Genomic DNA, 40,988 nt, shown 5'->3' on the forward strand with positions numbered 1-40,988 from the left:
CACAGCCCATGCCTTGTCAGAAATTTCCTGCCTTGCTGCCATGAATCAAGCCTGACGGAAATCAACCTTCAAAGGGTTTAGCAACACACCCTAGCGGCTGCTCACCGGACCGAATAGCTTCGCGATTGGTGCGAACACGGGCGGGCGGGCGGCGTACCAACCGGCCACCGTGATGGCGATTGCGGCCGCGAAGAGCCAGAACCCGACCCAGTTCACCACGTCGGTGCCGCCGAACATGTGGTTCAGATTGCGCAGCGCACCGGTCGAGAACACCAGGAACACGTGGATGAGAATGAACAGCACAAAAAACAGCATCGTCGGGAAGTGAAGCGCGCGCGCAACCTCCACCGGGTAAAGCTTGTTCAGCGTCTTCGCCTCCTTCGGCCAGAACTCGCTCATGCGCGCACCCGTGATCGCCGCGAGCGGGGCCGCGATGAACACCACGAGGAAGTACATGAGCTGCTGCAGGCTGTTGTAGTTTACCCAGCCGTTCTCAACGGGCCAGTCCAGTGTCATGTACTGCAGGAGCGCGGACAGCGCATTCGGGAACGCCTCCCAGCTGGTCGGTACGATTCGCATCCAGTGGCCGGAAGCAAACAGCAGCACCACAAAGATGGCACCGTTGACCAGCCATAGAATGTCGAGCGACTGGTGCAGCCACAGGTTGATGCTGATTTTCTTGCCGCCCCGCTTCGGCGTCCAGAACGCCGGCGGCTTCTGCTGCGTGCGCACCTGATAGCCGGAGCGAATGATGAGCACCATCAGGAAGAGGTTCATGAAGTGTGACCACTGCGCCCACCACGGGAAGCCGGGCTCGGCGGTCTCGGGCAGCGGATATTCGCCGGGGTACCTCTCGAGGAACGCCGGCACGCCGGGAAGCGTCGTCACACCGCGCGCGGCGAGTACAAGAATCGCTGCGGCGGCCACGGCGCCGGCCGCGAGGAGCACAATGAGCTTGATCCACTGACCCAGGGTGCGCGAACCGGAGAGCCTTGCCTCGGCGTTTGGCTTCACCGGCTTTTCAGCGGCGACGGACGGTGCCACCGATGCTGGGGCAGCTGTGACCGCGGGTGCAGTGACGGTCGCCGTCGGCTCCGCCTCGGCAACGGTCTCCACCACGCTGGTTGCCGGGGGATGGGCCTGGGCGATGTGTTCGGGATCTGCCCGCGCAGCAGGGGCGACGACGGCGGCAGCGGCCGCCGGAGCAAGTCCAGCTGGCGGCCACGGTTCGCCGTCGGGGACACGGGGAAGCCCGCGACGAAGCGAGGTGGTTCCCATCGCCGGTGTGGCGGGTGCGGTAGCCGGAGCAGCTGCAGGCGACGTCGCTGCCGGCACTGCTTTCTCAGCAGCATCTGCGGCCCACGCGGGCGTGGCGACTGCCGCGGGAGCGCCGGACGAAGCCGCTACTGACACCGAAACCTCGCCCTTTGGCGGCCAAGGCTCGCCGCCGGGCACACGCGGCAGGCCACGGCGAAGCTGCCGGGCCACCGCCGCGCCTGCGTTCACTGCGGGGACCGGAGCGGACAATGCCGCACCCGGTGCTATTTCCTGGGCAGCATCGGGAGCGGGGGCCCCGGCGGCCGCTGGCCCGGCGGTGACCGATCCCGCCCCGGAAACGGACGCCGACGCGGCTGCGGCTCCTGCCGTGAGAATACGTGCGGGTGCCTCGCCTGCTGCAGGCCAGGGGTCACCGCCCTCGACGCGCGGTAGGCCCCGCCGAATGTTTTGAGACTCAGTTGCCACCACTACTTCTTCCGAGCCTCAAGTGCGCTAATCAGCTGGGGTACAACCTTGAAGAGGTCGCCGACCACACCAAAGTCGGCGATCTCGAAGATCGGCGCGTCTCCATCCTTGTTGATGGCAACGATCGTCTTCGCGGTCTGCATGCCAGCCCGGTGCTGAATCGCGCCGGAAATGCCCAGCGCGATGTACAGCTGTGACGACACGGAAACCCCTGTCTGGCCGACCTGCTGTGACTGGGGGACGTAGCCTGCATCCACTGCGGCACGCGAAGCACCAACGGCCGCGCCGAGTGTATCGGCGAGCTGTCCAACGAGTGCGAACTGTTCCTCGGACCCGAGGCCGCGACCACCCGCGACAACCTTCGCGGCACCACGCAGTTCCGGCCGCGAGGTGGCGACAACTACTTCCTCGAACGAGTCGATCCGCGCGGCAGGCTTGTCGGAGCGTGGCACTGCCAAGGTCGCCGACGCTTGCGGCTGGGCCGTGGAACGCGCATCGATGGAGCCCTGGCGAACCGTAATCACCGGCGCCCCAAACGTGGATGTTGACGTCACATCATAGGCTCCGCCATAGACGGAGTGGTGCGCCACGACGCCCTTGTCATCACGTGAGACACCGATCGCATCGGCAGAAATCGCTGCACGCGAACGGACAGCGTAACGCCCTGCAAGGTCGCGCCCATTCAGGGAATGCGAAATCAGGATCGCGTCTGGCTGCACCTGCTCCACAGCGGCGGCAAGCGCGTCAACGCTCGGCACTCCGAGCGCGGATGTGTCCGAAGTCTCCGCGATCAGTATGCGCGCGGCACCCAGGGCCGCGGCATCCGCGGCGGCGGCGCTCCCGGCGCCGGGTGAGGCAAGCACCAATGCAATGGGCGTACCAACTGCAGCGGCAGCGCCGAAGAGCCCGGCCGCAGCCTTTTCGAGTTCACCGGAGGCCCGGGTTTCCACGACGACGAGGATTGCGTCACGAGGGAATTCAGTCATGTCGTTACTCCTTACGCCAGTCGGTTTTCTACAAGGAAGTCAGCGAGCTTCTCGCCGGCATCACCCTCGTCAATGATCTTTACGCCCGCCGCGCGCGGCGGTTTCTCTGCAACGGTCAGCATGATCGACCGGGCCGCGTCCGGGTTGTCGGCCGTGATCCCGAGGTCCGCGAGGGTAAGCACCTCCAGGGGCTTCTTCTTCGCGGCCATAATCCCTTTGAAGTTCGGAAAGCGCGGCCCGGGAAGCGCCTCGGTAATGGAAATCACCGCGGGCAGGTTCGCTGATACCTTCTGCACGCCGGATTCAATGGGCCTGGAGCCGGACACCGCGCCGTCGCTGATCTCTACGGAGCTCAGGCCGGTAGCAAGCGGCACATCAAGTAATTCTGCAAGCATCGCGGGAATCATGCCGCCGGAACCATCGGTGGAGACGTTGCCGGTGATCACGAGGTCAAACTCAACGCGGCGGATCGCAGCTGCCAGGGTTTCAGCGGTAAGTCCAAGATCCGCACCCCGGAGCGCCTCGTCAGAGACGTGGGTGGCGCTCCCCGCGCCCATCGCAAGCCCCCTGCGTATCGTCGCCGTCGCACGCTCGGGAGCGAGGGAGATGACTGCGACCTCAGTGCCCGCATTTGCGTCGGCGTACGCAAGCGCCAGCTCCAAGGCCCGCTCACCGATCTCATCAATGACTGCCTCGCTGGCTTCTCGATCGGCGAGGCCTGTTTCAAGGTTCAGCTTTCGGTCCCCGTACGTGTCGGGGACCTCCTTTACTAGGACGATAATCTTCATCGATGGTTCTTCCTGTGGCGGGCTTGTCTCTAGAGGAGACATGTCGGATCTCCACCGAGTCTACGAAAGCGGGGCCCTTCCTGACGGACGGAGCCCGTGTCGTTAAATGAATTACCCGGAATTTGGGGTGTGTTCATCGTCCACATTTCAGGCCTCAGACCGGGTCGGGGCACGTGTTCGCCTGGGCCTGGAAAACATCCTGTCGTGTCAAGACCCAAGGCGCCCCGGCCACTCTTTGCCTGCCCAGGGGTCGTAGTCAGCGATGAGCTCCTCCTGTGGCGGAAGCTCATTTTCGGGGACATGCTGGAGGTTCACCCGGACCCGGTACCAGAGCGAACTCGATCCGCGCATTCCGTCGACGAGGATGTCGGCGGGATGCAGGGTCGGGACGAGGCTCGCATGCCGCGTCGTCCATTCGTCGAGCGCCGCGAGCGCCTCGGGCCTGGTCTTGGTATGTGCCACCTCGATATGCGGCATCACCGACTGCCGGTGGCCCAAGCCGTCTCCGCCGCGCGGCGGCTTTTCGGCGGGGCCGAGCTCGGCAGCCAAGGTGATGAGTCTGTCGCGTGTCCCTGCCGCGTCGTCGATGCCGGCATGGGGGTCGCCCAATACGGCGAAGCGCTCAAGCATCGTGGGCACCGTGAATTGTTCCGGCCGGATGGTGGTCACTTCGTCCCAAGTGAGCGGAGTCGAGACCCGGGCATCGGGCAGGGGTCGGATCGAGTACGCCGATGCCACGGTGCGGTCCTTGGCGTTCTGATTGAAGTCGACGAACACAGTCTCGCCGCGCTCCTCCTTCCACCACCGCGCCGTGGCGAGGCCGGGAGCGCGGTTATCGACCTCGCGGGCGAGCGTCTCGGCGGCGAGCCGCACGTCTCGGTACGACCACTGGGGCGCAATGCGCACGAGGATGTGGAGTCCGCGCGACCCGCTCGTCTTCGGCCACGCCACGAGTCCGACGTCGTCGAGCACCTCCCGCGCTACATAGGCGACGTCAACGATCTGCGACCATTCGACCCCGGCATCGGGTCGAGACCGACCCGGAGTTCGTCGGGGTGCGGGTTGAGGTCCAGACATCCAAGATTCACGACCCACGCCAAGCCAGAAGCATCCCGGAGGTAGCGTACTGGTCTATGTTGACCTCCAGATTTTTGCGTGGGCTGTGGAGGTATCGATCCTCCATGGGCCAGTCTTCCGGAGGGGGAGAGCTGGCGGCAGCCGGTCAGCCCGGGTTGCTATGGCGCGCACTGCGGGATGGATCTTGGATTAAGCTTGTCCGTTCCTGATGACCCACAGTCTCGCCCAGGGTGGCACACGAGCTGTATCGACTAACCGGATTGCAGCGTCAGCTGTGTCCGCAGAGTTACCCGTGAGTGGCGGCCGGCTGGGGCGCCGGACCGCCACCATACGCAGTGGAGCACGCTTGGACCGGCGGGAGGCCGGTAAAACTCCGTCGATCGCCGGGCAAAGTCGGCCGACGCCGGCCTTTACGCCCTGCTTCGGCGACCGGCAACGGCGCCGTAGATTCCAAGGACGATGACAGCGCCGAGGATGGCGAGGAGCCAGGTCCGCAGATCGAAGAAGTCGCCCAGACCTCCGGCGAAAATCAACGATCCGATCCAGCCGCCCAGTATTGCCCCAACGACGCCCAAAACGAGCGTGATCACCCAGCCGCCGCCCTGTCGGCCGGGAAGGATGGCTTTAGCGATTGCCCCTGCGATGAGCCCAAGGAGAAGAAATCCGAGAATTCCCATGGCTGTACTTTTCCTTTCGGTAGGACCGTCGCGTGGTCAGCGGCCGTATTCATGAGTTAATCAGCATGCTTACGATGTTGCAAGACCCGCCGCCGGAAGATTTGCGCTCCTTCGAGGCTCTCCGTGGCCTGTCGGTGCCTCCGGCAGGCCGACGTGAGGGACGACAGAGGGCGGCTGTGTGGGGAGCGTTGGGTAGCCGGGCTATCGGCTGGTGACTGGCTGAAAACGGATGTGGGCGGGGAAACCCGGAAGGGTGCGATTCGGCACCCTCCTGGGTCGCAGTTCCAGGTTCCATCGGTGGTCATTTCTTCTTGAAAGCGTCCTTGACCTTTTCGCCAGCCTGCTTCAGGTCCGCCTTGACCTGATCGCCTTTGCCTTCAGCCTTGAGGCGGTCATCACGTGTTGCCTGGCCTGCGGTTTCCTTGCCCGTGCCGCCAAGTTTTTCGGCGGCGTCGTGGATCTTGTCACCCAGTCCCATGAGGTTCCTTCTGAGGGTGCTGCCCCGGCCGGCTGCCGAGGGACACAATTTCAGGCTAGCCACCGTCCGTGGCATCGGCCAGACTCGACGTTTCCGACATCCAACAACGCGGCGGGTACCGCCAGGTCGGGACGTCACGCGGCCGGCACAGCGTCGTGTGGCCCTTCGGGCCCTGCCTCAAAGAGGGACCTGGCCCCTACCGTCGTCGTCCCTGGCAGGCCGCGGAAGTGGCTGTCGGGACGTGCATCCAGCACGGCGAGCGGCAGCTCACGGTGCACGATGTAATCGCACGCGGCAGGCCCTGCCATCGTGACCCCCGGGCAGAGGCCGCTCCGGTGCGAGGGACGGATACCGGCTGTGCGCAGTGCCGCTCTGAACGCCCGTCCCCGGGCAGGTACAGATCCTCTCAGTCCGCACCAGCTGAGGTATAGGCCGTACAACTCCTCCACCCTGAGCCCATCATTGTTTGGATCACGGGCAACGCATTCTGTGAAGAAATCATCAAATGGTGTCTTCGTCATCATGGTCTCCTGCATTCCGGCGGCAGCGCCGCTCAACTGAAACAGCATCCAATGTGAGGCGTGACCGGTCCGAAAACGATTCTGGACCAACAAAAATCTAGAATCATCGGGGCGACGTGTCAACCAGAAAAGCAGTCCAATTCTCGGCTGGATTGCGCTCCCGTCAGGCTGCGTATGACTTCAGGTGAATTGGCGTCGAGCGCCAGTCATTTTCGTTGTTCGGGCCGCTGGCGTAGCGACCCCATGCCCTGACCCATCTACCCACTGACCTGCACGTCTCGGGCATAATATTCCCGGCCCCGGCCCGGCTGACCATTGTAGAGGAAGACGCTGCGGGCCTTGGGCACTCCTTACGGAATTGACCCGCCACCGCTCCGCTGCCCGGAGCCTGCCTGGATATCCTTCCTCGCGGGGGTGCCCGGGGGGACGATTTCAGTATGAGCGGGAACAAGGCTGAGTCTCCGCGGGATCACCCACCATCAGGAAGGTCACGGCGGTTCACCGACCGCCCAGCAAATGCGCACCGTCGGCCAGCGCCGGCGGTACGCCGAGGAGAAACTGGAGCACCACCGGGAGGAGGGCCGCCACAAAGATCATCTCCACGGCCAGGCCGCCGCCAATCAGGACGGTCTCGGGAGCAGCCGGTAGCAGGGGCGTTGCTGCCGTTCAGGACGACAGCGGGCTTACCGCAACGGATCGTGGAACTGACCGCCGGAGTTTGGTGCGGCCGGAAACCCTCGAACCCATGTGCTCGGCATCAGCGGATCCTTCGTCCTGGTGCGGTGGGACTGCAGGGTCGGCGTCAGGGCCGTGCGGCGTGGCCAGGATCTTTCCGGGAGTGGACGTCCGTTCCCGTGTAGTTCCAGCTCGCCCAGTCGCGGGGGCTGGCTGTAGGCCGTCCGAGGAGATACCCCTGCCCGGCCATCGCGCCGAGACCGGTGACAGCTGCCAGTTCATCCGGGGTCTCGATCCCCTCGGCGACGACGGTCGCTCCAAACTGCTCGGCGAAACCGGTCATAGCGTCACCGAAGGCGTAATGAAGGGGATCTGTCGTAATTCCGGAGATCAGGTTGCGGTCCAGTTTGATGATGTCGGGCTTGAGCTGCCTGATGTGGCTGAGCGAGTCGAAGTACGAGCCCACGCGGTCAACGGCGAGCCGGACTCCGCACCTGCGCAGGGCAGCGAGGGCCTTGACCAGTGCGGCGGGCTGCTCCGTGGTAAGCGCCCCGGTGAGCTGCAGAACGGTGCTGGGGAGGGGGAACATGGAACCCTGAAGGAGTCCAGGCAGGAGCGGGTCCAGGCAGGTGGCCGGGGAAAGCTTGAGAGCCACGAACAGGTGTGCCGGCAGGTGCTGGGCCGCGGCGAGGGCGCACTCCAGCGCGGCGAATTCAAGCTCACTTTCCAGCCTGGCTCCGGCCGCCGCGGCGAACCAGTCTGCGGCATCGCTCCTGTCGCTGACGAACCGTGTCAGCGCCTCGGCTCCGACCACGTTGCCCGTGCTGAGATCGAATATAGGTTGGAAGGCCGCTACTAGCGTCCGTTCTCTCAGAACCGCCTGGATCCGCAATGCGCGTTCGGCCGCTGACGGGGCCGAACCGTCTTCCGGGTGCGTCGCGTCGGACGAGGCAGCCGATGGTACGTGTGCGCCGTCAACGAACCTGCCCAGGGACCCAAGGGAGATCAGGTGTTCGGTCAGCGCTGTTTCGGGGTGCCCGGGATGGGCGTTAAGATGTTCGCGGAGCCGGTCCCGGATGAGGGCTTGTTCCGGAGCGGGGTCCGAGAGCACCGCGTCGATAATGGCTGAGGCCTGACGGTGTATTCCCGATGCGACTTTCCTGCGGGACCCGCCAAAGACCGGGTCTGCGGGGCGTTGCGTCCCCGGGCCCGCTGGAAGGGACGACTCATCCATCGACATGGGCTATTCCTTTGTTCCCCCGTTCCGGCTGAGTCCGGAACCGGCCTACTGCTCAGGGACAACACATCTCCGAACGAGGGAGGCCGTGCAAAGACTGTACATCCGTACCGACTCATCTGGCCCTTGTAAATGCAGAACTCTTCGGTGTGACGTTCCGGCGGGTCCGGATTGCCGCACCTGGGACCGGCAATCCTCAAGATCAGTGACCGTCGCTCCTGCGCGCGGAAAACTGACCCGGAGTCGTCCGCCGGCGCAAACGTCGGTCACACTTAGCAGGTGCGTACTTTCGGTGTTGAAGAAGAATTCCTAATCGTGGATCCCGACAGCGGGAACCCCCTGCCCCTGGCCGGAGATGTGCTTCGCTTGCACGATCCCGCCCACCAGGCTGTGAACCACCTGGTGCCCCTTCAGATGCTGGCCGCCGAGTTGCATCAGGAACAGATCGAAGTCATCACGCACCCGCACGGCAGCCTGAGCGGACTCGCTGCCGAGATAAGGGCGGGGCGAGACCATGCCGACTCGCTGGCTCGGAAAGCGGGCGCGAGGATCGCTGCCCTCGCCACGTCCCCGATGCCGGCCACACCGCACGCCACCAGAAACGACCGTTATGACGCTTTGATGGAAAAGCACGCTCTGACGGCCCGCGAGCAGCTGACCTGCGGGTACCACGTCCATGTATCCGTGGGTTCCGATGAGGAAGGCGTCGCAGTCCTGGACCGGATCCGAGCCTGGCTGCCGCCGCTCATAGCATTGAGCTCGAACTCCCCGTTCTGGAACGGCACAGACAGCGGTTATGCCAGTTTCCGAACCCAGGCCTGGAACCGGTGGTCCACTGCGGGGCCCACAGACGTCTTCGGCTCGGCACGGGCCTACCACTCGCTGGTGGAACGCCTGTCTGACACGGGGGTCGTCACCAGCCCGGATTTTGACGCGCGCCTGTCCATTCGCCACCCAACCGTCGAGGTCCGGGTGGCTGATGTTTGTCTTGATGCCCGGGACGCCGCACTGATCGCCGCGCTGGTCCGGGCTCTGGTGGAGACTGCGGCCGGGGAATGGGAGGCCGGACAGTCGCCGGACATGGTTCCCGCCGCAATCCTGCGTCAGGGAGCCTGGCGGGCCAGCCGTTGGGGCATGGACGGGGAGCTCCTCCATCCGGTAACGCACCGGCCCGACACCGCACGAAATGTCCTCGCCGCGCTCCACGAGCATGTCCTGGACGCCCTGGACGATTCCGGGGATGCCCCCTACGTCTCTGAGTCACTGCTGAGGATCTTCAACCGAGGTACGGGGGCCAACCGGCAGCGGCAGGCCTTCGAGCGCAACGGCAGCCTCGCCGACGTCGTCGCCGACGCCACCCGCGTCAGCCATCATGAACCCGCGGATCACGTCCCTTTCGGGGAACTGGCCCTCGAGAGGGACGCAGAAATTACCAGTCGGCGCTGCGATCTGGCCACTGTCTCCGACTAACGCAGACATGAGACGCCTCCCGAGACAGGTGAACTGAATCGATGCGGAAGGTCGAGCCGCCAGACCGGTCCGGAGTTCGTAGGGCAGCGCCGCGGTGACTTCTCGCCGTCGGGGTCGTGGTCAAGACTTCTGGGACGCCGCCGCGGACGGTTCGAGATCTGCGAGGGTGAGCGGATGCGCTGGGGCGTCCGGGAAGGGGAAGGTGGCCGTCACAGTCAAAACCGGACCGACGTGCACCAGTTCACCGGATGCCATGGGATGCCAGCCCGGGTTGTGATCCATCGGTTCGGTGGCGAAGAGCACATGCGGGGAGCGGGAAAGATCCATGGAGTGGGCGCGGATTCGCGTGCTCCGGGCGTCCAAAGGGGCCGACGCCTGAGCGGGGGCAGCGCCAGGGTCCCTTTCGAGAATGTGTAACTCGTGGGTGGCCGGGTAGCGGAGTGACCAGAGGTCCGTAGCAGTTGTCACGATGAGGTTCAGGCTAAACACGGGCAACTCCCTGGCGATCCACTTGATGGCCCGGGTGATGCCTCCTCCGACGTCGCCGCCGCTCCGGCGGGTCTCGGCAGTGATGAGCGCGAAGAGGCGCTCGCTGTCGGTCTGTCCCTGCACGAGGTCCGAAACGCCGAGCTCGCCCAGACGCTGGTCGAGCCGTTCGAGACCACCGAAGGCGCCGTTGTGGGCAAAGAGCCGTCCGTCCTGCTCGAACGGGTGTGTGTTGACCATGGTGTGTGCGCCGGTGCTGGCATACCGAACGTGGGCCAGGAACGTTGTGCTCTTTAGCTCCCGGGCCTCACGAGCGAAGGCGTGATCCTCCCACGCGGCAAGCGGGCGTTTAGCTATTCGTGCTCTGCCATCCGGATCGAAGGTCCCTATGCCGGCTCCGTCGGGCTCCCGCCGGCTCTGCTCGGCGAGGCTGTCCGGAGCATCCAGGAGCCAGAACGTGGCACGGACTGGCTGGGGACCGGCATGCAGCCCGAATAGTCGGCACATGGCGGGTTCCTCCCTTCATGTGCTGGCTAGTGGTGGAAGGCCTGGGTTTGGCCGCCCGGGGGCATCGGCGCGGTTAGCGCATCAAGGTAGGCGACTTCCCTTGTGAGGTCATTCAAGAAGCTGGATGCGAGGTCCCGCGTGAATCCGTTACGGACGACGATCCTTTGTACCGTGACCTCGCCCAGCCCCTCAGGCATGGGGTAGGCCGGAACGAGCCACCCGTTTATCCGCAGACGCTCGGACAGGTGGTGAAGGTTCCAGTTCCCGGTGTGGCCGTCCGTGAGCTGCCACGCAAAGACCGGGATGTCTGATCCGTCGCTCCACAGGGTAAAGGGTTCCATGGCGCCGAATTCACCCGAGAGGTAGAGCGCAACGTCCCGGGAAGCGGCTTGGATCGACCTGTATCCGGCGAAGCCGAGCCGGAGGAAGAGGTAATACTGCAGCAGCACCTGGGCGCCGGGCCGTGAAAAGTTCAAGGCGAAAGTCGGCATGTCACCACCGAGGTAACTGACGTGGAAGATCAGGTCATCGGGGAGTGCCTGTTCGTCCCGCCAGACGACCCAGCCGAGGCCGGTATACACCAGGCCGTATTTGTGGCCCGACGTGTTGATCGAGGCGACCCGGGGGAGACGGAAGTCCCAGACGGTCCCCGGCTGCAGGAACGGGGCAACCATGGCTCCGGAGGCGCCGTCGACATGGATCGGAATATCCAGGCCACGGCGTGCCTGAACGTCGTCCAGGGCTGCCGAGATCAGGTCGACCGGTTCGTAGGTGACGGTGTAGGTAACGCCCATGATGGCGACGACGCCGATGGTGTTCTCGTCCAGATAGCGGTCCAGGTCATGGCCGTCAAGCGTCGGGTGTTCCATCGACACCGGAACATAACGGGCTTCCACGTCCCAGTAGTTGCAGAATTTCTCCCAGCACACCTGGACGGCTGAGCTGAGGACAAGGTTGGGTTTGTTCGTTGGCAGGCCGGCTGCACGCCGGCTGTGCTGCCAACGGCGCTTCAACGCCAGGCCGCCGAGCATGCACGCCTCGGAGGCCCCGATGGTCTTCGCCGGGTCGGGCGCGTTCCACAGGTCGGACAACATCCGCCAGCACCGGGTCTCGATCAGCGCCGTCTGCGGGTATTCGTCCTTGTCGATCATGTTTTTGTCGAAAGTCTCGGCGTAAAGCTTCGATGCTTCCGGTTCCATCCACGTTCCGACGAACGTGGCCAGATTCAGGCGGGAGTTCCCGTCCAGCATCGCCTCATCGTGGACAACCTGATAAGCGGTCGAGGGCAGGGACTTTCCATCCGGAATCGTGAAGCGCGGAAAGAGGGTGGATTCCCCCGGCCAGCTGAACAATGGGTTCAGCTCAACGGCTGTGTCGGGTTCGTGATTCGTTGTCCGGTGTGACCTGCTCATGGCTAGCCCCTTAGAATCGCCCGGCCGCAGCGGCAGCACGACCTGCCCGTGGTCAGGCTACTCGGGGTGGCCCCTGCCGCCAAGCCTCTTCCCCCGGGCCGCGGATGACAAGTAGCTGGTCCGAGAACCACAACGTCGCTGGCTACGCTTTGCTGCAGGGTCAGCTCTGCTGGCGGTGCAGCTCCAGGACGTCCCGGGCGGTGGTCCATTTCCGGCTGCCGTACCGGTCGTTGTTGATATAGCGCAGGGTCGCGTCTCCGCTGAACATGCTGGCGAAGTACTGCATCCCCTGCCACGGCGGGAACGGCACGGTAGAGGCTGGCATGAGGGCTCTGACTGCCCGGCTCATGGTAGCTGCCAGGGTGCGCGCCGAGACCTGGTCCCCAGCCACCTGGAGGACACGGGGCGCCCGCTCGTCGAGGGCGGCCGCGGCAGTGTACGTGGCCGTGTCGTCCTTGGTGGTGAAGTCGAGCATCTGGTCGGGGTCGGACCAGAAGAGCACACGCCGCAGGGAGAACAGGATCATTGGTGCCTGGCCGGAAAGCATATCGGTGAAGGCGCCGTTGAGGATCGATGTGGCCTGGATTTCGGTGGCGTCCAGTCTCTGGGCGCGCTGTCGAGGCCCGTTGATCGCGGAGACCACGCAATCCACATCCGTGCAGGCCCTTCGCCGCGGCAAGACCTAAGGCCACCGTCGGGCCAATACCGATCGATCCGGCCCTCAATCCCTTGCCCGTAGCGGCAACGGAAAGGGCAGGGATGGAGCGGTGGGGGACGATCCTCAGCAACAGGGAAGCGGGCCGCAGGGAGATTGCGACGGCAGCGCAGGCCGTCGCCGCCCGTGACGGCGCGGAAGCTGCGACGCTGCGGGCGATTGCGGCGGAGGCGGGCATGGCGGCCAATGCCGTCCTGTATTACTACGGGAGCCCTGCCGAAATCACCGCAGCGGCCGTCCAGGCCTCTTCCGACAGATTTCTCGCGAGGCTGACCGAGGCGGCGGACCCCGCTTTGAGCCCGACGATCAGGCTCGCAGCCGTCATCAGCGCGGGCACGACGGCGGGGCTGGAGGATGATGCTTCCCGGATTCTTTCCGAATACTGGACACATTCGCTCAGGGACATGAGCACCGGCGGATCCAAGAGGAACTCACCCGCAGCCAGCAACTGACGTACGAAAAGATCATTGCCGACGGAATACAGGCCGGTGAGTTCGTTCCGGTCCTTGAATCGGCGAAGATTGCGCATACCCTGGTGGGCCAGGAAGACGGACTGGTCATGGATGTTCTGGCCGGCACCGCCAGCAGCGATGACGTGCTTGACCTGGTCGCCAGTCTGGCCTCGGCCCTTCTGGGCCTCGATCGGGACCCGCTCCTGGATCACATCGGGAGCCGCGACTTCTCCCAGATCGGCGAATAGCCGCTGGACCGTTCTCCAGCACAGTTATCGAAAATCGACCGATCCTTGGTGAATGGCTCGAAGGCCGTTGCCGGCCCGCAGTAGGGGCCGCCGGCGGTCGGGCTGGGCCGGCGATCGCGGGTGCGGGTGTTAACTCGGAGGGTGAGCTCCCCACCCGTGACGCGTACGCAGAGGCTTGTGCTTTGGATCGCGATTCTCGCGTCATTTGTTTCGTTTCTCGACAGCAGCGTCATCAACGTGGCGCTGCCGGCCATTTCGCGTGAACTGGGCGGCGGCATCCGGACCCAGCAATGGGTTGTCGATGCCTACCTGATCGCACTGGGATCACTGATCCTGGTCGCAGGTTCGCTCTCTGATTTGCTAGGACGCATTGCCGTTCTCCGCGTAGGCCTGATCGGATTCGGCGCGACGTCAGTGATGTGTGCGCTGGCGCCCACGGCGGAGGTGCTGATCTGGGCGCGGGCGCTTCAAGGTGTCGCGGCCGCCCTCTTGGTGCCCAGTTCCCTGGCCCTGATCACGTCAAACTTCGACGCGGCTCCCCGGGCGAAGGCGATCGGCCAGTGGACAGCTGGTACAACCGTGGCTTTCATAGCGGGTCCGTTGCTCGGCGGAGTGCTCGTCGATTCCGTGGGCTGGCGTTGGGTCTTCGGAATCAACGTCCTGCCCCTTGCTGTGACCTTGTACCTGCTCGGCGGGCTGCGGGCCAAGGATGTGCGCGAGGCGGGGGTGCGCATTGATTATCCGGGTGCCGTGCTCTGTGTGCTCGGCTTAGCGGGGCCGGTCTACGCGCTGATCGAACAAGGCAACCATGGCTGGGGGAGCCCGCTCATCCTGGTGCCCTTCATCCTGGGCATCCTATGCCTCGCCGGGTTCATTTGGCGGCAAAAGACCGCGCCACAGCCACTCCTGCCCCTGAGCCTTTTCTCCGTCCGAAACTTTGCCGTCGGCAATATGGCTACGGCCTTCGTCTACGCTGCGCTGTCGACCGGGGGATTGATCATTGTGCTATTCCTGCAGCAGGTGGCCGGGTTTCCGGCTACGTTGGCCGCCCTCGCCTTGCTTCCCGTCAGCATCGTCAGCATTCTATTTGCGTCATGGTTTGGCTCATTGGCCGGGCGGTTCGGCCCCCGGTGGTTCATGGCATTGGGCCCGGTTCTCGCCGGAGGCGGCTACCTCCTGATGCTCGCCGCTGAAGTGCCGGTCAACTATTGGACCCAGCTGATGCCCGGGATCCTCCTGTTCGCAGTCGGGCTCTCTGCGACCGTCGCACCTCTCACCGCCGCCATTCTCGGTTCGGTGTCCGAACAGCAGGCCGGCATCGGATCCGCAGTGAACAACGCCATCAGCCGGGTCGCGGGCCTGATCGGCATCGCGCTCCTGGGCCTCATCGTAGGCAGCAGGCTTGAGCTGGACGGGTTTCACCGCGTATTGACCGCGACGGCAGTGTTGCTGATCCTCGGCGGTCTTGTGTCCGCCGTCGGTATCCGGAACCCGCAAAAGCAGCCGGTAAAACCCCCACCGGTTTCGGGTCTGAAGGATCCCCGTCCGCCGGAAGGCGGCCTGGCAGAATAAACCGGGCTACTTTCGCTGGATGATGAAGGAGTCCGTGAAGCTGTACCCCTCCGCTGGAACGAACCGGGCGGCAAGTTCCGATGCCGTGGCTGTGACGTCCAGCGTGCCCAAGGCGGGAGTCCGGTTCTTGCCGGACCAGGCCGAGAAGTAGCCAACTTCCGGATCGTTGTTCTCCACGTTGTAGAGACCCACGCCACCAACGCCGACGGTGACAAATACCGTTCCTGAGCCCTGCAACAAATTGCCGTCTGTGTCGGTCAGGCACAGTGCGGAAAAGTTGGCCGGGACGAGCTCCGAGCATCTGCCGCCAAGCCCCACTTGATGCGACCGCTGATAGACGTGATCATGTCCGGATAACACGAGGTCGACCTTTTTCTCGATCAGCATGTTCGTGAAGTCCTTGCCGGCCTGGCAGCTCTTCTCACCGAGGCTGAAACAAGGGACATGCATCCCGACTACGGTCCACGGGATTCCCTGTGCCCGTGCCTGGTCGATGGCTTCCGCCGTCCAGCGCCAGCGTTCGCTTCCCCGCGAATAATCGAGGGGTCCTCCATTCTTGAAATCGATCCCGGGTGAAACCAGAATGAATCGCACCACAGGATTCTGCTCCGGGACGTCAGCGCGCCATTGGGTGCCGTACGTGCCCTCAAGGCCGGGCAACTTGTTCGGAAGGCAACGGACGTATTTCTCGATATCTCCGTCCTCACCGTTGCTCTCGTGGTTTCCGGTGATCAACTGATAGGGAAAGTCGCCGCCCAGTTTGCCGGTGACCATGCCGCAGAATTCCTTTTCGAGTCCTGCCTTATAGCCAAAATCCCCGAGGGCTAGATTCAGTCGCGGATTGAGGCCCGCAATGACGTCCAGCACCTTTTTTGCTCCCGGGCCGACGCCGACGTCCCCCTGGGCGGTGAAGCGCACCGATTCACCCGCCGGCGGTGGAGGACTGACGGTCGGCGCGGGCGATGACTGCGACGGTGAAGGCGCCGGCTGCGTCGGAGACGGAACGGGCTGCGTAGGCGGAGGCGTGGGCTCCGGCGGGCCTGGCTGGCACGCGGCAATCAGCACGGTCAGACTCAGAAGGGCGGCGCCCAAACCGGCCCTGCCCCACTTGCTCAGCGATCCGACCACGATTCCTCACTTCGATCAGGTCTCGGTGAAAGCCCGGTGTTCATACGCCACCGTAGCGGGGGACTCATGCCAAGGCCAGACCCTAACGAACATATTAGTTGTTTGCGTGGCATAGCTGCGTGTGCAACAACAATGAGCGCGCCTGCAACTAAAAGCTTACGCCGCGTATTTCCCTCAGTCAGTTTTAGGGGGCCTGTGCATGCCCCCCTTGACTGACCGCACCCGATGCGCGGACATCGTCCGGCCCGTTCACCACCACAAACTCCAAGGAGAAGCCATGACTACCATTCCCACCGTCACGCTCAACAACGGCGTGCAGATGCCACAGCTCGGTTTCGGCGTCTTCCAGGTGTCCGACGACGACACCACCGCTGCGGTCCGCGAGGCACTCGCCGCCGGATACCGGAGCATCGACACCGCCTCCATTTACGGCAATGAAGCCGGCGCAGGTTGCGCCCTGGCAGAATCGGGGATCGCCCGCGACGAATTGTTTATCACCTCCAAGCTGTGGATTGAAGACCTCGGCTATGACGCCACCCTTGCGGCGTACCAGTCGAGCCTGGACAAGCTCGGCCTCGACTACCTGGACCTCTACCTCATCCACTGGCCCGCGCCCGAACTGGGGAAATACGCCGATTCCTGGCTGGCCCTGGAGGAGCTGCTGGCCGACGGTGGTGTCCGCGCGATCGGTGTCTCCAACTTCCTGCCCGAACACCTGCAAAGCCTGATCGACCTCGGCGGAACGGTGCCGGCCGTGAATCAGGTGGAACTGCACCCGGCCCTGCAGCAGCAGGACGTCGGGGCCTTCAGCGCCGCCTAAGCATTTCCACCGAGGCCTGGAGCCCGCTGGCCCAAGGTGGTCTCCTCGACGATCCGGCCATTCTTCAGATCGCGAACGGGCATGGCCGGAGTCCGGCTCAGGTGATCCTTCGCTGGCACCTGCAGCAGGGACGCATCATCATCCCCAAGTCGGTCACACCCTCACGGATCCGCGAGAACCTGGACGTATTTAGCTTCGACCTTTCAGCGGACGAACTGGCAGTCGTCGACAGCCTTGAACGGGGTGGCCGCACCGGTCCCCACCCGGCCGATTTCAACGGCTAAACGTCGGGGGAGCGGGCCGACGTGCTACTCGGCGGACGGCCGCTTCCGTTGCAGCTTTGTCGCCGACCGCTGTTCCTTGGCGGCGAGCCGCCGGCGGTTCGAGCCCCGGGTGGGTTTGGTCGCCCGGCGGCGGGCAGCTTCGGGGGCAAGGCCCTCCGCCACGAGGCCAGCGAGCTTGGCCAGAGCGATCTCGCGATTACGCAGCTGCGAGCGCTGCTCGGAAGCGGTCACGGTGAGGACGCCGGCGATCAGGCGCCGTTCGAGACGGGTGACCAGCATCAGCCGTTGGCCTTCCGACAGTGCCGCCGAGTTGCCGACGTTCCACGAGAGCTCGACGCGGCTGTCCGTGGTGTTGACGTGCTGACCGCCTGGCCCGGACGAACGCGAGAACCGCCAGCCCAGTTCCGACGTCGGAATCGTGAGCGCGGGCGACACCTCCAGATCCATGGAACCAGCGTTGCACAATATCGGCGCGGTCGCTGACCCGTCCTTTCGCAGGCTCAACGTAAACGTCTCATGACGGTGCCAGAACGCACCAGGCATGGGCCAGTCAGAAAAGTCGTTGGGATATAGACAGTGCGACTATCCGATACTGAGACTATCTATATGCGTATGGCTGAACTAAGCAAAACGAGCGGCATCCCGGTCGCCACCATCAAGTTCTATCTGCGTGAGCGGCTGCTTCCCGCGGGTGAACGGACGGGACCCAACCAGTCGAGCTACGGCGAGGAGCATCTGCGCCGGCTGCGGCTCATCCGTGGCCTCCTGGAGGTGGGCGGACTCAGCGTCGCGACGGCCCGCGGCGTCATCGATGCCGTCGATTCCGAGCTTCCGCTGGCCCACTCCTTCGGGGTGGCGCAACGAGCAGTCTCCACGACAATCGAACCGGGCGACCTCGACCCCGAAGCCCTGGCCGGCATCGATCGGCTGATCGAGGACTGGCACGTCTCCGCGGACAACCCGGGCCGGCTCGCCGCCGCCCGCGTGCTGGAGACCTTCGAAACCCTGGGTCAGCGGGACGAGCGGAATTGGTTCTCCCGCTACGCAGCCGCGGCCCTCCTGGTCGCCGAGGCCGACCTGGACCAGGTCGCGGCCCGCGCCAGCCGTGAGGCCATGGCTGAAACCGTTGTCATCGGCACGGTGTTGGGCGACGCCCTGTTTTCCGGGCTGCGCTGTGCCGCGCAGGAGCACGTCGCAACTCTCCGCCATCCCGTCGTATCCGAGCTCGACCCCGCACCCACCCGGGAGTGAAAAATGTCCACGACCGCAACCGCCTCGTTTCCTGCCGTCCAGACCCGCTGGCACCACCCGCTGCTCTGGCTCAGCCTCGCGATGGCCACCTCGACCGTCGCCACCCTGGCCGGACTCATTTTCGACTCCCGGCTGCTGGACGGTGCACCGTTGTGGGCCAAACCGTTCAAGTTTTCCCTCTCCATCCTGATCTATGCCGTGACGCTGTCCTGGCTCCTGGGCCAGCTGTCGCGCCGGCCGCGGCTGGCCTGGTGGGCAGGCACCGTGACCGCCGTCTTCCTCGCGGTGGAAATGGTCATTATCGGGGGAGCCGCGGTGGTGGGCAGCAGGAGCCACTTCAACGTCTCCACACCGCTGGCTGCAGCCCTCTGGTCCGTGATGGCCGCCTCGATCGTCATCGTCTGGCTCGTGGCCCTGCTCGTGGCACTGCTGCTCTTCAAGGCTATGCTTGGTGACCCCGCGCGTTCGCTGGCGATCCGCGCCGGGTTTGTCATCGCGCTCGTCGGGATGGCCCTGGCGTTCCTCATGACGGGCCCGACGGCGGACCAGCTCAACAGCTTCCAGGGGATAGCCGGGGCACACACTGTCGGCCGTCCCGACGGCGGCCCCGGCCTTCCGCTGCTGGGCTGGAGCACCGAGGCGGGAGACCTGCGCGTGCCCCATTTCGTGGGGATGCATGCCCTTCAGCTCATCCCGCTCGCGGCCCTGCTCCTCGAGCTTGGCGCGCGCCGGATTCCGCTGCTCCGGGCCGCCACAACCCGGGCGGGCCTGCTCTGGATCCTGGTCGCGTCCTATTTGGCCGCCCTGGCCCTGCTTACGGTCCAGGCGCTGGCCGGGCAGTCCATAGTGCGCCCCGATACGGCCTTCACTGTTGGGGGCGTGACGCTCCTCGCCGGGGCGGGCATCGCCGTCGTCGTCGTCCTCACGCGCGGGCGGCGCGCGGTCGCCGCGCCGCACCCCGCCGCGTAGAGGCGGTGCGGCAAGCACGCCAATGATTCCCAGCGTTCGTGCGGGACACCCCCTGGGCGCACCCGGACATCGCAGGCACCATGCAGTCGGACACGGACGACGTCTGGCGTTCGAAGGGTGCCACAGGTTTCGGCGCCCGCATCCTGATCGAGCTCGCCCGCGGTTTCACGCCGGTCCCGGCGGCTTCCGCCGCTCTTCGGCCCTAATAGCAGAGGGGAAGCCGTCCGGTGCGGAACATCTTGTCGTGCTCCTCGATGAAGGGACGCGACTGCATCGGCGGGTACGGGCCGATGTCCAGCTTCTTGGGACCTTTCAGCTCATTGAACAGATCGATCGCGCCGTCCATGGTCCAATCGCGGCCTTGGTCGATCTGCAGCCACACCGGAATGTCGATGTTCGGGGCCAGCGTGATGGGGTTGCGCTCCTCGTACCAGTGCCCGTCCAGCTCGTTCATGACGATGTCGAACCAGCCTAATTCGAACGCGGCGAAGAGCAGTACGGCGGAGTGGACGAGCTCGAGGCGGCGTACAAGGATTGCGTCCCGGCGGTCCGGGATGCGCTGCAGAACCTGGGTACCAGCATGCGCTGGCCCATGTACGACCGCGATCCGATCGAAAACTGGGTGACCGGCCGGATGGTGCTGATGGGCGACGCCGCGCACCCCATGCTCCAGTACCTCGCCCAGGGCGCCTGCCAGGCCCTCGAGGACGCGGCCGTGCTGCAGGACGCCAGCAACGGCACCGTCTTCACCGCCGACGGCGTCAACCCGGCAGGCTGGGACGACGCCATCCAGGAATTCAACACTATCCGGGCCGGCCGCACTGCACGGGTCCAGCGCACCGCCCGCGTCTGGGGCGAATCCTGGCACGTCTCCGGGCTGGCCCGGATCCTGCGCAACCTGCTGTTCAAGAGCCGGAAGGACAACGACTTCCGGTACAACGACTGGCTGTACGGCCAGGACGGCGACGGCGTGCCGGCGGCAGGCGCGGCCAACAACCGCCTGCCGGACCGGATTCCTGCCTGACGCCTGCACAGTGAGAGCCCCCTCGCCCGAGGGGGTTTTTGCTTCAAGTCCGTGTCGTTCAACTGCTTACCTTGACACTGCCAAAACGTTTTAGGTAGTGTGATCCACACAACATGCCAAAACGTTTTGCAAAGGAATGTCAATGATGACCAAAGTCGGGATAAGGGACGTGGCGAAAGCCGCCGGGGTCTCCGTGACCACGGTGTCCCACGCCCTCAACCCCGCCGGCGGAACCCGGGTCAAAACGGAAACCCGGGAACACATCCGGGCCGTCGCCAAAGATCTTGGCTACGCCCCCAACCGGCTCGCCAGCGGACTCCGCAACCAGCGGTCGCAAATCCTGGGACTCGTCAGCGACGAAATCACCACCACGCCGTTCGCCGGCGCCATGATCCGGGGCGCCCAGGATGCCGCCTACGAGCGCGGGTACGTGCTCATGGTGGTTAACTCGGGACTCGACCCCGAACTCGAAAACCGCGAAATCCGGATGCTGCAGCAGCACCAGGTTGACGGGATCGTTTACGCGAGGATGTACCACCAGGGCGTCACACTGCCGGAGGAACTGGGCACGCTGCCCACGGTCCTTCTCGACGCCGCGACGGCAGACCGGTCCATCTCGTCGGTGGTCCCGGACGAAGTCGCGGCGGCGGAAACGGCAGTGGAAGCCCTCGTCAGGGCCGGCCATACCAGGATCGGGATGCTGAACAACGTTGACGACATCCCGGCAACCCACGGACGGCTGCAGGGCTACCAAAACGCGCTGGGCCGCCACGGCCTCCAGTTCAATCCGGAACTGGTGACCGCCGGCGTGGCGGATACTCCTGCCGGGCGGGAATCCGCACTGGAGCTGCTGCAGCGTCCGGCGCGGCCAACCGCACTCTTTTGTTTCAGCGACCGGGTGGCCATGGGCGCCTACCAGGCCGCGGCCGCGCTGGGGCTCCGCATTCCCGAGGACCTGTCCATCGTCGGCACGGACAACCTTGAGCTGATCGCCGCGGCGCTCTGGCCCGGACTCACCACTGTGGCGCTTCCGCACTATGAGATGGGACGCTGGGCGGTCACCCGGCTCCTCGACGATATCGAAGGTCCCGAGGCGGCTGCCGTCCAGGAGATGCTTTCCTGCCCGCTCATTGAGAGAGGGTCCGTCGGTCCGCCGCCGGACTGAGCCCTTCGGCTAAACCACACCCAACGCTTCACAGCACAGACCCATCCCGGACCCTGCAAAAGGGACGCAGCCGTTGCACCGGCCGCGTCCCCAAGGACCCGGGCTAGTCATCCGCGTACAAAATAAGCAGAAAGACTCACTCATGAACAAGCGATTCACCCGGATCCTGGCCACCAGCATAACGGCGGCCGCCCTGGTCGGCAGCCTCGGCGCCTGCGGCAAGGGGAGCGCCTCGGCCACTTCCGAAGGCTCCAACGAGATCACCATGTGGACCCATAACGCCGGCAACCCGGAAGAGCTGGCCGCAATCCAGGGCATCGTTGACTCCTACAACAAGGGCAGTGAAGCCAAGGCCAAGATCAAGGTGCAGGCCTTTCCGCAGGAGTCCTACAACGACTCCGTGGTCGCTGCGGCCGCCGCCGGCAAGCTTCCCTGCATCGTGGATATCGACGGCCCCAATGTCCCCAACTGGGCGTGGGCAAAGTACCTGACCCCGCTCAAGCTCTCCACCGATCTTTCCGCCAACCTGCCCAGCACCGTGGCCAAGTGGGAGGGCGAAACCTACGCCGTCGGCTACTACGACGTCGCGCTGGCCATGCTTGCACGGGCTTCGGACCTTAAGGCGGCCGGGGTACGCGTTGCAACAATCGAGCAGCCTTGGACGCAGGCCGAGTTCCAGGACGCCCTGACCAAGCTCAAGGCCCTGGGCAAGTGGGAATACCCGCTGGATATGGGGACCGCCGGCAGCGGCGAATGGCTGCCTTACGGTTACTCGCCGTTCCTGCAGTCCTTCGGCGCCGACCTCATCAACCGCGACGGCTTCCAGTCCGCGGACGGCGTGCTCAACGGGGACAAGGCCGTGGAGTGGGCCAAGTGGTTCCGCGGACTGGCGGACCAGGGCTTTATGGCCGCGAAGAGCGGCAAGGACACCACCCAGGACTTCCTGAACAATAAGAGCGGAGTGCTGTACACCGGCTCATGGGCCGCGGACAAAGCCCGCGCCGCACTCGGCGACGACCTGGTGGTCATGCCCACGGTGGACCTCGGCAACGGACCCAAGATCGGCGGAGCGTCCTGGCAGTGGGGCGTCACCGAGGGCTGCGCAAATACCGACGCCGCCATGGACTACCTCTCTTACTCACTGAAGCCGGAAAAGCTGGCCGCCGTGGCCAAGGCCACGGGCACCATCCCGGCGACGGATGAGGCTGCAGCGCTGCTCCCCGCATTCGCGGAGGGCGGTGCCAACCGGATCTTCATGGACTTCTCCCGCAACTACGCCGTGATGCGTCCCGAAACCCCGGCCTACCCCTTCATCGCCACCGAATACGGCAAAGCCGTCCAGGACGTCCTGGCAGGCGCAGATCCCCAAGCAGCCCTGGACAAGGCAGTCAAGGCCATTGACGCCAATATCAAGTCCAACGGCGGCTACAAGAACTAGCAGCCCTCCGCGGAGGACGACGACGGCGGGACAGTTCCGCCGTCGTCGTCCGCCCGGTGCTGCAGGTCAACGGAGAATCCCATGACAACCAGCCCACTTCCCACCCGTCCCCGCCCCGCCGCCGCTCCGGCGCCCCGGCCGCTGCCGGCCGCACCGCGCCACCGCCGGGCAGGCTTCCTGCGCGAACAGCTCAGCGGCTGGGGCATGATCGCCCCCGCAGCGGTGCTGCTGCTGCTCTTTGTGTTCCTGCCGGCCATCCTGGGCTTCGGCCTGGCGTTCACCAACGCCCGGCTGATCTCGCCCCGGCCGGTGGAGTTCGTCGGCACGGACAACTTTGCCCGGCTGTTCGCGGATCCCACCTTCTGGCGGGCACTCCTGAACGTCACGTACTTCGCCGTGGTGGTGGTACCAGTGCAGTCGGCCCTGGCACTGGCCATGGCGCTGCTGATCAACAGGAAGTTCCGCGGCGTGAACTTCTTCCGCACCGTCTACTTCCTGCCCGTGGTTACGTCCATGGTGGTGGTCTCCCTGCTGTGGCTGTTCATGTACCGCAAGGACGGCCTGATCAACGAACTGCTGTCAACCTTCAGCTTCGGGCTCATCCAGGGAGCCGACTGGCTCAACGACCCCGCCACGGCCATGCCGGCCATCATCGCGCTGTCCATCTGGCAGGCCGCCGGATTCCATATGATCATCTGGCTCGCCGGCCTGCAGGGCATCTCCGGTGAACTGTACGAGGCGGCCCAGCTGGACGGCGCGAGCCGCTGGCACCAGTTCCGGTATGTCACCTGGCCCGGCCTGAAGCACACCCGCAGCCTGGTCCTGGTGACCATCACCATCCAGGCCCTCGGCCTCTTCGACCAGGTCAGTGTCATGACCCAGGGCGGCCCGCTCGACTCCACCACCACCATCATCTACGAGGCCGTCCGGTCCGGCTTCAAACAGCAGGAAACCTCCTACGCCTCCGCGATCTCGCTGGTTTTCTTCGTCCTCGTGCTGCTCATTTCAGCGGTGCAGCGCTACCTGACCCGAGAGAAGGACTGACGTGAAAAATTCGCTTCGACTCAATACCCTCAATCATGCAGGTGCCATGCTGGTGCGGATCCTGTTTGCCGCCGTCGCCGCCTTCCCGATCGTCTTTATGCTGGTGTCCTCGCTTAAGCCGGACACCCAGATCTTCGGGGACATGTCCTCCGTGGCAGCTTTCCTGCCGGTGGGTAACATCTCCTTCGACAACTACACGGCGGTGTTCGACCGGGTCCCGGCCGCCCGATTCCTGATCAACTCCATCGGCATCTCCGCCGTCACGGTGGTCCTCGGTATCTTCATCAACAGCCTCTGCGCGTTCGCCCTGTCCCGCATGGAAGTGCGCGGCAAACGGGTGGTGTTCACCGTCATCCTGGCCACGCTGATCGTTCCGTTCCAGACCCTGGCCCTGCCCCTGGTCTGGTGGGTCAACCAGTTGCCGTACTTTGAACTCAACGGTTTCAGCCTCGAGATCTCGAAGGGCTGGCTGGACACCTACCAGGTCCAGATCATTCCGTTCATCGCCAACGCGTTCTCCATCTACCTCTACCACCAGTACTTCGAGTCCATCCCCAAGGAACTGGACGAAGCCGCCCGGATCGACGGTGCGGGCTGGTTCAAGATCTACCGCCAGGTGGTCATGCCGCTGGCTGGCCCGGCCACGGCCACGGTCGCGATCCTGACGTTCCTGCCGGCCTGGAACTCCTACCTGTGGCCCCTCATGGTGGTCCAGTCCGAGGAACTCCGCCCGGTCATGATCGGCATCCAGTACTTCTTCCAGCTCAACGTCTCCTGGGGCGAAGTGATGGCCTACGCGTCCCTCATCACGGTTCCCGTGGTGGTCCTCTTCATCGCCTTCCAGCGCTCCTTCATCAACAGCATCGCGTCCAGCGGCGTCAAGGGCTAACCACCCGCCGCCCGGCACCACCGTGAAAGCAGACACCAATCCATGACAACCACCACCGCGCTCGGCTGCCAGTACCGGCCGCAGCACCACTACACCGCGGACCGCAACTGGCTGAACGATCCCAACGGACTGGTTTACGCCAACGGCACCTACCACCTCTTCTACCAGCACAACCCGTCCGGGAACGTGTGGGGCAACATGTCCTGGGGGCACGCCACCTCCGCGGATCTGCTGCACTGGGACGAACAGCCCGTGGCCATCGCCTGCGATGAACAGGAAGCCATCTTCTCCGGTTCGGCCGTGCTGGACGCAAACAACACGAGCGGCTTCGGCACCCAGGACAACCCGCCCCTCGTGGCCATCTACACCAGTGCCTATTCGCCCGCATCCCCCTTGAGCGGCCGGCAGGCGCAGTCCCTGGCCTACAGCACGGACGGCGGCGCCACCTGGACAAAACACGCCGGGAACCCCGTAGCGGACCGCGGCTCGGCCGACTTCCGCGACCCCAAGGTCTTCTGGTACGACGGCGGCGCCGGCAGTTACTGGGTGATGGTCGCCGTGGAAGCGCTGGACCGGGAAGTTGTCCTCTACAGGTCCGCCGACCTCAAGTCCTGGGAATACCTCAGCACCTTCGGGCCGACGAATGCCACCGGGGGAGTGTGGGAATGCCCGGACCTGTTTGAGCTCCCGGTGGACGGCGATGCCGGAAACACCAAGTGGGTGCTGGTGGTGAACCTGAGCCCCGGCGGAATCGCCGGCGGCTCCGGCGGTCAGTACTTCCTGGGAACGTTCGACGGCGTCGCGTTCGCTTCCGACACCACGGTCACTGAAGGGCTCCAGCAGGATGACAGCCGCATGGCCGAGTACGGCTGGCTGGACTGGGGGCGGGACTACTACGCGGCCGTCTCGTTCAGCAATGCCCCGGACGGGCGCCGGCTCATGATCGGCTGGATGAACAACTGGCAGTACGGCGCCGTCACGCCCACCAGCGGCTGGCGCAGCGCCATGTCCTTGGTGCGGGAAGTCAGGCTGGCCAGCCGGGGCGGGCGTGTGGTGCTGATGCAGGACGCCGTGGACCCCTTTGACAGCAGCGGAGCCACGACCCACCGCGAGGCCGGCCGGTCCCTTCCGGCCGGGACGCACTGGCTCCCCGCCGAAGCCTCCGGCGACGTGCTGCGGATCGACGCCGAATTTGAGCCCGGCTCCGCCGGGGAGGTAGGCCTGCTGCTCCGGGCAGGTACCGGTGAACGGACGGTTCTTGCCTACGATTCCGGCACGGGCGTGCTTAGCCTGGACCGGACTGCGTCGGGCAACACGGACTTCCACGAGTCGTTCGCCTCGGTGGAAAGCGTGGCCGTGCCGCTCGAGGACGGCCGGCTGCGGCTGCGGATCTTTTTGGACCGTTGCTCCGTGGAGGTTTTCGCGCAGGACGGCCTCGCAGCCATCACGGACCAGGTGTTCGCTGCGGAATCCAGTGCGCGGCTGGGCCTATTTGCCGACCGCGACGGCGCCAGGCTGGTGAGCCTGGAAATCGTTAGTGGTGCGTGAGTGGCGGGAGCACTGCGCCGTCCACCCAAGCGGCGTGACCTGCACCTTCAGCCGGCGGCGGCACTGCCCGCAGTATCGCGGCGGCTCCAACACCAGCTGCTCCCGGCAGCGCCGGTGATCGTTCGACGGCGCCGCGCCGCCGTCGAACGCCTCGCCGCAGTGCCCGCAAAAGCCATCGGTGGAGGGGGCCTGCACGCTGGTGCCCACGGTACGGTTCATAGTGATTTCTGGAATTCCTTGATGGGCATGTTCAGTTCAACGAGCAGGTTGAGATCGGCCGTCGCGGGCCGGCCTAGCGTCGTCAGGTAGTTCCCGACAATGACGGCATTGATGCCGCCCAGCAGGCCATCCCTTGTTCCGAGATCGCCGAGGGTGAGTTCGCGTCCGCCGGCGTAGCGCAGCACCGTGGTGGGCATGGCCAGTCGGAACGCGGCAATGGCGCGGAGGGCGTCCTTTCCGTCCATGATCACCTGGTTTTCGAGGGGAGTCCCGGGCCGGGGGTTGAGGAAGTTGAGGGGGACCTCGTGGGGTTCAAGGGCGGCGAGCTGCGCGGCGAGTTCGGCCCGCTGTTGCAGGGATTCGCCCATCCCAATCAGCGCTCCGCAGCACAGCTCCATGCCGGCGGCCTTGACCATGTTGCAGGTCTCCAGCCGCTCCTCGTAGCTGTGGGTTGTGACGACCTCGGGGAAGTAGCTGCGCGCGGTCTCCAGGTTGTGGTTGTAGCGGTGGACGCCCCAGCCGGCGAGCTGATCCACCTGGCGCTGGGTGAGCATGCCCAGGGAGCAGGCGATGTTGATGTCCACGGCTTCGTTGATGCGGTCGATCGCGAACTTGATCTGGTTCATCAGCTTGAGGTCGGGTCCGCGGACGGCCGCGACGATGCAGAACTCCGTGGCCCCGGTGGCCGCCGTTTCCTTCGCGGCCTTGACCAGTTCAGGAATGTCCAGCCACACGCCCCGGACGGGGGAGTCGAAGAGCCCGGACTGGCTGCAGAAATGGCAGTCCTCGGGGCATCCGCCGGTTTTGATGGAGACGATGCCTTCCACCTCGACGTCCTCGCCGCAGTGCCTGAGGCGTACCTCGTGGGCCAGCTGCAGTGCGGCGGGGAGGGCTTCGTCGGGGAGCTGCAGTACTTCCAGCAGTTGCCCTTCCCTGAGACCGATTCCGTTGTTCAGCACCTGCCCGCGGGCTGTTTCGAGGATCGCGTACGGGCCGGCCGCCGCTGGATCGTCCTGGATCGTCATTGGTTGTTCCTTTGCGCTGGCCTACTGCGGATATCCATCCCAACCGACGGTAGTTTGCTGCTGATGACAGGATTTTGTCGGGTGTCTACAAGGGAACGGCGCAAGATTGGTCGCAGGATGCAATTCAATCTGGCTTCCGGTCTCTGTGCCCGCCATGGCATGCAGCTACGATCGCCCGGCCACTCTTTCGATTGGATCAGCCTGGACCGGATGAATCGACGTCACGGTGGGTGGGTGCACCTGGTCTTTCCATGGGCCAGGGCGGCGATGGCGATGGCGTCGCTGTCGCGCAGGAACTGCGAGTTGGTGTGCGCCAATGGGCCGAGTTGGGTGCCCCAGTGGACAGATTCCAGCGGGACGCCGGTGGCGAAGAATCCCGGTTGGGCTTCGCCGTCGGCGTCCAGGACCAGATAGGGGCTCGGCCCGACCTCGATGGCGCCCGACAGGAAATCTCCGCCCTGCGGATCCCGGATCGAATAGGACCGCGCCATGCCTCGCCGGCGCTTCTGATCGGCCCGTCCGGTTCCGGGAAGACGACTTTCCTCCGGTGCATCAACCACCTGGAAAAGGTCGACGCCGGACGCCTGTACGTGGACGAGCACCTGGTCGGCTATTCGGAGCGCAACGGACGACTCTACGAAATGAAGGAACGGCAGACGGCGCGCTCCCGGCTGACTGCGGGAATGGTCTTCCAGCGTTTCAACCTGTTCTCGCACATGACCGTGCTGGAGAACATCGTGGAAGCGCCCGTCTATGTGCTCGGCCGTCCCCGGAACGAAGTCACCGCCGAAGCGCAGACGCTGCTGGACCGCGTCGGGCTGGGCAACCGGGGACACTCCTACCCCCAGGAACTCTCCGGCGGTCAGCAACAGCGGATCGCGATCGCACGGACACTGGCCATGAAACCCAAGCTCATGCTCTTCGACGAACCCACGTCCGCGCCCGACCCCGGAGCTCGTCGGTGAGGTCCTCGACGTCATGAAGTCCCTGGCCGAGGCCGGAATGACCATGGTGGTGGTCACCCACGAACTCGGCTTCGCCCGCCAGGGTCAGCGACCAGGTCGTTTTCATGGACCAGGGGGTGGTTGTCGAAAGCGGAGCCCCGGCGGACGTCCTTGGTTCACCGCAGCACGAACGCACGCAGGCCTTTCTCTCAAAGGTCCCCTAGAACATCACCAACCAGGCAGGCGACAACGCCTGCCACCAGAAAGGAACCAGTCCAATGCCTCGACAGCAGGTAACCACAGACCTCGCGCCCAGCCCGGCCGGCCCCTACTCCCAGGGCATCACCGCCAACGGGTTGCTCTTTACCGCAGGCCAGTCACCCCACGATCCCGTCAACGGCCACACCGTCGGGACCACGATCGAGGAGCAGACAGTGCAGACCACGAAAAATCTGGCCGCCGTCCTGGCCGCGCACGGGCTGGACTTCTCCCACGTCGTCAAAGCCACGGTGCACCTGCACCACCCCGGCCGGGACTTCGCAGGCTTCAACGCCAGCTACGAAGAGTTCGTGGAAGCCCCCTACCCGGCACGGACCACCGTCGGCTCGTTCCTTGGCGATTTCCTGGTGGAAATCGACGTCGTCGCGGCCATACCCTAGCCAATCACGGACCCCGCCGGGGGACCGCTCCACCACGGCCCCGTCTGATGCAGCGTCAAGCATGGGACGGGGCCGGCGGCCGTCTGGTACCCCCGCAACGACGACACGGGTTTGGTGACGATCCTTCGCGAACAGGCGCAGCCGTGTCAGGATCAGTTATGCCCGACCGCCTGATGCTGCTGGACACCGCGTCGTTGTATTTTCGTGCCTTCTACGGTGTCCCCGACACGGTCCGCCGCCCCGACGGCACTCCGGTGAACGCCGTCCGCGGCCTGCTGGACATGATCGCCCGGCTCACCACCGACTACGACGCGAGCCACCTCGTGGCGTGCTGGGACGACGACTGGCGTCCGCAGTGGCGGGTAGACCTCATCCCGACGTACAAGTCCCATCGGGTCGCGGAGGTGGTTGCGGATGCACCCGACGTGGAGGTCGTGCCGGACGCGCTTGAGGCGCAGATTCCAATGATCCGCCGGGTGCTCGACCTCGCAGGGATCGCCGTCGTCGGGGCTGCGGAGCATGAGGCCGACGACGTCATCGGCACCTACGCCAGCCACGCCGAGCTTCCGGTCGATGTAGTGACGGGGGACCGCGATCTCTTCCAGGTGGTCAACGACGACCGTCAGGTCCGGGTGATTTACACCGCGCGCGGCATGAAGAACCTCGAAGTCCTGACCGACGTCGCGATCGTAGGCAAGTACCGCGTGTTGCCGGAGCAGTACGCCGACTATGCGACGCTCCGCGGCGATGCCTCCGACGGGCTGCCGGGGGTCGCCGGCATCGGCGAGAAGACTGCCGCGTTGCTGCTCGGAGAATATGGCACGCTCGACGGGCTGCTGGCGGCGGCGGCGGACGCAGGAAGCGGGCTTTCCGCCTCCGTGCGGTCGAAGCTTGCCGCGGCGGCGGACTACCTCGCGGTCGCGCCCGCCGTCGTGAGGATCGTGCGTGACCTCGAGCTGCCGACGCTCGAGGAAGCGGGCGCGCAGCTGCACCCTGTTGCGGGCGATTCGCGCGCCGAACTCGAGCGTCTCGCAACCGAGTGGAAGCTCGGCGGCTCCGTCAGGCGACTCCTGGAAGCGCTCGACCGGCGTCAGTGAGAACCGTTGGCCACCGCTGTCAGGAAACCTGCAGCCCTCCGTTGATGTCATACGTCGCGGCCGTGATGAAGCCGGCGTCCTCGCCCATCAGGAACACCAGCAGCGCGGCGATGTCGCGCACGGTTCCCACCCGGCCCACCAGGATGTCGGCTGACATGGCGGCCTTCCGCTCTTCCGTCAGAGTTCCACCCATGATGTCAGTGTCCACGGGACCGGGAGCCACACAGTTGACCGTGATTCCGTGCTGGCCCATTTCCCGGGCCAGAGCCCTGGTGAACCCGATGATGGCGGCCTTCGAAGCGCTGTAAGCCACCTTGGAGTAGGTGCCTCCTCCCCGCTGGGCGGAGATGGACGAGACGCTCACGATCCTGCCCAGCTTCCGCTCGACCATGCCCCTGAGCACCCGCTGGGTCACCAGGAACGTGCCGGTCATGTTGATCTTGAACACCCGCTCCCACGCCTCGAGCGTCTCGTCCATGAACTCCGTGGGTGAGCTGATGCCTGCCAGGTTGGCCAGGCCGATGATCGGCGGCAGCGTGGATTCGACCTCGTCGATGGCAGCGTTGACGGCTGCCGGGTCAGACACGTCCGCGCCCGCCCCGACCGCACGGACGCCGTAGACGTCGGTGATTTCTTCGGCCGCCTTCCGGGCCGCGTCGCCATCGATGTCCAGGATCGCAACAGCCCAGCCTCCGCTGGCGAGCAATTCCGCCGTCGCCCGTCCGATGCCGCGCGGAGAGGCGGCGCCGGTCAGCACGGCCGTCCGCTCAACCGGGAAATTTTCTCGCCGAGTCATGTCCCGCAGCTCCTCGTCGCCTGATTGTCAGTTTTTGATGTCGAAGTCGTCGGTGGCCACAGCTTCCTCGCCCACCGTGGCTCGCGTACCCGGCTTCACATGTCCCTCCGGACGCTTGCGTGCGTAGAGATAGGTGGCGACGGCGGTGATACCGAGGCAGGCTGAGAGGAACACGAGGCCGGTGCGGTTGTCGCCCGTGGCGTCATTGAACAGCCCCACGGCGTAGGGAGCCACGAAACCGCCGAGATTGCCGAGCGAATTCACCATGGCCAGCCCGGCCGCGGCCGCGGCGCCGACCAGGGCCGTCGCGGGCATGGCCAGGAACGGCGCAATTGCGGAGTAAATACCCATGGCCGCCAGCGTCAGGGCCAGCAGTGCCAGGATCGCGTTGACCTGGACCAGGTAGCCGGCGGCCAGGAGACCGATGGCCGCCATGACCATGCTGAGGCTCGCATGCAGGACCCGGTTGCCGGTACGGTCCGAGCGCTTGCTCCAGAAGTACACGAACACCGCCGCAATCGTGTAGGGGATCGCGACGATGAAGCCGACCTGCGTGGTGCTGAATTTGCCGAGTGCGGCCACGATGGTCGGCATCCAGAGGCCGAGCCCATAGATACCGCAGACCAGCCCGAAGTACAGCGCCGAGTAGGCGATGGTCCGCGGGTCCTTGAGGCCGGCCAGGAAGTGATGCGGCTGCCCCTTCTGCTTGTGGGCAAGCTCCTCGTCCATGGTCCTGGTCAGCCATTCGCGCTCATCGTCGGCCAGCCAACGCGCATGGCTTGGGCGGTCGGTCATCAGGACCGGGGTCAGTATGCCGAGGATAATGGCCGGGATACCTTCAATGATGTACAGCCACTGCCAGCCCTGCAGGCCCATGACGCCGTCCATCTGCAGCAGCAGGCCGGAGACCGGTGCGCCAAGGGCGTTGGAGACGGGCTGGGCGAGGATGAAGATGCCCAGCACCGTGACGCGTTGTGCGGCCGGGAACCAGAGCGTCAGGTAGAACAGGATGGCCGGGAAGAACCCTGCCTCGGCCGCGCCGAGCAGGAACCGGATGACGTAGAAGCTGGTCTCGCCGGTCACCAGGCACATGGCCGTGGCGAAGATGCCCCACGAGATGAGAATCCGGGCGATCCATTTGCGGGCCCCGAACCGGTACATGCCGGCGTTGCTCGGGATCTCAAGCAGGGCGTAGCCGAGGAAGAAGATGCCTGCGCCGAGGCCATATGCCGATGCGCTCAGGCCGATGTCCTCGCTCATGGTCAGCTTCGCGAAGCCGACATTGTTGCGGTCGAGATACGCAACGAAGTAGAGCAGGACTATCAGCGGCATGATGCGGCGGCGGACTCGGCGCAATGTGCGCTGGCCGAGATCGTCCAGATGGTTGGCAGGATCCGTGGACGTCATGGTGCACCTCGCTGTGAGAAACGAGCCCGCCGGGGTCTCTCAGCGGAACAGCTCAGGTTTACCACTCTGCACCCCAATAGTCACCAGACTTGGCGCACACAGACATGCCCGGAGAGTTCAGTTGATGGGGGCGGGGCCGAGCTCGTCGATGAGCTTTTGCATGGCCACGTAGGCCTTGTTCCGGTAGGCGAAACGTCCGGGTTCTTCACGGTGCGTTCGAAGAACCGGGAGACGGTTGCGTTCGAGGGCACGTTGCCGAACACGCCGGGCTCGGAGCGCAGGACGTCCAGGTCCGAGACGTGCTCGCCGCCGGCGGCGAGCATCAAACCCGAGGGCGTCGATGAATGACGTCAGGATCCTGGCACCGGCATGGGAGACCAGCGGCTGGCCCGTGAAAGTGACCGGGACGGACGGGAAGACCTTGGTAGGCTGGTGCATCGAAAAGGTGCTCCTTCAAGACACGTAAATAACGGCGTAGACACCCCTATTTTCCCTTGTCAGAGCACCTTTGCGTCTCTTAAACACACCCGTCAGCCCAACACGGATGAAAACCCCGGGTTAGCGCTCCAAGACGGCGAGGCCAATGCCCAGCGTCCCGTTTGGGGAACGTCCAACCCTCGATCCGCGGCTGGTCTAGCGGCGCGACCGAGCACTACGCCTAAGCCGGTCTCCCCGATGCGCATTTTTGTGTGAGCTTTAGCCCTGGCGGCCCGCTTCGCGTCCTCCCGGTTGCTAGGCTTTCCCGGATAGGGCAACGTATCTAGCTGAGGGAGATCACGTGCTTAGTGATGGTGTCCGGCTGCGCGCAGAAGAAGTCTCCGTGGTCTCCCTGTCCGCACCCGTTGAGGCTAAGGCCCTGTCCAGGGCAGGCATTGCAGGCTGGGCTGCGCGGCTGGGGTCTCCGGTATCCGAAGCGCCCCGCTCCCGGCGCTGGGCGCATGTCGGCGGTGTCGCAGCCATCTTCGTGCTGGTTCTTTACCTGATCTGGCGGGTGCTGTTCACCATGCCGTCCGGCGACTGGAACCTGACGATCGCGTGGATTCTGGTGATCTTTGAAGCGCTGCCGCTGGCAGGCCTCATTCTGAAGGCGGCGTCTGTCTGGAACATCGACAGCCACGCGCCGGCGTCGGTCACGGAAGCGCCCAACGGCATGCGCGTGGCGGTCCTGATTCCCACCTACAACGAACCCATCGAAGTTCTGATCCCCACTGTCGCCGCTGCCTGCGAGCTGGCCCCGGACCACGAAACCTGGGTCCTCGACGACGGCGACCGGCCCTGGGTCGCGGAAATGTGCGCCGCCTACGGCGCCCGGTACGTCCGCCGGGCCGTCCACGACCACGCCAAGGCCGGGAACATGAACCATGCCCTCGGCATCATGGCCCAGGAGAAGGCGGCCGGCGGACCCGGCATCGACATCATCGCGGTCCTGGATTGCGACCATGTCCCGCTTCCGACCTTCCTCACCGCCACCCTGGGTTGGTTTGCGGACCCCGGGATCGCCCTGGTCCAGGGCCCGCAGTCGTTTTACAACGGCGGCGCGTTCGACGACGACGGCATCACGGGCGAGCAGGGTATGTTCTTCAACGTCCTGATGCCGTCTCGCAACGTTCCCGGCGCAGGCCCGTTCTGGTGCGGGTCGACGTCGTTGTTGCGTCTCAGCGCCCTCCAGGAGGTGGGCGGAGTAGCCACGGAGACCATCACCGAGGACATGCACACCACCCTCAAACTCATCCGGCGCGGCTGGCGGACCGTCTACCACCACCAGACGCTCGCCGTCGGGCTCGCGCCGGCGACGCCGGACCAGTACCTGCTGCAGCGCCGGCGCTGGGGCATGGGTGCGATGCAGATCCTCGTCCACGAGAAACTCTGGGCGGCGAAGGGCTGGATGTCGTGGCGGAATTACCACGAATACCTCAACGGCACGCTGTGGTGGCTGGAGGGCATCGCCACGCTGGTGGCCTTCCTGATTCCGGTGCTCGTCATGCTCTCCGGAGCCCAGACGTCCACCGCCGGTCCGCTGCTCTTCACCGTCGTCTTCCTGGTCATGTTCACCGTCCGGCTGTGGGGCTCCAAGCAGCTCATGCGCAACGAGATCCACTGGCCCACGGCCTTCGCCCTGCGGATCTTCCGCGTCCCGGTGGGCCTGGCGTGCCTATGGTGGCTCATGTCCAGGAACATCCTCGAGTTCCAGGTCACGCCCAAGGGCGCCGCCGATCTCCGGCTCCGCGGCCGGACGCCGCGCATCCTGGTTGTGATGGTCATCCTGATCACCGGCGTGATTCTTTACGCGGCGGCAGGGCTCGCCGGGCTCGTGCCCTGGCGAACCTCGCCCGGGTCCACGGTCGCGTCCGGCGCGTGGCTGGTCCTCGCCGGCATGGTCCTGGTCCTCGGGACGCGGCGTATCCGCGCCGCGGAATTCTCGACCTCCCGCCGCAACGGGCACCGCGTAGAAGTGACGGCCCCGGTTGAAATTGACGGATTCCCAGGCGAGCTGCTCGACATCTCTGTCGGGGGCGCAGCCGTCAGATTCCCCCACGGAACACTGCCGCCCTCAGGCCCGGTCACGCTCCAACTCCCGATGTCCGCAACGGTCCAGCTGCAGGTTATCAGGGTCCTTGAGCAGCCGGACGGTGCACAAACTGCATCCCTGAAGGCCGCCGACGACGACTGGGCTGCCTACCGGATCCTGTCATTGTGGATCTTCCACACCCCCGCCGGGGCCTTGCCCGACTTCCCTGCCGGGGTTCCCGCCGCCGCATCGCTTCGCGGCCGCTGAGGCCCCCGCGCCTCCCGCGAAATAGCACCGGAGTGCCATCCGGCGGGCAGTGCCTCCGTAGTCCCGCCCTACAGCCGCAGCAGAACCGGATGGTGCATCTGCTTCATCAAAGCAAGAACCGGGCTCCTATTCAGCCTGGCACTCTTCCTGAACGCCCTATAAGCCGGTCCCCTAGCGGATCCAAGGCCTTCTGACCTGCGACGTTAGTTCTTTGGGCAAACGGTGTCCCATATGGCCAGTCCGGTGAAGAGGCGCTAAACGGCACACTTCCTGGAACGGTGCTGCGCACATTCGCTGGCGCTAGTCAGCATGGTGCGAGGGTGGCCCTGGATCAGGCTGACTTGGTGGTCCTGAATCAGGTTGACATGTTCACTGAGGAGGACCACACCGAAACATGGCAGGCTGCCGACATCGCCAGCCGCCTCGCTGCGCATTGAAGCTGGGGAGGGGTATCCCTTCGGCCCGTTTGCAACCTGTACCAGGTGGTCCTGCACGACTAAAGTGTTCAATTTCATCCCGAGCTGAGCCAGTTGCGGCGCCCACTGTTGCCTCGAAGGCTCATATCCCATTGAGTTCGACGAGCTCGTAGCGGTCAATCTCGCCGGATTTTTCCATGTCAGCCAAAGGGCCGTCGCCCTCAAGGAAGCAGCGGGATCCGGGCACATCACTAACATCACCACCACTCTCGCCGACCAGCCGAGCACGGATGTGCCGGCGATGCTCGCTGCCCTGACAAAGGGCGGGCTGAATTCGGCGACAAAGTCCCTCGCCACCGAGTACGCCAGCCGCGGGATCCGGGTCAACTCTGTGTCTCCGGGCGTCATCAAGACCCCGATGCACCCGGTTGAAACACACGCGCAGCTTGCGGGATTGCATCCTATGGGCCGTCTGGGGGACATCGACGAGATTGTCCACGCCGTCGTCTTCCTCGAAGAAACCGAGTTCGTTACCGGTGAAATCCTTCACGTCGACGGCGGCCAGCACGCCGGACGATGACCACACATCTCCTACTGCAGAACGGATCAATCAGTCATGCCCATTGTCACCATTGACATCACAAAAGAAGGATCGACGCCGGCTGCGACAGCCGCCACCGCTGCCGAAAAGGCCGCCATCATCAGGGGCGTCAGCCAGGTGCTGCTTGACGTCCTTAACAAACCCCTCGCCTCAACGTATGTCGTGATCAACGAAGTGGACACGGACAACTGGGGATGGGGAGGACTACCAACGCTCGAATACCGGCAGGCCCTGCGCGACGCAGCGCCGAAGGACGGATAGCTGTAGGAGAGGCCCAAGGGCGGCGGAGCGCAGAAGCGCGGTGGCTAGTTCGCGGCCGTGGAAACGAGCTTGTCTTCCCGTTTGCGGGCACGGTAGGCGGCCGCTTTCATCTTGTTGCCGCAGGGGTCCATGGCGCACCACTCCCGGCGCGATCCCCGGGACCGATCAATGTAGACCCGAGTGCACCCGTGGTTCGCGCATTCCTTGAGCAGCGGCACTTCGGGCCCGGAGAGGACCTCGATAGCGTAACGTGCCACGGTGGACAGTGCCTGCGTCGGCGTCGCTTCGGTTTCCCGCCCGTCATGCATGAGCTTCAGGATCGCCGGCGGTGTGCGCGCAGCATCGTTCACGACGGCGAGGGCGTCGCCGTCGTACTGGTCCCCGGCCACCTTTGAGTGAACGAGAGAGTAAATCGCCTCCCTGACCACGAGTGCCGTCTCAAGGTCGGCCGGTTGACAATTGGTGTCCCCGTCAACGATCCCGGATTCCCGGAACCAGGAATCCAGGCTTTCTGTCGACGAGAACATTTCCAGTGGCACTTCGAGCCGGGAGCGCACTGTTGCGGCGAAGTCGAGGGCCGGATTGCCGCACACGAAGGAATGGGAATGTTTCATGTCACCAGTTTGACAGGTGACGCGGCTGAATGCAGAAATTGTCACTTGCTTGAGCGGTAACGAACTGATGGATCGCATCCGGACGGAGGACCGGGCCGTTCGGCGTCAGCTTTCGTCCAGCCACTTCCGGGAGACTGGGACATGGCGCGGGCCTTGCGCCCGCCATCACGTTGTCAGCATGTAAGGGTCGGTTTTCCCTGACTCGACGAGGGTCGGAACCGGCCGGATAGAAGCCCCGGAGGTTATGTGACGTTGCTAGTTGCTGGAACGGTTGCAACCGCCACCCCGCAAACGACAGTGCGGCCAAGGCTGGACGGCCTGGACGTTCTCCGCGGCGGTGCCGTTGGTGCTGTTCTGTTGGGACACTCCTGGCCCGGGATATTCCAAGGTGCCGGCATCGTCGGAGTCATTGTCTTTTTTGTGTTGAGCGGTTATCTGATCACGGGCGTACTGCTGAGGGACGTCGAACGGCATCGAAAGATTCGCTACGGCCGGTTCTATGCGCATCGGGCCTTTCGTTTGCTGCCGGCACTTGTCCTGTTCCTCGGCGTCTACGCGATCGTTGAATTGACGGCCGACGTCCTCGGCGATAGATCAAAGGGAATCATCGGTTACACCCTCCTCGCCGGGTTCGGCTACCTCAAAGACCTGCCGCTTCCTTTTGATGTCAGCATGGCCATCGGACCGCTCTGGACGCTGGCGGTGGAGGACCAGTTCTATCTGATCTGGCCGGCCCTGCTGATGCTGGCTCTGCGGATAAACCGTCAGGGACGGCTGATTGGCTGGTCGGCCGGCGTCGTCACCGCCCTCATGACGGCGAGTGTGCTGGCGATGCTGATCCTGGCCCCGCACCTTCACTCCCTCGTCTACGCCCTGCCGACGACGTGGGGCCTCGGGCTGATCGTCGGATCGGCGCTGCGCCTTTACAGGGTCCGGGTTTTCAGCTGGTTCTCCGGCCGACGGCTCCGACTGGCGGCCTTGCTCGGCCCGATCCTTGTCCTGGCCGGCTTGATCTTCGTCCCCAAGGCCAACGAATCGCCGGCCTTCTTCTTCGTTGGCGGCCCGCTGGCCATGGCTGCCGCGGCGGTCGTGGTGGTCCTGGCCGCCTCCCGCACCGGCCCGATGCCGAAGTGGACGCGCGCGCTGCAGCTGTTGGGCACCGTTTCCTACGCCGCGTACCTCTGGAACTACGCCGTCATTCTCTGGCTCAACGGCGGATCGACGGCGGATCTTCCGCCGCTGGTGGCTGTCTCGGCAATCGTTCTTACGCTGCTATTGGCGGTCGTCAGCTGGCACACCGTCGAGCGGCTTGGACGCCTCGCGCGCGAACGCTTCGACTCGTTCGATCGGGACCGGCAGCGGGCCGCGGGCAGCTAGCGCCGTCTCGGAAACCGCAGGGTGTTGGCGTGGGATGATCTTGCGATGAGCGAACTCGAGGTCAGGCGCCTGGTCCGCGGCGACACAGCGGCGGCCGGCGTCATGTTTGGGATGATGGCGGCTGCCTTCGGAGAGGGCAGCGAGCCGCTCGACGACGCCTACGTCGACGGTCTCCTTGGCCGCGAGGGGTTCTGGGCCCTGGCCGCATTCGTCGGTCAGGAGATCGTCGGCGGCCTGACGGCGCACACCCTGCCGATGACGAGATCCCCGTCGTCCGAGGTGTTCATTTACGATCTGGCCGTGCGGCAGGATCACCGGCGGCGCGGCGTGGCGAGCCGGCTTGTGCGCCAACTGCTCGCCGCCGCCGCGTTCGAGGGCGTCCGCGCCATCTTTGTCCCGGCCGACAACGAGGACGTACACGCCCTTGAGTTCTATCGGGCGATGGGAGCTGCCGCGTCGCCGGTCACGTTCTTCACCTTTGATACTTAGCTGGCGCCCGTGTCGAGCAGGCTGTTGATTCGCTTGCGGGCGAGAAACAAGGCAGCACCCAGGACTACTGCAGCCACAGCGACCATGGTGAAATAGCTCGCATTTCCAACCTTGGTGAGAGCTGGCCCAGCAGGCCCGACAGTGATGATCCCAGGGCCAGGGTCAGGAAGTTCAGCCCGACCATCTGGGTCTTGAACTTCTCCGGGCCGATCTTCGTTGCGAGTGAAAGGCCGATCGGGCCGATGAAGACTTCTGACGATCCCGCCATCATCATGAACAACAAAATGAGGGCGAGCGGGATGAAAGCATCTCCCGTGGCTTCGGATATCAGCAGCAGGAACAGGTAGGCGCAGCCAATCTGCGTCATGCCAATCGCAAACTTGGTGGCTGGGCCCGGCTGCCGGTCGCCAAGCCGGTTCCACAGCCTGGCGATAAAGGGGGTGATGAGTACGGCGGCGAGTGGGCTGACGGTGGTGATCCAGGCGACCGGGAAGGTCCAGGAGCCCATCGACAGGTCGATCCTTTCCGTAATGAGGATAGAGATGGCGGTAAATTTCTGGAACAGGAAGCCAAAGTAGATGCCGCTTGCAAGGAATATCGGAATGAACCCCATCACCCGGCGCTTCTCGTCTTTGCTGACGATCCGCGACCGGAGCCTGGTGACGAAGTACGCGACAGCGGCCGTCAGAGCGGCTGAGGTGACAACAGCCACGAGGATGTTCTCATTGAGCAGCCTGAAGGAAGGTTCTTTTTGGAGAAACTGTACTGAACTAGCGCGGCGAACATGCCCACGGCTGCGAGGCCGAACCCGATGTGGAATCCGAATTGATTCTGTGCGAATCCCGTGCTGAGCGGCCCGAGCACGGCACCGGCGTTGATGGCCATGTAGAAGGTTGATGGCCATGTAGAAGTAGGAGAAGCCGGCGTCGCGCTTCGAGCCACCATTTTCAAGCACAAAACCAACGATGGACGTGATGTTCGTCTTCAGCGCTCCGGTGCCCAGGCCTATCAGGATGAGCCCGGTCACCAGTCCGGAAATTCCTGGCACAAAAGCGAGCACGAGGTGGCCAAAGGTGATGACGACGGCGCCGCCAAAGACCATGTTCTGGGGCGTGATAAGCCGGTCACCCAGCCAGGCGCCGAGAATCTGTGCCAGATAGACGCAGCCGCCGTACGCTCCCACGATCCCCGCGGCCAGGGCGGGCTCCAGTGCCAAGCCGCCGCGGTCGAGGGAGTAGAGCAGGTAAAACGAGAGGATCCCCTGGAGGCCGTAGAACGAGAATCGTTCCCACAGCTCGGTAAAGGCCAGTCCGGAAACGCCTTTGGTCAGACTGGATTTGGCGGCGGAATCGGGCATCGGTGATTTGATTGTCGTGCTCATTGTGCAACCTTTCGGTTGTAGGGAATTCCGGGCACAGCTGGGTGGGTGCTCGCTGGCAGCGGTTGCTGGAGCGGGCGGCTATTCATGAAGTCCGGCCAATCGGCTCCCGACCCTGGCCAGCAGGGACGTCTTGCGCGAACCGCGGCTCTCCTCCCGGTCAAGTCCATTTGCGTGGTGTAACGGGGTTGCTGCGTGATTCTTGGGTTGGTTAGGCGCTGAGCGCCAGCTCGGGGTTGGTGTCCTCCTGTTCTGTCGTGGTTGCGGGCGTGGTCCCGACGGTTTGTGATTGTTGGATGAGCTCGAGGCTGAGGTAGCGGCGGGC

At 64.8% G+C, this 40,988-nt stretch carries 40 protein-coding genes and 4 pseudogenes; 23 read left to right on the forward strand and 21 right to left on the reverse strand.

The window, feature by feature from the left end:
* Positions 1–90: 90 nt before the first annotated feature.
* From ABIB51_RS21170 to ABIB51_RS21200, 7 genes and pseudogenes are all read right to left on the reverse strand, one after another.
* A complete protein-coding gene (locus ABIB51_RS21170; protein ID WP_354191321.1) occupies positions 91–1,119 on the reverse strand; it encodes a cytochrome b/b6 domain-containing protein in 1,029 nt (342 codons plus the stop codon).
* Between the two features lie 626 nt (positions 1,120–1,745).
* The gene (locus tag ABIB51_RS21175) at positions 1,746–2,729 is read right to left on the reverse strand and encodes an electron transfer flavoprotein subunit alpha/FixB family protein (RefSeq protein ID WP_354191322.1); all 984 of its coding nucleotides are present in this window, start codon (positions 2,727–2,729) and stop codon (positions 1,746–1,748) included.
* An 11-nt stretch (positions 2,730–2,740) separates the two neighbouring features.
* Positions 2,741–3,517 (reverse strand): electron transfer flavoprotein subunit beta/FixA family protein, encoded by a 777-nt coding sequence (locus ABIB51_RS21180; protein ID WP_354191323.1) that lies wholly within the window; start codon positions 3,515–3,517, stop codon positions 2,741–2,743.
* A 207-nt stretch (positions 3,518–3,724) separates the two neighbouring features.
* Positions 3,725–4,635: pseudogene (locus ABIB51_RS21185) on the reverse strand (DNA polymerase domain-containing protein); the annotation flags it as partial.
* A 369-nt stretch (positions 4,636–5,004) separates the two neighbouring features.
* Positions 5,005–5,271, reverse strand: a complete 267-nt coding sequence (locus tag ABIB51_RS21190; protein WP_354191324.1) for a GlsB/YeaQ/YmgE family stress response membrane protein — start codon at positions 5,269–5,271, stop codon at positions 5,005–5,007.
* Positions 5,272–5,572: 301 nt separating this feature from the next.
* On the reverse strand, positions 5,573–5,749 hold the full coding sequence (locus ABIB51_RS21195) for a CsbD family protein (RefSeq protein WP_354191325.1): 177 nt from the start codon (positions 5,747–5,749) through the stop codon (positions 5,573–5,575).
* Between the two features lie 1,323 nt (positions 5,750–7,072).
* Positions 7,073–8,185 carry an EAL domain-containing protein gene (locus tag ABIB51_RS21200; RefSeq protein ID WP_354191326.1) on the reverse strand — a complete coding sequence of 371 codons (1,113 nt, stop codon included), beginning with the start codon at positions 8,183–8,185 and terminating at the stop codon, positions 7,073–7,075.
* Positions 8,186–8,461: 276 nt separating this feature from the next.
* Here ABIB51_RS21200 and ABIB51_RS21205 point away from each other — a divergent pair, with 276 nt between their 5' ends.
* Positions 8,462–9,652, forward strand: a complete 1,191-nt coding sequence (locus ABIB51_RS21205; protein WP_354191327.1) for a glutamate--cysteine ligase — start codon at positions 8,462–8,464, stop codon at positions 9,650–9,652.
* A 120-nt stretch (positions 9,653–9,772) separates the two neighbouring features.
* Here ABIB51_RS21205 and ABIB51_RS21210 read toward each other — a convergent pair whose 3' ends face one another.
* The 3 genes from ABIB51_RS21210 to ABIB51_RS21220 all read right to left on the reverse strand — a co-directional run bounded on the left by ABIB51_RS21210 (position 9,773) and on the right by ABIB51_RS21220 (position 12,700).
* Complete coding sequence (locus tag ABIB51_RS21210; RefSeq protein ID WP_354191328.1) at positions 9,773–10,645, reverse strand: class II glutamine amidotransferase; 873 nt, start codon at positions 10,643–10,645, stop codon at positions 9,773–9,775.
* 26 nt (positions 10,646–10,671) lie between these two features.
* Entirely contained in the window at positions 10,672–12,057 is a 1,386-nt protein-coding gene (gad, locus tag ABIB51_RS21215; protein ID WP_354191329.1) for a glutamate decarboxylase, read from the reverse strand.
* A 160-nt stretch (positions 12,058–12,217) separates the two neighbouring features.
* Positions 12,218–12,700: a Rossmann-fold NAD(P)-binding domain-containing protein gene (locus tag ABIB51_RS21220; RefSeq protein ID WP_354191330.1), complete on the reverse strand. Its 483-nt coding sequence runs from the start codon at positions 12,698–12,700 to the stop codon at positions 12,218–12,220.
* Positions 12,701–12,816: 116 nt separating this feature from the next.
* On the opposite strand from ABIB51_RS21220, the gene ABIB51_RS21225 reads away from it, so the two are divergent.
* The 3 genes from ABIB51_RS21225 (at position 12,817) to ABIB51_RS21235 (ending at position 15,044) form a co-directional block, all read left to right on the forward strand.
* Complete coding sequence (locus ABIB51_RS21225) at positions 12,817–13,224, forward strand: TetR family transcriptional regulator (RefSeq protein WP_354191331.1); 408 nt, start codon at positions 12,817–12,819, stop codon at positions 13,222–13,224.
* An 83-nt stretch (positions 13,225–13,307) separates the two neighbouring features.
* Positions 13,308–13,472 carry a hypothetical protein gene (locus tag ABIB51_RS21230; RefSeq protein WP_354191332.1) on the forward strand — a complete coding sequence of 55 codons (165 nt, stop codon included), beginning with the start codon at positions 13,308–13,310 and terminating at the stop codon, positions 13,470–13,472.
* 141 nt (positions 13,473–13,613) lie between these two features.
* Positions 13,614–15,044 carry an MFS transporter gene (locus tag ABIB51_RS21235; RefSeq protein ID WP_354191333.1) on the forward strand — a complete coding sequence of 477 codons (1,431 nt, stop codon included), beginning with the start codon at positions 13,614–13,616 and terminating at the stop codon, positions 15,042–15,044.
* A 6-nt stretch (positions 15,045–15,050) separates the two neighbouring features.
* On the opposite strand, the gene ABIB51_RS21240 is transcribed toward ABIB51_RS21235, so the two are convergent.
* Both ABIB51_RS21240 and ABIB51_RS21245 read right to left on the reverse strand, forming a co-directional pair.
* The gene (locus ABIB51_RS21240; protein ID WP_354191334.1) at positions 15,051–15,962 is read right to left on the reverse strand and encodes a metallophosphoesterase family protein; all 912 of its coding nucleotides are present in this window, start codon (positions 15,960–15,962) and stop codon (positions 15,051–15,053) included.
* Positions 15,963–15,966: 4 nt separating this feature from the next.
* Positions 15,967–16,095 carry a hypothetical protein gene (locus ABIB51_RS21245; protein WP_354191335.1) on the reverse strand — a complete coding sequence of 43 codons (129 nt, stop codon included), beginning with the start codon at positions 16,093–16,095 and terminating at the stop codon, positions 15,967–15,969.
* Positions 16,096–16,449: 354 nt separating this feature from the next.
* Here ABIB51_RS21245 and ABIB51_RS21250 point away from each other — a divergent pair, with 354 nt between their 5' ends.
* Both ABIB51_RS21250 and ABIB51_RS21255 read left to right on the forward strand, forming a co-directional pair.
* Positions 16,450–16,992: an aldo/keto reductase gene (locus ABIB51_RS21250; protein WP_354191336.1), complete on the forward strand. Its 543-nt coding sequence runs from the start codon at positions 16,450–16,452 to the stop codon at positions 16,990–16,992.
* Between the two features lie 101 nt (positions 16,993–17,093).
* Positions 17,094–17,276 carry an aldo/keto reductase gene (locus tag ABIB51_RS21255; RefSeq protein ID WP_354191337.1) on the forward strand — a complete coding sequence of 61 codons (183 nt, stop codon included), beginning with the start codon at positions 17,094–17,096 and terminating at the stop codon, positions 17,274–17,276.
* A gap of 24 nt (positions 17,277–17,300) precedes the next feature.
* Here the strand turns inward: ABIB51_RS21255 and arfB are convergent, their stop codons facing one another.
* A complete protein-coding gene (arfB, locus tag ABIB51_RS21260; protein ID WP_354191338.1) occupies positions 17,301–17,723 on the reverse strand; it encodes an alternative ribosome rescue aminoacyl-tRNA hydrolase ArfB in 423 nt (140 codons plus the stop codon).
* Positions 17,724–17,888: 165 nt separating this feature from the next.
* On the opposite strand from arfB, the gene ABIB51_RS21265 reads away from it, so the two are divergent.
* The 3 genes from ABIB51_RS21265 to ABIB51_RS21275 are packed head-to-tail and all read left to right on the forward strand — an operon-like array spanning position 17,889 to position 19,702.
* A complete protein-coding gene (locus ABIB51_RS21265; protein ID WP_354191339.1) occupies positions 17,889–18,527 on the forward strand; it encodes a MerR family transcriptional regulator in 639 nt (212 codons plus the stop codon).
* Positions 18,528–18,530: 3 nt separating this feature from the next.
* Positions 18,531–19,496, forward strand: a complete 966-nt coding sequence (locus ABIB51_RS21270; protein WP_354191340.1) for a hypothetical protein — start codon at positions 18,531–18,533, stop codon at positions 19,494–19,496.
* A gap of 38 nt (positions 19,497–19,534) precedes the next feature.
* Positions 19,535–19,702, forward strand: a complete 168-nt coding sequence (locus ABIB51_RS21275) for a hypothetical protein (RefSeq protein ID WP_354191341.1) — start codon at positions 19,535–19,537, stop codon at positions 19,700–19,702.
* Here ABIB51_RS21275 and ABIB51_RS21280 read toward each other — a convergent pair.
* Positions 19,699–19,950, reverse strand: a complete 252-nt coding sequence (locus ABIB51_RS21280) for a hypothetical protein (protein WP_354191342.1) — start codon at positions 19,948–19,950, stop codon at positions 19,699–19,701. The two genes, ABIB51_RS21275 and ABIB51_RS21280, sit on opposite strands and share 4 nt — an antisense overlap.
* A gap of 21 nt (positions 19,951–19,971) precedes the next feature.
* Here ABIB51_RS21280 and ABIB51_RS21285 point away from each other — a divergent pair.
* The 6 genes and pseudogenes from ABIB51_RS21285 to ABIB51_RS21310 all read left to right on the forward strand — a co-directional run.
* Positions 19,972–20,520, forward strand: a pseudogene (locus ABIB51_RS21285) (FAD-dependent monooxygenase); the annotation flags it as partial.
* A 145-nt stretch (positions 20,521–20,665) separates the two neighbouring features.
* Complete coding sequence (locus ABIB51_RS21290; protein ID WP_502916192.1) at positions 20,666–21,685, forward strand: LacI family DNA-binding transcriptional regulator; 1,020 nt, start codon at positions 20,666–20,668, stop codon at positions 21,683–21,685.
* 142 nt (positions 21,686–21,827) lie between these two features.
* A complete protein-coding gene (locus ABIB51_RS21295; RefSeq protein ID WP_354191344.1) occupies positions 21,828–23,123 on the forward strand; it encodes a sugar ABC transporter substrate-binding protein in 1,296 nt (431 codons plus the stop codon).
* Between the two features lie 81 nt (positions 23,124–23,204).
* Positions 23,205–24,167: a carbohydrate ABC transporter permease gene (locus ABIB51_RS21300; RefSeq protein WP_354191345.1), complete on the forward strand. Its 963-nt coding sequence runs from the start codon at positions 23,205–23,207 to the stop codon at positions 24,165–24,167.
* A 1-nt stretch (position 24,168) separates the two neighbouring features.
* On the forward strand, positions 24,169–25,056 hold the full coding sequence (locus ABIB51_RS21305) for a carbohydrate ABC transporter permease (RefSeq protein ID WP_354191346.1): 888 nt from the start codon (positions 24,169–24,171) through the stop codon (positions 25,054–25,056).
* Between the two features lie 42 nt (positions 25,057–25,098).
* On the forward strand, positions 25,099–26,604 hold the full coding sequence (locus tag ABIB51_RS21310) for a glycoside hydrolase family 32 protein (protein WP_354191347.1): 1,506 nt from the start codon (positions 25,099–25,101) through the stop codon (positions 26,602–26,604).
* Here the strand turns inward: ABIB51_RS21310 and bsaP are convergent.
* Positions 26,545–26,823: a biotin synthase auxiliary protein BsaP gene (bsaP, locus tag ABIB51_RS23285; protein WP_502916190.1), complete on the reverse strand. Its 279-nt coding sequence runs from the start codon at positions 26,821–26,823 to the stop codon at positions 26,545–26,547. The two genes, ABIB51_RS21310 and bsaP, sit on opposite strands and share 60 nt — an antisense overlap.
* Positions 26,820–27,848, reverse strand: coding sequence for a biotin synthase BioB (gene bioB, locus ABIB51_RS21315; protein ID WP_354191348.1), 1,029 nt, complete (start codon positions 27,846–27,848; stop codon positions 26,820–26,822). Before bioB ends, bsaP begins: the two co-directional genes overlap by 4 nt.
* Positions 27,849–28,297: 449 nt before the next feature.
* Between bioB and ABIB51_RS21325 the strand changes: the two are divergent.
* The 3 genes and pseudogenes from ABIB51_RS21325 to ABIB51_RS21335 all read left to right on the forward strand — a co-directional run bounded on the left by ABIB51_RS21325 (position 28,298) and on the right by ABIB51_RS21335 (position 30,548).
* Positions 28,298–29,016: pseudogene (locus tag ABIB51_RS21325) on the forward strand (amino acid ABC transporter ATP-binding protein).
* Between the two features lie 54 nt (positions 29,017–29,070).
* Positions 29,071–29,451 carry a RidA family protein gene (locus ABIB51_RS21330; RefSeq protein ID WP_354191349.1) on the forward strand — a complete coding sequence of 127 codons (381 nt, stop codon included), beginning with the start codon at positions 29,071–29,073 and terminating at the stop codon, positions 29,449–29,451.
* 158 nt (positions 29,452–29,609) lie between these two features.
* Entirely contained in the window at positions 29,610–30,548 is a 939-nt protein-coding gene (locus tag ABIB51_RS21335; RefSeq protein ID WP_354191350.1) for a 5'-3' exonuclease, read from the forward strand.
* Between the two features lie 19 nt (positions 30,549–30,567).
* On the opposite strand, the gene ABIB51_RS21340 is transcribed toward ABIB51_RS21335, so the two are convergent.
* From ABIB51_RS21340 to ABIB51_RS21350, 3 genes and pseudogenes are all read right to left on the reverse strand, one after another.
* Complete coding sequence (locus ABIB51_RS21340) at positions 30,568–31,344, reverse strand: SDR family NAD(P)-dependent oxidoreductase (RefSeq protein ID WP_354191351.1); 777 nt, start codon at positions 31,342–31,344, stop codon at positions 30,568–30,570.
* 27 nt (positions 31,345–31,371) lie between these two features.
* Entirely contained in the window at positions 31,372–32,751 is a 1,380-nt protein-coding gene (locus ABIB51_RS21345; RefSeq protein ID WP_354191352.1) for an MFS transporter, read from the reverse strand.
* A 179-nt stretch (positions 32,752–32,930) separates the two neighbouring features.
* Positions 32,931–33,189 (reverse strand): annotated as a pseudogene (locus ABIB51_RS21350) (IS1380 family transposase); the annotation flags it as partial.
* A 340-nt stretch (positions 33,190–33,529) separates the two neighbouring features.
* Here ABIB51_RS21350 and ABIB51_RS21355 point away from each other — a divergent pair.
* The 3 genes from ABIB51_RS21355 (at position 33,530) to ABIB51_RS21365 (ending at position 36,805) form a co-directional block, all read left to right on the forward strand.
* The gene (locus ABIB51_RS21355) at positions 33,530–35,527 is read left to right on the forward strand and encodes a glycosyltransferase family 2 protein (RefSeq protein WP_354191353.1); all 1,998 of its coding nucleotides are present in this window, start codon (positions 33,530–33,532) and stop codon (positions 35,525–35,527) included.
* 567 nt (positions 35,528–36,094) lie between these two features.
* Positions 36,095–36,523 carry an SDR family NAD(P)-dependent oxidoreductase gene (locus ABIB51_RS21360; RefSeq protein ID WP_354191358.1) on the forward strand — a complete coding sequence of 143 codons (429 nt, stop codon included), beginning with the start codon at positions 36,095–36,097 and terminating at the stop codon, positions 36,521–36,523.
* Positions 36,524–36,559: 36 nt separating this feature from the next.
* Positions 36,560–36,805, forward strand: a complete 246-nt coding sequence (locus ABIB51_RS21365; RefSeq protein ID WP_354191354.1) for a tautomerase family protein — start codon at positions 36,560–36,562, stop codon at positions 36,803–36,805.
* 44 nt (positions 36,806–36,849) lie between these two features.
* On the opposite strand, the gene ABIB51_RS21370 is transcribed toward ABIB51_RS21365, so the two are convergent.
* Entirely contained in the window at positions 36,850–37,419 is a 570-nt protein-coding gene (locus tag ABIB51_RS21370) for a CGNR zinc finger domain-containing protein (RefSeq protein ID WP_354191355.1), read from the reverse strand.
* Positions 37,420–37,716: 297 nt separating this feature from the next.
* On the opposite strand from ABIB51_RS21370, the gene ABIB51_RS21375 reads away from it, so the two are divergent.
* Entirely contained in the window at positions 37,717–38,796 is a 1,080-nt protein-coding gene (locus ABIB51_RS21375) for an acyltransferase family protein (RefSeq protein ID WP_354191356.1), read from the forward strand.
* Between the two features lie 45 nt (positions 38,797–38,841).
* Complete coding sequence (locus ABIB51_RS21380; protein WP_354191357.1) at positions 38,842–39,285, forward strand: GNAT family N-acetyltransferase; 444 nt, start codon at positions 38,842–38,844, stop codon at positions 39,283–39,285.
* Positions 39,286–39,349: 64 nt separating this feature from the next.
* On the opposite strand, the gene ABIB51_RS23290 is transcribed toward ABIB51_RS21380, so the two are convergent.
* A complete protein-coding gene (locus tag ABIB51_RS23290) occupies positions 39,350–40,666 on the reverse strand; it encodes a peptide MFS transporter (RefSeq protein WP_502916191.1) in 1,317 nt (438 codons plus the stop codon).
* Positions 40,667–40,988 lie beyond the last annotated feature (322 nt).

The organism is Arthrobacter sp. UYCu712 (assembly GCF_040547005.1).
Classification (GTDB): domain Bacteria; phylum Actinomycetota; class Actinomycetes; order Actinomycetales; family Micrococcaceae; genus Arthrobacter.

Coding starts and splice junctions, on each gene's coding strand:
- ABIB51_RS21330 (WP_354191349.1), top strand. CDS start 29,071: ATGCCTCGACAGCAGGTAACCACAGACCTCGCGCCCAGCCCGGCCGGC.
- ABIB51_RS21280 (WP_354191342.1), bottom strand. CDS start 19,950: ATGAACGAGCTGGACGGGCACTGGTACGAGGAGCGCAACCCCATCACG.
- ABIB51_RS21380 (WP_354191357.1), top strand. CDS start 38,842: ATGAGCGAACTCGAGGTCAGGCGCCTGGTCCGCGGCGACACAGCGGCG.
- ABIB51_RS21300 (WP_354191345.1), top strand. CDS start 23,205: ATGACAACCAGCCCACTTCCCACCCGTCCCCGCCCCGCCGCCGCTCCG.
- ABIB51_RS21195 (WP_354191325.1), bottom strand. CDS start 5,749: ATGGGACTGGGTGACAAGATCCACGACGCCGCCGAAAAACTTGGCGGC.
- ABIB51_RS21190 (WP_354191324.1), bottom strand. CDS start 5,271: ATGGGAATTCTCGGATTTCTTCTCCTTGGGCTCATCGCAGGGGCAATC.
- arfB (WP_354191338.1), bottom strand. CDS start 17,723: ATGGATCTGGAGGTGTCGCCCGCGCTCACGATTCCGACGTCGGAACTG.
- ABIB51_RS23290 (WP_502916191.1), bottom strand. CDS start 40,666: ATGAGCACGACAATCAAATCACCGATGCCCGATTCCGCCGCCAAATCC.
- ABIB51_RS21210 (WP_354191328.1), bottom strand. CDS start 10,645: ATGTGCCGACTATTCGGGCTGCATGCCGGTCCCCAGCCAGTCCGTGCC.
- ABIB51_RS21200 (WP_354191326.1), bottom strand. CDS start 8,185: ATGTCGATGGATGAGTCGTCCCTTCCAGCGGGCCCGGGGACGCAACGC.
- bsaP (WP_502916190.1), bottom strand. CDS start 26,823: ATGAACCGTACCGTGGGCACCAGCGTGCAGGCCCCCTCCACCGATGGC.
- ABIB51_RS21340 (WP_354191351.1), bottom strand. CDS start 31,344: ATGACTCGGCGAGAAAATTTCCCGGTTGAGCGGACGGCCGTGCTGACC.
- bioB (WP_354191348.1), bottom strand. CDS start 27,848: ATGACGATCCAGGACGATCCAGCGGCGGCCGGCCCGTACGCGATCCTC.
- ABIB51_RS21265 (WP_354191339.1), top strand. CDS start 17,889: ATGGCTGAACTAAGCAAAACGAGCGGCATCCCGGTCGCCACCATCAAG.
- ABIB51_RS21270 (WP_354191340.1), top strand. CDS start 18,531: ATGTCCACGACCGCAACCGCCTCGTTTCCTGCCGTCCAGACCCGCTGG.
- ABIB51_RS21310 (WP_354191347.1), top strand. CDS start 25,099: ATGACAACCACCACCGCGCTCGGCTGCCAGTACCGGCCGCAGCACCAC.
- ABIB51_RS21370 (WP_354191355.1), bottom strand. CDS start 37,419: ATGAAACATTCCCATTCCTTCGTGTGCGGCAATCCGGCCCTCGACTTC.
- ABIB51_RS21295 (WP_354191344.1), top strand. CDS start 21,828: ATGAACAAGCGATTCACCCGGATCCTGGCCACCAGCATAACGGCGGCC.
- ABIB51_RS21250 (WP_354191336.1), top strand. CDS start 16,450: ATGACTACCATTCCCACCGTCACGCTCAACAACGGCGTGCAGATGCCA.
- ABIB51_RS21365 (WP_354191354.1), top strand. CDS start 36,560: ATGCCCATTGTCACCATTGACATCACAAAAGAAGGATCGACGCCGGCT.
- ABIB51_RS21225 (WP_354191331.1), top strand. CDS start 12,817: ATGGAGCGGTGGGGGACGATCCTCAGCAACAGGGAAGCGGGCCGCAGG.
- ABIB51_RS21335 (WP_354191350.1), top strand. CDS start 29,610: ATGCCCGACCGCCTGATGCTGCTGGACACCGCGTCGTTGTATTTTCGT.
- ABIB51_RS21290 (WP_502916192.1), top strand. CDS start 20,666: ATGACCAAAGTCGGGATAAGGGACGTGGCGAAAGCCGCCGGGGTCTCC.
- ABIB51_RS21180 (WP_354191323.1), bottom strand. CDS start 3,517: ATGAAGATTATCGTCCTAGTAAAGGAGGTCCCCGACACGTACGGGGAC.
- ABIB51_RS21345 (WP_354191352.1), bottom strand. CDS start 32,751: ATGACGTCCACGGATCCTGCCAACCATCTGGACGATCTCGGCCAGCGC.
- gad (WP_354191329.1), bottom strand. CDS start 12,057: ATGAGCAGGTCACACCGGACAACGAATCACGAACCCGACACAGCCGTT.
- ABIB51_RS21175 (WP_354191322.1), bottom strand. CDS start 2,729: ATGACTGAATTCCCTCGTGACGCAATCCTCGTCGTCGTGGAAACCCGG.